This is a genomic window from Streptomyces sp. NPDC001020, assembly GCF_053599115.1.
In genome coordinates this window covers 56,948-114,618 of sequence record NZ_JBSFLQ010000023.1, presented here as the reverse complement: position 1 = coordinate 114,618, position 57,671 = coordinate 56,948, and the positions used below count along the sequence as shown (strand labels likewise).

Sequence of the window (57,671 nt, the reverse complement as noted above, 5' to 3'; positions counted from 1 at the left end):
AGGTTGCTCGCCGACGGCACCGACTCGGGGGCGCCGGGAATGCCGATGGGCCGGCCGACGGGGGTTCCCTGGAGGGAGGCGGTGGCCACGGTGGAGGTGGCGAGATCACTTCCCGCGATCAGCCGGGCGGAGGCGTAGTTGCGCACCGGCCTGAGCCGGCCGCCGAGATACAGGTAACGGGCGCCGGTCTCCTTGTTGACGACGAGTGTTCCGGCCGCCTTCCAGGAGGTCTTGCCGCCGGGCGAGATCAGCCCGAACACCAACGCCCCGGCGGATATCAGCACCGCGATGAGCACACCCATGAACACCCCCCGGGTGGTCCGGCCCAAAGGTGTGTCAGGGGCGTCGGGCTCCGCGAGGAGCATGCCGGCGGTCAGCCGGGTCATGACGAAGCTGTGCGCCTGGACCTGGTCGCGCTTGGACTGCATGGTGGCCTACCTCGCGGCTCTCTTCGAAATCGGCATGGTCGCGGTCAGCCGGAGATGGCGCGCAGGTCGCCGAACACCCCGATGGCCCAGAGCACGAGCGGCAGCAGGCTGATGGCCAGCGTGGACTGCAGCAGCTCGGCGGCGCGGCCCCAGTAGGGCAGCATCCGGCGTCCGGGAACGGTCCAGGTGACGACGGCGAGTACGGCGGTCAGGCCCAGCAGGCCGACGACGAACACGGGCCGGTCACCTGGGGCGAGGCGGGCGCCGGCGCCCACGAGGATCAGCGCGGCGCCCAGGGCGCCGGGGACGACCAGGGCCAGCCGCTGCCACGAGTTGACCATGCCCCGTCCGTGCAGCAGCAGGATCACGGACAGGACGACGCAGATCAGCTCCTCCGGGACGCTCGGGCGTCGCACGAGCGGAATCAGGCAGATCGCGGAGACGACGCCGATCGAGCCGTACAGCGCGATCATCCAGCCGCCGGCCAGCTCCGTCCGGGTGGCCACCTCCTGGCTGGGGTACGGGTCGATGCCTTCCTGGAGCTGCCGCGGACTCGTCGGCAAGGGCGGCATCCGCATTCCGGCCAGCTTGAACGAGAGGGCGGGGACGAACCCCCCGACGAGCACCGCACATGCGGCGACCACGCAGGCGGCCGTGTCCACGGGCACGTCGAAGACGCTCATCATGGCCCCGGAAACGGCCGCGGCCACGCAGACCACGGCCGTGGAGAGGAAGAGCGGGGCGTAGACGGCGACGGCGGCGAGGGCGAGGACCGCGCCGCCCGCCCCGGCCGCGCCGACGGCCAACAGTCTTGCCCCCAGCACCTGGTGGGCGTGGGGCCCGGCGATCTCACCGCCGGGCAGCAGCCAGCCCGCGAGGGCCAGCGCCGGGGTCGCCATGACACCGAGGGCGGCGCCCGTGGCCGCGTCACCGACCGCACGGCTCGCCGTGGCGGCTCCGGCCAGCAGAAGCAGACCGGCGACGCCCGCCGTGGCCACGCGGGGGACGACCGGGCCGCCGGGCCAGGCCAGCACGCCCAGGCCGATGACGAGCACACAGACGATGAAGCCGCGCAGCAACTGCCGGCTTCTTTCCGGGGTCCAGGCGTGCAGCCTCTCCCGTGTGACCTCCGCGATGCCCTCGACGAGGTCGTCGAGGCGCACCTCGGGCATCGCCTCGGCCCGTGGACGCAGATGGAGGACGTCGCCGTCGTGGAGGTCGAGTGCCTCCAAGGTGGCCTCGTCGTCGAGGGCGGGGCCGCCGAGGCGTTGGAGTACCCAGCCGCCGTGGTCGAGTCCCTCCTCCTCGATGCCGTCCGCGCAGTACCGGAGCAACGTGGGCAGAAGGTCGGCCACCGGCACGTCCGCCGGAACAGCCAGGTCGATGGTCCTGGAGGGTGCCCGGACGGTGAGGCGGCACAGGCTGGCCACCGAGGTGTCGCTCATGGTCGGCACATTCGCTTTCGCGGCAGGTGATCAGGTGGGTCGGATGCGGTGGAGACGTCCCGGGCAACACATACGTGTCTGAACCAGTGTGTGTTCCATCCGTCTATCGTGTGCAGGGTACCTCTGCTGCCGGGCTGGCTTCACAGCCCCTGTTTTCCGCCAACGGGCCCGGTGACACCTCACTGGTTGCTGCCCGAAGGAGCCGATTCGTTGAGTTCCGTGCTGTTTCGTCGTCCCGCGCGTCGTCGCGGTCCGGACATGCCTCAGGGGGAGTTGAGCCTCCAGGAACCCCCGGTGCTCGCTGAGACGGTGCCCGACAACTCCGCGGTGTGGACATACATGCCCATGGCGATGATGTCCGTCTCCATGATGCTGATCTTCCTGCGCCCGGGTGGGTCGAACGGTGTCTTCGTCTATCTGTCGCTGGGCCTGATGGTGATGGCGTCGGCCGCCATGATCATCGGTCAGTTCATGCGTCGCACCAGTGAGCGCAAGCAGCGGCTGCGGGGAGAGCGGCGTGACTATCTGAGGTATCTCGGGCAGATCCGCAAGCAGACCCGACGCGCCGTGGTGGAGCAGCAGTTGGCTTTGGCCTGGCGGCACCCGGAGCCTGCCGCGCTGCGCTCCATGGTGCGCACGACCCGCCTGTGGGAACGCCGAGTGAAGGACGAGGACTTCGGTGAGGTGCGGATCGCGGTCGGCGACCAGCAGCTGGCCTTGAAGCTGACCCCGCTGTCCACCAAGCCGGTGGAGGACCTCGATCCGCTCTCCGCACATGCGCTGCGCCGCTTCATACGTGCCTACAGCACGGTGCCCGACCAGCCGGTCGCCGTGTATCTGCGCTCCTGGGCGCGGGTGTTGATGCGGGGCGACGCGGCGGCCAGGCGGAATCTGGTGCGTGCGATGGTGGCGCAACTGGCCGTCTTCCACGCCCCGGAGGAGCTGTGGATCGTCGTGTGTGCCGCCGACGAGCACCGCGCCGACTGGGAATGGGTGAAGTGGCTGCCCCACGGTCAGCATCCTCAGGAGGAGGACGGGGCGGGCCCGGCACGGATGGTGACGTCCGCCTTCAGCGACCTGGAGGACCTGCTGGGAGCCGAGTTCGGCGAACGCCCCGCCTTCGACCCGGAGATTCCTCCGGGGCGGGAGGAGCCGTACACGGTCGTCGTCCTGGACGGTGTGACCGTGCCCTCCGGACACCGCATGGACGCTCAGGGCTTCCGCAACGCCGTCGTTCTCGACCTGGCCGAAACCCTGCAGTGGCGGCCCGGACGCACCACGCTCCGCCTGGACGTCCAGCCCGACCGGATCAGCCTGGTGCGCACCGACCGGACCCGCAAGGAACAGACGACGGTCCTCGGCAGGCCCGATGCCATGGGGCCTGCCGGAGCCGAGGCGCTGGCCAGGATGATCGCGCCGTACCGGATGCGGCTGGCGGCCTCCGCGGCCGAACCACTGGCCGCGGACACCGAACTCACCTCGCTGCTCGGCATCCCCGACCTGTACCGGCATGAGCCGGCGGCCCTGTGGCAGCGTGCCGACGGCGCGTCCCGGCTGCGGGTGCCCATCGCGGTGGGCGGCGACGGCCTGCCGGTCGAGTTGGACATCAAGGAGTCCGCGCAGGGCGGGATGGGGCCGCACGGCATGCTCATCGGCGCCACCGGGTCCGGCAAGAGCGAGCTGCTGCGGACTCTCGTCCTGGGGCTGGCCCTGACGAACTCCTCCGAGACCCTCAATTTCGTCCTGGTCGACTTCAAGGGCGGAGCCACCTTCCTCGGCCTGGACGAGCTGCCCCACACCTCGGCGGTGATCACCAACCTCTCGGACGAGGTCGCACTCGTCGCCCGTATGCAGGACGCCCTCCATGGCGAGCTGATCCGCCGCCAGGAGCTGCTGCGGGCAGCCGGCAACTACTCCTCGGCCCTCGAGTACGAGAAGGCGCGTGCCTCGGGGGCCTCGCTGGCCCCCCTGCCGAGCCTGTTCGTCGTGGTCGACGAGTTCAGTGAACTCCTCTCCGCGCACCGGGAGTTCATGGAGCTGTTCGTCATGATCGGCCGTCTGGGGCGATCGCTGGGTGTCCATCTGCTGCTCGCTTCGCAGCGTCTTGACGAGGGGCGGATGCACCAGCTGGAGAGCCATCTGTCGTACCGGATCGGTCTGCGCACCTTCTCGGCCATGGAGAGCCGGGGTGTGCTGGGTGTCCCGGACGCCTATCAGCTGCCCTCGCAGCCCGGCAGCGGATATCTCAAGAGCGGTGTCGAGGCACTGACCCGCTTCCGGGCGGCCTATGTGTCGGGCGAGTACCGCAAACGGGGCGGAGCGGTCGCGCAAGCCAGGGTGGCCAGCCAGGTGGTGCCGTGGACGTCGGGGTACGTGGTGCCGCGCACGGCCGCCCAGCCCGCGGTGGCGGAACCGGCCGCCGAGGAGGAGAAGGAGGCGGGTGACAGCCTGTTGTCGGTGGCGCTCGACCGGCTGCGGGACGCGGGGCCGGGAGCCCACCAGGTATGGCTGCCCCCGCTCGGCCGGCCCTCTCCGCTCGACGCACTGCTGCCACCGCTCACGGTCGATCCGGAGCGCGGATTCACGGCGACGCGGTGGACGGGGTCCGGTCGTCTGAAGGCGCCGGTCGGCCTGGTCGACAAGCCCTTCGAACAGCGCCGCGACGCCCTCGAGGTGGACCTGTCCGGCGCGGAGGGCCATGTGGGTATCGCGGGTGGTTCGCAGAGCGGCAAGTCCACGCTGCTGCGCAGCCTCATCGCCTCCCTGGCACTCACTCACACCCCCCGTGAGGTGCAGTTCTACTGCCTGGACTTCGGCGGCGGCACGCTGTCCGGGCTGTCCGGGCTGCCGCACATGGGCGGCGTCGCCTCCCGGCTGGACAGCGAGCGCATCAGCCGTACCGTGGCCGAGATCACGGCGGTGCTCAACCACCGGGAGCAGTTCTTCCTGGACAACAACATCGACTCGATGGCGACGTACCGGCGTCGGCGTGCGGCCGGCGAGTTCGCCGACGAGCCCCACGGTGACGTCTTCCTCGTGGTGGACGGATGGGCGACCCTGCGCCAGGACTTCGACTCTCTGGTCCCGACGTTCGGCCAGTTCGCCGCACGCGGTCTGAACTACGGCATTCACCTGGTCATCACCGTCTCCCGCTGGATGGAGATGACGACGCAGGTACGCGACCAGATCGCCACCCGCCTGGAACTCAAGCTCGGCGACAACATGGACTCGGTGATCGACGTGCGGCGGGCGGCGCTCGTACCGCGCATTCCCGGACGCGGTCTCACGGTCGAGGGCAAGCAACACTTCCTGTCGGCGCTGCCCCGGGTGGACGGCAGCGGTTCCGTCGACGACCTCACCGAGGGCGTCGACGACCTGGTCGAACGGATCGCGGGTACCTGGACCGGGGCTGCCGCGCCCGCCGTCAGGATGCTGCCGCACCGGCTGCCCGTCGGCGAGCTGCCCGCCACCGAGGGCACCGAGGGTCTGCGGATGCCGCTGGGTATCGACGAGGAGACGCTCTCCCCCGTCTGGCACGACTTCAGCCGCACCCCGCATCTGATGGCCATCGGCGACACTGAGAGCGGGAAGACCAACCTGCTGAGGCTGGTGACCTCCGCGATCACCGCCCGGTACACCCCCCAGGAGGCACGGGTCCTGGTGGTCGACTACCGGCGCGAGCTGGTGGAGGCCATACCCGAGGAGTACCGCCTGGGGCACGCCGTGTCCCTGTCCGCGCTCCAGGAGTTGATGGGCGGTACCCAGCGGGCGCTGAAGACACGGCTGCCGGGACAGGACATCAGCCCCGCCCGTATGCGCAAGGCGGACTGGTGGGCCGGCCCGCGGCTGTTCGTCCTGGTCGACGACTACGACATGCTGGGCGGCAGCAACGCGTTCGACCACCCCTTCGCGCCGCTCTTCGAGTTCCTGGCGCTCGGGCACGAGGTCGGCCTGCACATCGTGGTCGCGCGGTCGGCCACCGGCGCCGGCCGCGGCTTCAACGACCAGCTCCTGCGGCGCCTGGGCGAGGTCAACACGCCGGGCCTGCTGCTGTCCTGCCCGCCGACCGAGGGATATGTCTTCGGCAACGTCAAGCCCCGCAACCTGCCGCCGGGCAGGGCCCGGTACATCGCCCGGAACAAGGCGACACTGTTGCAGACGGCGGTGGTGGAGCAGTCCCCGGAAGCGGCGGAGAGGTGACTGTGGGGGGTGGTCGGGGCGTTGACACCCCGACCACCCCCCACAGCCGTTCACGGCAGGCCGGAAAGGTTCCGTAGCGCGTCAGCGCCGTGTCGGATGCCATCCACGGGCCCGGCCGCGCGGGATGGCCACAGCCGCCCAGCCGACGAGGAGCACGACTCCCGCTCCGAGGGCGGAGATCAGCAACGCGGTCCGGGTGGCCCGCTCCCCGGGCGTCCGGTCCGGCAGCCGTACGGAATCGTCCTGCGCTCCGGCCCCGGCGCGGACCGCCTGCGTGCCGTCCGTCACCGAAACGACCGCGGCGTAGGCGTCCAGCCGCGGTACGTCGTCGGGGTAGGCGGTGGATGTCAGGCGCCGGGCCACCTCCGCCGCGGAGAGGTTCGGGAAGGCCGAGCGTACGAGGGCGGCGGCGCCGGCGGTGTACGCGGCGGCGAACGAGGCGCCGGAGCCGACGAAGTGCCCCCTTCCGCGCGGCCCGATACCGACGACGCCGTCGCCAGGAGCCGCCAGGTCGGCGCGGACCGGGACAAGCGCGGAGTCCGGGCGGCCGCCGCGGACGTCCACGTCCAGCACGCTCAGCACGCCGGGGATCGCGGCGGGCCAGTACTCCCGTGGTCCCGGTGTGGTCGCCCCGGCGGTGCCGCTCGACGGGTCCGGTACCGCGGCGGCCACGATGAGGGCGTCGTGCTTCGCGGCGTACGACACCGCTTTGTCGAGCCGGGGCGACCTGGTGTCGAACGCGGCCGACACCTCGACGACCCGGGCACCGGCGTCCACCGCGCCGCGGATCCCCGCCGCCACGGCGGCCACCGACGGTGCCCCGCGCTCGGTGGTGCCGCGGGCCGCGACGATGTTCGCCCGCGGGGCGACGCCGTGGAAGGCGACGCCCTTGGCCGGTGCGGCGGCGATCAGTCCGGCGACGAACGTGCCGTGCCCCACGCAGTCGTCCCCGGCGGGGCCCAGTGCCTTGACGCGTCCCGCCAGGGTGGGCGCGCTCGTGGAGACACCCGTGTCGACGACACCTACCTTGACCCCCGCTCCCCGCGAGATCCGCGCGGTCCGGGGCAGTTCCAGGCTCTGATGCTCCCACGGCGTGGTTCTCGCCGTGGTCGTGGACCGCTTGGCGCAGACGGCGCCATCGGCCAACCGTGCCGCCACGACGGGAAGTCTGACGGTCGTCGTCCCCTCGGCGACGGCCTCCGACGGGACCGCCGGCACGGCCGTCGCCGCCAGCGCGAGGGGCAGGAGGACCGAGGCGCAGGAGCGTAGGGCCGTCCGCCCCCGTTCACAGAGGCCTCGGCGTACGGGGTCTGTGCCCGGCCCGCGCGTCATGCGGACACCCCCTCCCGCCGCGGCGCGTCCTGCGGCAGAAGGAGCCTGAGGTCCTCGAACCCGGGCGCCGACATCCGGGTGATACGCCCGGCCTGACGCGTCATCATGCCTTCCAGGACCTGGCGTGCCAGACGGGCGTTGCCGAAGGACCGGTCGCGCGGCAGCGAGTCGAAGTACTCGCGGAGCACCGGCCCGGTGCCGGGCCCGCACTCGTAGCCCGCCGTGGTCGCGTGGGCCCGTACGATCGTGACGAGTTCGTCGGACGAGTAGTCGGCGAACTCGACCCGCCGGGAGAACCGCGAGGACAGACCCGGGTTGGACGCCAGGAAGCCCTCGATCTCCTCGGTGTATCCGGCGACGATCACGACGACCTCGTCGCGGTGGTCCTCCATCAGTTTCAGCAGGGTGTCCACCGCCTCACGGCCGAAGTCGGAGGCCGCGGCGCCCGCCGGGGTCAGCGTGTACGCCTCGTCGACGAACAGCACGCCGCCGATGGCCCGCTCGAACACCTCACGGGTCAACTGCGCGGTGTGGCCGATGTACCGGCCCACCAGATCGGCGCGGGACACCTCGACGAGCTGGCCGCGGGGCAGCACGCCGAGCGAGGCGAGCAGCTCGCCGTACAGGCGTGCCACCGTCGTCTTGCCGGTGCCGGGCGGCCCGGTGAAAACGAGGTGATGGCTGATGCGCGGCACGGGCAGGCCCGCGGCTTCCCTCTGGCGTGCCGTGGACAGCAGGTTGACGAGGTCGGTGACGTCCCGTTTGACGGCCGCGAGACCCACCAGGTCCCCCAGTCGCGCGAGCGGGTCGGTCTCGCCGGATGCGGCCTCGCCCAAGATCGCACCCGCCGCGTCGGCGCCCACGTCCTCGGGCAGCAGTAGTTGCAGGTCGCTCTCGGAGAAGTCGGCGAGGGTGGCCAGACGGGTCGCCTGGCGGTCCACCATCTCCTCGAACACTCGGCGTGCCTCGCGGCCGTTGCCGAACGTGGCGTCCTTCGGCATCCTTTCGAAGCGTACGGCCAGCGCCTGGTGCGTCGAGTCGTCCAGCCGGTACTGGTGGGACAGGCACATCTTCTCGACGATGGCGACCAGTTCGGGCACGGTGTAGTTCTCGAACTCGATCGTCCGGGAGAAACGGGAGGCGAGGCCGGGGTTGGATGCCAGGAAGTCGTCCATCTGGGACGAGTAGCCCGCGGCCACGACCACCACGTCGTCCCGGTGGTCCTCCATCAGCTTCAGCAGTGTGTCGACGGCCTCGCGGCCGAAGTCGGCGCCGGAGCCCTGTTTGTCGGACAGCAGCGTGTACGCCTCGTCGATGAAGAGGACCCCGCCGAGCGCACGGTTGAAGGCCTCAGTGGTCTTGATCGCGGTACCGCCGACGATCTGGGCGACCAAGTCCGCCCGGGAGACCTCGACCAGGTGTCCCGACCGCAGGGTGCCGAGCCCGGCGAGGATGCTTCCGTAGAGCCTGGCGACGGTGGTCTTGCCGGTGCCCGGGGGGCCCGCGAAGACGAGGTGGCGGCTCATCGGCGGCGCCGGCATGCCCAGCCTGACCCGCCGCTGGGCGAGCTGGGTCAGGTTGACCAGTGTCCGCACCTGCTGCTTGACGTTGTCGAGGCCGATCAGCCCGTCCAGCGCGGCCAGCGAGGCGTCGTCGCCCGAGCCGGCGCCGTGCTCCTGGGTCCCGGGAGACGCGGCCGGATCGGTGCCCTCCGCGTCGCCGACGCCCCACGCGTCCCGCTTGCCGTTGCCGGTGCTGGTCAGACCCTCCACGGCCACCCGGTCGCCCGCCTTGGCCTGGATCAGGCCGCCGCCCGCGTTGTCCCGCACCGTGCAGTTCACCACCGAGACCGGGGAGTCGGACTCGATCCGCACGCCGTCCTTGCCGCTGCCGCTGATCTCGCAGGAGTTCAGGGACGCCCGCCCGCCGTCGGCGATCAGCACCCCCTGCCCGGCGCTCTCGTGGGACGTCACACGGGTCGCGGTCAGGTCACCGTCCTTCTCGACCAGGACGCCGTTCTGCGCCGCCTTGGTGATCACGCAGTCCCGTACCGTCATGACGCCGGCACCGCCGACGGAGAGCCCGGCGCCCTCAGGAGCCTCCACCGCTCCCCCGCCGACGTAGACGTTTCCGTCGTCCTCCACACGTACGCCCGCGCCTGCGGGCCGCTGGATCAGGCAGTCCTCGAGCCGCCCCCTGCCGTCCTTGAGCACCTCAACACCGTGTCCCGCCGCGGAGATGATCCGGGCCCGGCGGATCAGCGGATTGGCGCCGGTGCGAAGGGAGATGCCGACACCTTTGGCGTCCACGACCTCCAGCCGGTCGATCTCCGCCGCGGACTCCTCCTCCAGCAGCAGCCCGGCACCGGCGCAGTCCCGAACCGTCAGGCCGACGAAGACCGGCGAGGACGACCCGGTCACCCGGACCGCGGGCGCCTCGCAGGAATCCGCCCAGCAGTCCTCGAACGTGCCCCGTGAGCGGTCGGCGACGAGGACTCCGTGCTCCTTGGTCCGGGCCACCCGGCAGCGGCGCAGCAGCGGGTCGCTGCCCGTGCCCACCGCGATTCCGATGCCGGAGGTGTTCGTCACCCGCACGTCTTCGAGGAGGGTGCGCGATTCGCTCGTGATGTGCACACCCGTGGTCGTGTCGTGCACCACCGTGCGCAGCACACTGGTGGTGCTGCGGCCCTCCAGGGCCACCGCCGGCTTGTCCGTGGAGGAGATGTCGCACTCCTCGATCGAGCCCTGGGCCTCCCCGTTCGCGAGCACGCCGTTGCCGCGGGCGTCGCGGATCGTGCAGCCCCGCACGGTGATACGGCCCTGTTCGCCGATCACGACGCCGGTCGTGCCGAGGTGTTCGAGGGTGGAGGACTCCACCGAGCTGTCCGCGGGTGAAGTGACCACGACTGCGGCGCCCGCGCCATTGGTGACGCGGCAGTCACGCATGGCCAGCGAACCGCTGTTCCGGGCGAGCAGCGCGGTCCACGAAGAGGCCGCGATCTCGCAGCCGTCCATCGCGACCTGTCCACGGGGCGCGTCGACGACCGGAAGCTCCTCGTCGCGGCCGCGCAGCACCAGGTCGGTGAGCATGACGGCATCCGCCTTCAGCGTCAGGGCGGTGCCCCGACGCGGGGCTATCTCCACGGTGCCACGCGCCTGAGCGGCGACGATGGTGACCGGCGTGGTGATCGTCAGATTCTCCGGGTAGGTGCCGGGAAGGATGCTGAGGACCGCGCCACTGCGTGCTCTGGCCAGCGCTTCCCCGATCGTTGACAGGCCGTCGGCACTGTCCGGGCCGACGGTGAGTACCTGGCGAGACACGCGTGGTTCCTCCTCAGACGGACACCCCGGAACCCGCGGACCGGGGGTGCCTTGCACGGGCAGCGACCATCTTGCCGGGCGCCCAGGTCGCGGGATGGCGAACCGGGCGGACACGTTGGCAACCGTGCGGCGGAAACCTGTCTCGTCATCGGCTCCCGCCGACACCCCACTCGATTGCTCCGGTGACGCCTCGGCCGACCCGGGGACCAGAGTAGTTGAGGTTCAACGACATGCGGGAACCGCGGAACCAGCCGGAACACAAATGTCATCGGTGGGACTTGGGCGTCGACATGTGTCGGCCCGGGGAGCTTGTCGTCGACGTGGGTGGGACGGGACCGAGCACGGTTCGGGTTCGCAGACCACAACACGTATCTTTACTCCGGCCCTGGTCCTCCGATGAGAGGAAACACGAGGGCTGAACCGGGAGGGCGGCGGACCCGCTACATGTGTGTGTGGGACCGACCACTCGGGGAAAGCTCGCAGACCCGCGCGCAGCGCTGACGCACGGGCCCGCACTCCGCTGGAAAGGAACCCATGAAGCCTCCGCACACACCCCGGTCGGCGCGGGATCTCCCCGTCAGAGTCCCGGGAAGCTCCAAACGCGTCAGTCCCGGTGTCGCACCCGAGGGCGCCGCGGGCCAAGGCACCTCGGCCGAAGGTAGCGCTCAGAGCGCACCGGAAAGCGGTGAGCAGGCACCCGGCAAGGCCGGGCGAAGCACCTCTTTGCCCCGGCTCACCCAGCTCTCGTCGCTCGGATCACGCCAGAACGCCGGCCGCTTACCCGCGGCCTCCTCCGCACCGGCCCCGGCCGACGACTCCGTCGAAAACGGTTACGGCGATGGCTTCAAGCGTCGCGGTGACGAGGGCACAAGCCCCGGTGCGAACATCGTCGTACCGCTCCGACCGAGAGACCGGCGTAGCGGTGACAAGGCCCGGCGGGAGGGATTTCGCGGCGCCCTGGCCGTCGTGGGCATCGTGGGACTGCTGGCGGCGGGCGGTGTGCTGCTGACCCTCGGCCTGGGCGACCGCCACGGGCAGAAGAAGCACGAAGGGGCCCCGGTGGGCGTCGGTTACGACGGCCGCCACGACCGAGACCTTCTCGACGGGCTCAGCGAAGTGACGGAGCCTTCCGCGACCGCGACCGCGTCCGGCACCAAGGCCGGCAAGGACGCCAAGGACGCCGAGGGGTCCGCGAAGCCCACGTCCGGCTCGCCCTCGAGCCGGGCGACGAGCAAGGAGTCCGCGACTCCGAGCGAACACGCCACGGCCCCGGCGAAGGGCGGGAGCAAGGACACGACGACGCATTCGGCCGTGGCACCGGGCGTGAAGGTGTTCAGCCACGCCTCGAACCGCTGCATCGACATCGCCGGCGGCAAAGCCGTGCAGGGGGCGAAACTGATGATCTGGGACTGCTCTGACTCCGCTTCGCAGCGGTGGACCTTCACGGACGGGTCCATGCGCGCCCTCGGCATGTGCGTGCAGCTCGCCGAGGCCTCGACCGCCGACGGGACGGACCTCGAACTGGCGCACTGCAACGGCGCGGCCGCTCAGCGGTTCGAGCTGAACTGGCGCCACGATCTGGCCAGCAGCCTGGCGAACAAGTGCGCGGACGTACGGGACAACGGCACGGCCAACGGCACCAGGCTCCAGCTGTGGTCCTGCGCCGGTTCCGACAATCAGAAGTGGTCCGAGGCGGGCATGCCCTGACGCGCGGAGCGCCGGGCGTTCGTGAGCCACCCGGCGCGTCCGTGAGCCACCCGGCGCGTCGCCGCCGTCCTGACCAAGCCGGGCGCCGGCACCTGGTCCAGGCGGGGGCAGTGCCTGCGCCCACGGACTGGTCTGAGGAGGCGCTGGTCAGCGGGCCCCCGCAGCTCGCCGCGACACACGGCGCGGGCCCGCGCGCTCCTACAATGGCCGGGCACCGACGGAGGGACGCAGATGGCATGTTTCGTGAGGACGCGGTCGACGTACGCGTCGCGTCGCGCCCCTGCCCCGGTGCTGTTCAGGGCGTCGCGCGGGACCGTGGCGTCCGGCAGCGTGCGTCCCTCGGCAGGCTCCGGGCGCACGGTCGCACAGGGCCCGGGAAAGGTGGCGGCCGGTGGGGATCGCTGACTTGTTGCGCGTCGGGTCCGCGGACCTCCTGCTGGGCCGCGACCGCGATCTGGAGCGTATCTCCGGACTGCTGGAGCGAGGCCGAGGCGGCGCCCTGCTGTTGTCCGGGCAGCCGGGCGTCGGCAAGTCGGCGGTGCTGGACGCCGTGGCCAGGGCCGCCTTGGAGGATGGCACCCAGGTGCTGCGCGCGGCCGGTGCCGAGTTCGAGGTGGACGTCAGTTACTCGGCGCTGAACCAGGCCCTGCTTCCGCTGCACGGCGCCCTCGACCGGCTCAACGCCCACAGCAGGGAGGCCATGAGCGTCGCCCTCGGGTTCGGGTCCGGTCCGCCCCCGGAGCGCCTGGTCGTCTGCAACGCCGCGCTGGCCCTGCTGCGTTCGGCGGCGAAGGACACGCCGGTGCTGTTGATCGTGGACGATCTCGCATGGGTGGACCGGGCGAGCGCCGCCGTCTTCGGCTTCCTCGCCCGGCGGTTGTCCGGCGACCGCATCCGGTTCCTCGCGGCCTCCCGTACGGGTGTGGCCAGCTTCTTCGACGGCAGCGGGCTGCCGACCCACGAGCTGCCCGCTCTGGACGCGGACTCCGCCGCCCGCCTCGTCGACCTGCACTTTCCCGACCTGGCGCACCCGGTGCGCCTGCGCCTTTTGGACGCCGCCCAGGGAAACCCGCTGGCCCTGCTCGAACTCCCCGACGCGCTGCGCGCCGACCAGCGCCGCGCCCGCGAGGCCCTGCCGACCGTACTGCCGCTGAGCGAACGCCTCCAGTCGCTGTTCGTCTCCCGGGTCCGGTCCCTGCCGGCGGCGACCCGCCGGCTGCTCCTGCTCGCCACCCTGGACGGGACCGGCGACCTGGGTGTGCTGTCCGCCGCCGCGCGGGAGACGGACGGCGACGCGGACCTGCACGAGCTGGACCCCGCCGAGCAGGACGGGCTCGTCCGTGTGGACGAGTCCCCGCGCCGGCTGGTCTTCCGGCACCCGCTGATCATGTCGGCCGTCGTCGAGGCGGCCACCAGCAGCGGCCGACGCGCCGCGCACCGCGTATTGGCGCGGGTCCTCGTCGACAAGCCGGAACAGCAGGCCTGGCACCTGGGAGAGGCTACGCTCCAGCCCGACGAGGAGGTGGCCCTCCTGCTGGAGCGGACGGCGCGCCGCATCCTGAGCCGCGGCGACGCAGTCGCCGCGATCGCGGCGCTCACCCGGGCGGCGGACCTCAGCCCGCTGGACACCGATCGCGCGCGCCGACTGTCGGAGGCCGCCTATGTGGGCGCCGAGGCCATCGGCGCGCTGCACAGCGCGTCGGAACTGCTGGAGGACGCGTGGCGGGCGGATCCCGGCCACGGGGCGTCCCTGCGGTCGGCGACCGCCGCGGTGCAGCTCCTGTTGAACAGCGACGGGGACCTGACGACGGCCCACCGCCTGCTGGTCGGCGCCATCGAGGAGGGCGGCCACCGCTACGACGCCGACGACCCCGCACTCATCGACGCGCTGCACTTCCTGTTGCTCCTGTGCAACTACGGCGCCCGCGAGGAGCTGTGGGCGCCCTACTACGCGGCCGTCGCTCGGCTGCGTCCCGCTCCCCCGCCGCTGCTGCTGGTGGCCGCGCGGACCTGGGGCGACCCGGCGCACGCCGACGCGGCGACGCTGCGCGAGCTGGACGAGATCATCGACGGCACGACGAAGGAGAGCGACCCCGCCCGGGTCGTCCGGATGGGAACCGCCGCCCTGTACCCGGACCGGCTGTCGGCGGTGCGCCAGGCGGCCTGGCGGCTCGTCAGGCACGGACGCGAAGGCGGCCCGGTGCGCCGGCACATCGGCGCGCTGCTGCACCTGTGCCTGGATGACTACCACCGGGGCAATTGGACCGAGGTCCTGGAATTGTCCGAGGAGGGGCTGACGATGTGCTTGAAGTCCGGGTACACCGTCTGCACCTGGTTCTTCCAGTACACCAAAGGCCTGGTGACCGCGTCCCGCGGGGATACCGAGACCGCGCACGCGCTCGCCGACGCGATGACCGGCTGGGCGGCTCCCCGCGGTATCCGGGAGGCCGTCCACTGCGCGCAGCACGTCCACGCACTTGCGGACATCGCCGACGGCGACTTCGACGCGGCGTTCGGCCGGGTGAACGCCATCAGCCCCGCCGGCAGCTTCGCCCCGTACGTCGCGCACGCCGCGTGGGTGTTCTTCGAGCTGGTGGAGGCCGCGGTGCGCACCGACCGGCGCGCGGAGGCGGTCGCCCACGTGCGCGCACTGCGTGAGACGAACATCGCCGGACTCTCGCCCCGGCTCGCCCTGCTGGCCGGCGGTGCGGAAGCCCTCATCGCGCAGGACGACGCCGAGGCGGCCCGCCTTTTCGCGAAGGCGCTGACCACCCCCGATGCGGACCAGTGGCCGTTCGCCCAGGCAAGGGTGCGCCTGGCCCAGGGAGAGCGGCTGCGACGGTCCCGGGCGTTGTCCGATTGCAAGTCTCCGCTGACGGCCGCGCTGAACACCTTCCAGCGACTGGACTCCACGGCCTGGGCCGAACGCGCGCGCAAAGAGCTGCGAGCGGCCGGCCAGGCCGTGCCCCACCCGGGCGGCCGGGTCGGGGCCGCTCTTACCCCGCAGGAACGCGAGATCGCGGAACTCGCCGCCACCGGCCTGACCAACAAGCAGATCGGCGAGCGCCTGTTCATCTCGCACCGCACCGTCGGCGCCCACCTGTACCAGATCTACCCGAAGCTCGGCATAGCGTCCAGGGTGGCGCTGCGGGACGCGCTACGTCCGGAGAATCCGGACTGACGGTCTCTCGGGCAACGTGTGAACCGGGTGTTCCCCGTAGACGGAACCAACTGTTGCGGTGGGAGCGAAAGGTTTTCAGCGAGTGTGGGGCGGCGATGTGCTCGCAGCCCCACACACTCGTGCCGTTCTACCGCAGCACCCGGAAGGCGGTGCGGAGTTCGTCGGTCAGGATCTTCGGCTGTTCCCAGGCGGCGAAGTGACCGCCCTTGTCCACCTCGTTCCAGTGGATGATGTTGCCGAAGGTCCGCTCACCCCAGCTACGCGGCGCGGGGTAGATCTCGCCGGGGAAGACCGTCACCGCGACCGGAAGCTTCGGAATGGGAACGGCGTTGAACGGTCCGCCGCCGGCCTGTGCGCCTTCCCAGTACAGCCGCGACGACGACGCCCCGGTGTTGGTCAGCCAGTACAGCGAGATGGCGTCGAGCATCTCGTCGTACGTGAAGAGCTTCTCGGGCTCCCCATCGGAGTCCGTCCACTCCGCGATCTTGTCGTAGTAGTACGCCGCCATGGCGACCGGGGAGTCCGCGAGGGCGTAGCCGATCGTCTGCGGGCTCTGGTTCATCATCGCCGCGTACCCGAAGCCGTCGCGGTAGAAGTGAAGCAGCCGGTTGTACGCCCTCGTCTCGTCCGCCGACAGGTTCGCCGGAGCCGGATCGAAGTTGCGCAGATGCCGCAGGATGTCGTCCGGCACGGTGCCGGGCATGTTGACATGGATACCCAGCAGCCCCTTCGGCTGCTGGACCGCCAGCACCTCCGAGATGATCGCGCCCCAGTCACCGCCCTGGGAGACGTACTCCGGGTAGCCGAGGCGCAGCATCAGCTCGTGGAACGCGCCCGCCGTGCGGGCGGGATTCCACCCGCCGTTGGTCGGGTTGCCCGAGAAGCCGTAGCCGGGCAGGGTCGGCAGCACCAGGTGGAAGGCGTCGGAGGCACGCCCGCCGTGTGCCGTGGGGTTGGTCAGCGGGTCGATTATCTTCAGCAGTTCGACGATCGACCCGGGCCAGCCGTGCGTCATCAGCATCGGCATGGCGTCGGCATGCGGGGAGCGGATGTGCGCGAACTGGATGTCCAGCCCGTCGATCTCCGTGATGTACTGCGGCAGGGCGTTGAGGCGCCTCTCGAGGTTGCGCCAGTTGTACTTGGTACCCCAGTAGTCCACCAACGGCCGCATCTTGGCCAGTTGCGCGCCCTGCGACCGGTCCCCGACGCTCTCACGGTCCGGCCAGCGGGTCTCCCGGATGCGCCGCCGCAGCTCGTTGAGCTCCTTCTGCTGGACCTCGATACGGAAAGGACGGATGCCCGAGCCGGGCCGCGGCGCCCACCCGGCCGCGGAACCGGCACCCGTCGACGCCGCCTGAGCCTGGCCGGACAGGCCGACCTGACTGGCGACGACACCAGCCGCCGCGAGACCCAGGAAACGGCGACGACCGGTAGTGAGCCGACCCGAGCGCTCGTTCTCTGCCATCGAAGACTCCTTCTGTCCATCATGAAGTAGGGATGTCGGATGATTCGCTGCCGCACCCACGGCGCTGTTGTACGCAGCACACCAATCGGCCACCTCGGCAGGCAAACGCCACAACGGTGCGGAGTGTCCGTAAGCACACACCTTGGGCGTCTCGGACAGAACCATACCTGTTATTCACACGTATTGAACGGCCGATCAGCCAACTGCCCATCACCCTCGGCCTGTCGCCAATCGATCAACCCTCAATACGAGACACGTGTGAGTATTGGCGGCGGATCACATGCGTGTATTCGCGAACGGCTCGATCACGGACTGTCGTCGTCACATGCGGTGGTGGCGCCCACGCCGCGGTAGCTGGCAGGGGCTGCGGCGCGGGCGGGCGTCGCGTCGAGCAGGGACTGTGCGGCCAGCCGCCTGAGTTCGGCTCATACGCGTGCCAGCTCCTGATGCTGCTCGGTCGTGACGAGTTGTCCGAGGGCGTCGAGCACCGCGCACAGCAACTGCTGCGCCGGGGAGCCGTCCGGGAGGCGGCCGTCGCCACCGAACTGCCGGTGGTCCTGGAAGAGGAGGAACTCGGGCTGCTGCACGACGCGGGCGTTCATCTTGTGCAGCACCTGGCGCAGCGTCAGCTGGGCCCGGACGGTGCCGAAGGGACCGGGGGGAGGCCCCTATGACGGCGACCGGCTTGAGCGCGAGCGCGGGGCCGTCGTCGCCGGCCGGGCGGGAGAGCCAGTCGAGGGCGTTCTTCAGTGTTCCGGGTATAGAGGCGTTGTACTCGGGAGAGGCGATCAGGACCGCGTCAGCGTCCTGGACACGGTGACGCAGTTCGGTGACGGCGGGCGGCGCGGGATGTTCCTGGTCCTCGTTGAAGTGCGGCAGACGGCCGAGCCCGTCGTAGTGGTCGAAGCGATGGTGTGGGCCGAGGCGCTCCGCCTCCCGCAACAGGGCGGTGTTCAAGGAGCCCGGCGCAGGCTTCCTGACAGGGCAAGCTGCAGGACGGCACAGTCCGCCTGGTCACCGAAACCGACCTGGCCCTGCTCGGACTGCCGTCGGCCGGTGGACCACGGTCCGCGGCGGCAGGTCCTGCGCCGGGAGAGCATTGCAGCAAGCAGGCGCGGGCATGAACCGTCCGTCCTTCGCCCGCACCAGCCAGCCCCGCTTCTCCAGCACGCAGGCACGGTGCCGGATCTTCTCCACCTTGTTCTTGATCTCCGCTTCCCGGCCCACCGCCCGCGTCAGCTCCACTCCGTTCACCGGCCCCGCCGCGGCCACCACCACAGGCCGCTGAGCACCTCCTCGCCCATGCCCGACCGCCACACCGGCGGCCTCTCGCCATGCCCCGCGCCCAAGCCGCTGGATCCCACAGCAGCAGCCTCGCCACCAGACGGCACGGAAACCGGCGCCCCTACCCCGTCGCCGTCGTGCCCCGCACACGAAGAAGCCCCTGCTCATCGAACAGGGACTCCCTTTGCCACAACGCACTGAGAGGCCGAGGCGCTTGGCCTGACGGATCGTCGACACGGCTCGGCGACACGCCGACCGCACCCCGCCTCGATCTCCTTTGCCCAACCGTGCCCCGAGTACCAGAGTGTGGCCGTCGCCGCGTGAGCGGCGCGTTCGGCATCCAGTTCGACTGCGGGGGTAGGAATTGGCGATCACCACGCTGGATCACGGGGACGGCAAGGCGGATCCGGTCTCGATCTACGAAGGGGGAGACATCGAGGAGTTGCGCCAGATAGTGGGCCAGCGGCTGGCGCCGCACCGGCTGACGGTCCTGGGTGCGCAGCGGCTGCCCGGCAGATTCCGAGCCTTCCATGAGGGCCCGGTGGGGCTGTACGACCTGGCCTACGGTGCTCCGGTGCGGCTGCTGGCAAAGGATCTGACCGACTTCTACAACGTCATCCTGCCGCAGGCCGGCGGCGGGGCGGTGGTCGTCAACGGCATGGTGCTGTCGTCCCCGTTGTCCGTTGCCGGACCGGGGGACGTGGTCTCGATGGAGTGGGACCACCGAGCCGTCAACGCGGCGCTCACCATGTCCCGGGAGGCCGTGGACAAGGTGCTCACGGTGCGCCTGGGGGACATCCCGCAGAAGCCGCTGCGGTTCCGTCGGCACCTGCTCGACCAGGCGAACCCGGCCGTGCAGTCCTGGCTGGCACTCGCCCGCGCCTTCCGGCAGTTCATCCTCTCCCCGCTGGCGCACCGCTCCGACCTGGGCGTCCGGCACTTCGAACGCCTTCTGGTGGACACCCTGCTGGACGCCCAGGCCCACTCCTGGAGCAGCGCCGTGACCGACCGCGGCTCCACGATGCTGCCGAGCGCCCTACGCCGGGCGACGGCCTACTGCGCGGAGCACGCCGGCGAGGCCGTCTCGGTCTCCGACATCGCACAGGCGGCCCGGATCAGCGTGCGGACCCTGCGGGAGGGTTTCCGGACCCATCTGGGCACCACGCCCCTGGCGTACCTGCGCAGAGTTCGGCTCGACGGCGCCCACCACGAACTGACGGCCATCGCCGAAGGACGCGCCATCGGATCGGTCACCGATGTCGCCTGCCGCTGGGGCTTCACGCACCTCGGCCGGTTCAGCGCCGAGTACCGGCGGACGTACGGGCGCCTGCCCTCGGATACCTCAAGGGGGCGGCACGGACTATCCACAAACGCGTGAAGCCCCGGCCCCGAACCGGATAGTCCTGCGATCACGGCACGGGAGAGTCTGGATCCCGACGGCGGCTCACGCCGCTCCGACAGACGAAGGGACACAGTCTCCATGGCTACGACGATCGGCAAGGGTCTGCGCAGGGCCGCTCTGGCGAAGGCGGCCGGCATCACCGCCGCGGTCGCGCTCCTCACAGTCGGCACCATCGCGCAGGCTCAGGCATCCCCGAACGCCGGCTACATCGGCGACGGCTACGCCAACAACACGCACGGCGTGTGGTGCGTGCAGCACCTCCTCAACGACGTCGCGCAGGACTCGGGCCGGGGACGCCCGCTGGCCGAGGACGGACTGTGGGGCCCCAACACCAAGTCCTGGGTCAAGTGGTACCAGTCCACCTCCCCCGTCGGCCTTACCCCGGACGGGATCGTGGGCAAGGGGACGGGCGGCTATCTGCTGCTCGAGGGCGACGAGTACTACGGCGGCGGCAACTACTGCTACAACTACCTCCCGTCGTGGTTCTAGTAGTGCTTGGTCAGGTTCGCTCGGTGGCGGCGTGTCCGCGTGATCGGTGCTGTCGTTGATCGGGTGTGCTGGGTGGGGAGTTGGCCGCGGTCCGGTGTGATCTGGAGGACTTCGCGGCGGAGATGTTCGAGCCGTTCGCGCGGGCGGATCAGCGCCGGTGGGGCGGGGTCTGTCTACGCGGTCTGCTGCAGGCGGGCGGGCGCAAGTCGGTGGAGCCGATGGCCGCCCACCTGGGCGAGGACGGTAACCGGCAGGCCCTGGCCCACTTCGTCACCTCCAGCCCGTGGGATGCGGCCCATGTCCGGGCCCGGCTCGCGTGGCGGATGCAGCCGGTCATCAGGCCCACCGCGCTGATCATCGATGACACCGGGTTCCTCAAGGACGGGGCTGCGTCCGCTTGTGTGACCAGGCAGTACACCGGCACCGCGGGCAAGGTCACCAACTGCCAGGCAGGGGTGTCGCTGCACCTTGCCTCCAACAACGCCTCGGCGGCGGTCAACTGGCGGCTGTTTCTGAGGTGTTCCTCGGGCCAGTCGTCACTCCCCACACCGCCAGCTCGCCTGATGGGCAGTGCAGCAGCGCCTCGCCGCGTACTTCCCACGCCCCGCGGTCGTCGGCGGCGGGCGGCTCGGCACCCCACACCTCCGCGGTCACAGTGGCGGTGTGCGTGTGGCCGGCGCTCTCAATGCCCCGAGCAGCGTCCAGCTTACGGCCGAGCAGCAGCGAACCTGACGCGACTCATCAGCCCTCGCACGATGCATCTCGTCAGGAAGGCGAGCGCAGGGCGTCCACCGGCTCCATCCGCGCGGCCCGAAGCGACGGGTACAGGCCCGCGAGCAGGCCCACGAGGGCACCGGCTACGGGGGCGCCCAGGGCGAGCCGCAGATCCAGCACCGGCGTCCACTGCTTGACGCCGGCCACAGACACCACGACGACCACGCCGAGTGCCGCGCCCACGACCCCGCCCAACAGTCCGATGGCGGTGGACTCGGCGAGGAACTGCCCGGCCACCTGGCGCCGGGAGGCACCGAGGGCACGCCGCAGGCCGATCTCGCCGACTCGCTCCATCACCGTGACGAGCGTGACGTTGGCGATGCCGATCGCGCCGACCACCAGCGAGACCAGTCCGAGGACCAGGAACAGACCGTTGACGTCGCCCTGCACACCCTTGCGTGCCTTGGACAGGTCCGGCGGGGCGAGCACGGTCAGGGAGTCCTGGTGGCCGGGCGCCAGTGCGATCGGCGCCTGCCGGGCTACCTGCTGCGCCGCGCCGAGCGAGGTGTTGATCAGGACCCGGGTCAGGTTCTTCAGGCCCATCCGGTCCGCCCCTGTGGTCGGTGGCAGGATCACGGAGGTCGACAGGCGCTGTTCGCGCTGGATGCCGCCGAGCACGCCGATCACGGTGTACGACTGACCCTCGAAGAAGACGGCGGGCGCCTGCCCCACACCGTCGATGCCCAGCAACTTGGCCGCTTGGTCGCCGAGGACCGCCACCCGGTCGCGCCGTTCGATGTCGCCGGAGTCGAAGAACCGGCCCGAGACCATGGAGCCGCGCACCGCGGTGGGCAGGTTCGCGGTGGCCGAGAACACCGCCAGGGTCTGCCCGCTCACTGCCCCGGGCGCGACCACGTCGTTGGCTCGCACCTGGACGTTGGAGGTGCCGGCCGATTCCGCCATCCCCGCAGCTGAGGTGACTCCGGCCAGACGGCTCACCGCATCCACGCCCGACCAGGGGATCAACGCCGGGTCGTCCGAATCGGGTGACTGGCGAGGCGCCACCACGGACACCGAGGTGGCGGTGAGGGCGTCGAAACGGCCGACGATCTGGTTCGCCGCCGTCGAGGCGACCCCGATCGTGATGACCAGGGTGCCGATACCGAGCACCGTGCCCAGTGTCGTCAGGGCGGAGCGCACCGGACGCGCCAGCACGCCTGCCAGCGCCTCCGACCACAGGTCCCGCGGGTCTATCCACGGCCGGTCGTGACGGCGGCCGCGAAGCGGTCCGCGAAGACCCCCCGCCTTCCGGCGGGGCGCCCCTCCTCCAACACCCTCCTCCGGCCGTGCGCGGCGTTCCCTGCCGGGCTTGTCCTCTGTCCGACGAGTCCGGGACCCGCCGCGCAAGGGGATCGTCATACCTCCTCCTGACTGAGCAGGCCGTCTCGGATCCGCACGCGTCTGCTCGCCCGCGCGCTCACCGCGTCGTCGTGCGTGATCACCAGCAGTGTCATGCCCTGCTCCTGGAGCACATCGAAGAGCTCCAGCACCGACTCGGTGTTCTCGCTGTCGAGGTTGCCGGTCGGCTCGTCGCACAGCAGCAGCGCGGGCTCGCCGAGCAGGGCGCGGGCGATGGCCACCCGCTGCCGCTCGCCGCCGGACAGCCGGCCCGGCAGGAAGCCGAAGCGGTGGCCGAGTCCGACCCGGGCCAGTGCCTCGCGCGCCCGCTCCTGTCGGGAGCCGCGCCCGCGACCGGGGCGCGGGGCCCGGTAGACCTCGGCGAGCATCACGTTCTCGTCCACGGTCCGGTACGGCAGCAGATGGAAGGACTGGAAGACGAAGCCGATACGGCTGCCGCGAAGCGCGGTCCGCTCCAGGTCGGCGAGCTCGTTGGTGAGTACCCCGTCCAGCCAGTACGCGCCCGAGGTGGGCCGGTCCAGCAGGCCGAGGATGTTCAGCAGCGTCGACTTCCCGGACCCGGAGGGGCCGACGACCGACAGATGCTCCCCGCGACGGACCGTCAGGTCCACCTTACGCAGGGCGTGCACCGGCGGATCGGCGTCGAAGACCCGGCCGACCGAGTCGAGCCGTATCACGACGTCCGGGTCCGGCGCCTCGTGCGGCTGGGGCGCCGGAGTTGGTGCGGACGCGCGCCTCACTGCCCGACCACCACCTGGTCGCCCTCGTCGAGAGGCGTGCCGCGCGGGGTCACCGCGACCTGTCCGGCGGCGGACAGGCCCACCGTGACGGGCACGTCGACGATCCTGCCGTCGCGCTGCACGCGCACCCGGGCCCGCCCGTCGGCGGTGGTGTGCACGGCCGCCACCGGCACCACGAGCGCGGCGCCCTTCGAGGAGCCGAGATCGACGGTGATCTTGGTGGATCCGCCCGCCTGGTCCCTCAGCGCTCCGGGCTCGGGCACCGAGACGGTCACCGGCACCGTCGCGGACGGGTTTGCGGAGCCGCCGCCGGAATCCGACGACCCACCGTCGGAATCGCCGTCGCTCCGCCCGGAGTTGCCGACCTTCGCCACCACGCCGCTGACCTGGTGACCGTCCGGTGTCTCCACGCGGGCCGCCATGCCCTGGTGCAGCTGGGCGGCGTCAGCCGCCGGCATCTCGGCGTTCACCTCTATGTCCGAGCTCGTCACGGTCGCGACGGCGCCATCGGGGACGGCCCCGACGTGCACCTTGACTTTGTCGACCCGCACGGGAAGGTTCGGCAGGAACACGACCTCGCCCGCCGGCACCTTCGTGCCGTAGGACACCAGGAACTCACTGAGCGCATGGTTGGCCCGGTTGAGCTGATCCCGTGCGGACTTCAGCCGGAGGCTGTGCTCCGGGCCCGAGGCCGGCGGCGCGGACGCGTCCTCGGACCCGCCCTGGCCGCCCTGCGCCTGCAGCAGGTCGAGCTGGGCCTGGGTGACGGCCTGCTCCAGATCACCGCGCTGCTTTTCGTCGTCCGCACTGGGCGTCTGCGGCTCGTACCCCTGGCTCTCGTACCACTTGGTCACCGCAGCCGCGGTGCCCGGTCCGAAGTGGCCGTTGGTGCCTCCTGGGTCGTGCCCCAGCCTGCGCAGCGCGATCTGCAGCTGGCGGACGTCGTCACCCGAGACGCCGGGTGTGAGGGTGCGATACATCGGCACCGGACCACGCAGCACGAACACCGGACGTCCGCTGATCTGCATCAGAACGCTGCCTTCGTTGAGGGTGGCGCCCTGTTTCGGAGCCTTGGTCACGAGTTGGGCGGCAGGTGCGTCGGCCGACGCACCGCTGGTGGCGACGGCTCCGGCCGGGGAAACCGACCGGGGGGCACCGAACGCCACCGTTCCCTGGGCCACCACGGTCGCCACCAGCTTCCGGTGTTCCACGGGGACCGTGACCGGCCCGGCCTTGGGCGGCTGGTGCGCGGCGGCGGCGTCGGCCGGAGACTGCATCCCCGTACCCGCGAACCAGCCACCCGCGCCGACGACGACCACCGCGGCAACGACGACCGTGACCTGCTTGCCACGGGTCTGCGGCATACGGAGTCTGCGCTTCTTCATCCGGTGAGGCCCTCGAACGGGTGCTTGGCGTGCTTGGGGAAGTACGCCGCGCGGAAGTCCTTGCCGCAGGTCAGGTCCTTCAGGGCGAGACCGATCTCCTGGTTCAGTTTCGCCCGGGCCTGCGATGCGCCGACGCTCTCCCAGTTCGCGGGCTGCTGGTTGCCCACCTGGAACTTCACCATGTCACCGATGGACGTCGGCTGCGTGGTGGTGACGTTGATGCCCTCCTTGGTCAGGCAGGACGCGTACGACTGGGCGAGGGCGACGAGTTGGGAGTCCCCGTTGAGCGCCTGCTGGTTGGCGAGGGCGCGCTCCTGGGCCTCGGCGCTCTGCTTCTCGATCTCCGCCTGCGACTTGTCCGGTCCGTATGCCTTCTCCCGGCCCTTCTTCGAACAGCCTTCGTTGCCCGTCTTGCCCGCGAGTGCGGCTTTCCAGGCCATTTGCTGTGCCATCGGAAGTGCGTGGAGGTACCCGGAGTCCGGATTGGGGGACCCGTCGTAGTCGAGCTTGGGATCGTTGCGGTAGACGGCCCTTGCCCACAGGCCGAATCCGTACTTCTGCCGGTACTTCTTCGCCGCGGCGTAGTCCTCGCCGTCGACGGGGTTGACGGCGCCCGAGTCCTCCGGGGTCACGTGCGGGGTGTAGGTGAATCCCTTGGCGCGCATGCACGCGGCGATGGTGTTCTCCTCTATGTACTTCTTCTTCGTTCCCTCGTCGGCGTCGGCCGGGACCGCCAGTTCGCCGTTGGCCGCAGCGGTCGCGGACGGCCGCCCGTCCTCACCGGACGATGCCGCGGAGGCGGAGGCCGCAGCGGAGTCGCCGCCGTCTCCCGAACAGGCCGACAGGGAGATCACCCCGGCTGCTGCCACCGTCGGCCAGATGAGGTGCTTCTTGAACTTGCGAGTCATATGTGTCCACCAGGCGTGTCTGGTCGGGCGCGGATATCGCGCTCCCCTTCGATTGCTTCAACCGGGTGGAGGGAGCCGTGGGTTGCATCGCTGCCTACTGATGTGACGCGGGTCACAATTTCAGTTTGTTTGGTTTCCGTGAGGCGGGGAACGGCACACTCAGCTCTTTCGTGTGATAGGTGTGAAAGTACCTTCTGCAACGGGAGCGGAATGACAACAGCGGGGGATACCGCCACGACCTTCGAGGAGTTCGTGACGGCGCGCGGGCCCAGACTCCTCCGGGTGGCCTGGCTCCTGACGGGTGACGCACACCTCGCGGAGGACCTACTGCAGACGGTGCTGGCGAAGGTGTGGTCCAAATGGCACAGAATCAGCACGGAGAATCCGGAAGCATACGTTCGCAAAGCCCTGGTCAACACACATATGTCGTGGTGGCGACGACGCTGGCGGGACGAGATCCCGCACGAACCCGAACAGATGCCCGAAGTCACGGAGGCAGGCGCCCCGTTCGACGCCGTGGACCTGCAACAATCACTCGCCCTGGTCATCCGGCGGCTGCCGGTCCGGCAGCGGGCGGTGGTGGTCCTGCGGTACTTCGAGGAGCTGAGCGTGCAGGAGACCGCACAACTGCTGGGCTGTCACTCCGGCACCGTGAAGAGCCAGGCGGCCAAGGCGCTGAAAACGCTGCGAGCGGAACTGGCGACCGTGCCCGGGGTGTGGAAGGGGATCGACAGCCGTGACCGAGCCGGATGAGGAGCAGTGGGACGAAACGGAGAGGGAGGTCCGCAGCCTCCTGGAGGCGGTGGTACCGACGCCTGGCGCTCCACCCGATCGCATGGCCGCTGTCAGGCGGAGGGTGCGGCGCCGCCGTCGGCGCAACGCGGCGACGGTCGGGGCCGCGGTGATCGCCGTCTCAGCCCTCGCCTTCGTGGTGCCGGGGCTGCGCGCCGAGGTCTTCGTGAGCGGGGAGACGCCCGCAGCGTCACCGCCGACGACTCTCGAACGCGGCCCCGCCGAATCCGTGCGCCTGCTCGGGCCGCGAAAGGGCGTGACGGTCACGGTGCCGCAAGGGTGGTACGCGCTGTCCGTCGACGACGCGCGCGGGGGACCCGTGGCGTTCATCGCGTCCCAGCCGCTGTCCCGGTCGGCCCGCGGTGCGTGCGTGAGCGACACGCATGACGCAGTGCGCACGTGCCGGCCGCTGTCCCAGCTCACCGAGGGAGGTGAACTCATCGTTCTCCGGCACGCTGACAAGAGCGACATGGAACGCGATATGGCCTCGTCGCCTGTGAGTCCATCGGTGGACGGCTGTGAAAGCGTGAGGTCGAAGGGCAGGTCGTTTCTCTGGAAAGTCGGAGGGTCGGCCTCTGTCGCCCCCGTCGTACTGGAGGTCTCCGACTGCCGGGACGCTTCAGTCACCACCGAAACGAGCCCTGCCGCCTCGAAGGTCCTGAACAGCATCGCACCGGCCGACGCAAGCTGACCCGCACCGCTGCGGCATGCCGAGTACTGTGCAGGCCCTCCACGACGCCCTGGCCGAGACTCAGCGGACGGCGACGGCCATGAGTTGGCTCTCGAAAGGCATCGTCTCCACCGTCCTGTCCGACCTGGCCTCCGGCCGACGCCCCCTGACCCACGAGGCTCTGGACGACCTCCCCGACAGCAAGGTCGTCGGGCACATCCGCAGCGTCCTCGTGGCCGCCGACGCCCTGCCGCCCCGCGACGAGCAGATGGTCCGCCTCGAACGGCACGTGAAGGATCTCGTCGCCTCCCACACCCCCCCGAGGGGCGGCAGATCCTGCACCGCTACGCGACCTGGCACCTGATCCGCCGGCTTCGCCGCCGAAGCCGCGGCAACGACATCACGCACACCCAGCTCAACGTCGTACGCGTGCACCTGAGGGCCGCCGTCTATCTCCTGGACTGGCTCACGGACCAGGACCTGACGCTGGCGAACTGCCGCCAGAGCGACCTCGAACGCTGGATGACCCGCGACGAGACCCAACTCCGAAGGGAAGCCGGCCACGGGTCTGCGCGTCGCCGACGGCTCCGTCATCCCCTCCATCCCGTCCGACAACACCCACTCGACCGTCTACGCCATCGCGGAACGCGCCGCCGAGTTCATACGCGAAGCCGCCTGAGACGGGAATCTCAGAGGTGAGTTCACACTCCCTGTCGTTCTCCGAGATATGTATTGACACGTGTACTCAGGACTGCCGCAGGCGGTCTCGTACGGAGACACGGACGCATACTCAAGGAGAAGAACGATGAACCTCGCCACCTCCACCGCCGACAAGCCAGGTGTCGATGTCGGTGTCCTGATACCCGTGGTCGTCCACTTCGACGACCTGGACCCGATGAGCCTGCTGCACAACAGCCGCTACCAGGTGCTGGTCGAGCGTGCGTGGGCTGAGTTCTGGCGGGACAAGGGCATAGGCGGCAAGAGCGGCTTCGAAGGTGACGCCTTCAACGTCGTCAAGACGTTCGACATCACCTACGACCTCCCCGTGGCAGAAATCGGCGAGTACGCCGTGCACCTGTGGATGGAGCGCCTGGGCACCACCTCGGCCACAGCGGGCTACCGGGTGTGCTCGGCCGACGGGACGACGACGTACGCGCACGGCACCCGCACCGTCATCCGCCTCGACAGCACCACCCGGACACCCACGCCCTGGTCCGAGCGGGTCTGGGAGATCGCCCGGACCATCGGGCTGCCACAGGACCAGGCCTGACGCGGGACGTCATACGGGCGAGCGTCGCAGGCGGCATACCCGCACCGACCGGCCGGTCTCGTGGGACCGACCGGTCGGTGGACCGTCGTCCCCGCCTTCCAGCCCGCCTCCTCCGTCAGGATCGGGCCGCCGCGCGGGCCCCGTCGCCGACCTGACCGCCCGGGGCTGGACCACGGTCGTACAGCGGAGTTGCCTCCGCCGCTGCGCGGCTCCGCTCCGGGGATGCGTTTCTCCCCCGCAAGCGGGCGGTGGCGCCACCCCGCCCTGAAGGACGGGGGTTTCCACGCAAGGAGTTTCCGATGAGAATGACCATTCCAGAACTGGTATGTTCAGTGCGTTCCTCCGCGGCGGTACCCGGCCCATGGAGGCGCCGGGAACGCGGCCTCGGAGGGTGGGGATGGACGGGACGGCGTTCGGCCGGCTGTTGCGTGAGGCGCGGCAGCGCACGCTGCTGACGCTGGATGGCCTCGCCGAGGCGTCAGGGGTGAGTGTCCGGGCCATCAGCGACATGGAGCGCGGGCAGAGCCTGCCCCGTCAGGCGACGCTGACCGGGTTGATGAACGCCCTGGACCTGAACGATGACGAGCGGCGCCGGTTCGTCGAGGCATCGATGCGGCGCCCGGGGCAGGTGCCGCGTCAACTGCCGCCCGACCTTGCGGCATTCCGCGGTCGGAAGGACGCGCTGGAGACCGTCCACCACCTCACGTCCCACGTCGCCGGGCGGGGCGGGCCCGTCGTCGTCTCCGTGATCGGGGGCATGGCGGGGGTCGGCAAGACCACGCTCGCGGTGCACTGGGCGCACCAGGTGGCGGAGCGTTTCCCCGACGGCCAGCTCTATGTGAACCTGCGCGGCTTCCAGGACACCGGCCGGCCTCTCGACCCCGGCGAGGCCCTCGGCGGGTTTCTCGGCGCGCTGGGAGTGCCCAACAGCGACGTGCCGCGCGGCACCGAGGAGCGCGGCGCTCTGTTCCGGGAGCGGACAGCGTCCCGGCGTCTGATCGTCGTACTCGACAACGCGTGCGACGAGGAGCAGGTCAGGCCGCTGCTGCCGGCTTCTGCGGGGTGTCTGACCATCATCACCTCCCGCAGCCAGTTGTCCGGTCTGGCCGTCACCGACGGAGCCCGCCTGGTGGGCCTGGACGTGTGGACGCGCCAGGAAGCGCTGGCGGGCCTGGCCGCGCGGATCGGTGAGGAACGGTGTCTGGCGGAGCCGCAGGCCGCGGCGGAACTGGTCGAGCTGTGCGGGTTCCTGCCACTGGCGGTCGCGATCGTCGGTGCGCAGCTGAGCGCGTCCCCGGATGTTCCCCTCAGGCTGGCGGTGCGCGAGCTGCGGGAGGCCCGGCCTCGGCTGGACGCCCTGTCCGCCGATGACCGGCAGGTCGACGTCCGTACCGTGTTCTCCCGGTCGTACCGGGCCCTGGCGCCTTCGACGGCACGGTTCTTCCGGTATCTGGCCCTGCATCCGGGGCCGTCGGTGTCGGCGGAGGCCGCCGCCTCGCTCGCCGGGGCCGACCTGGCTCCGGCCCGGCGGCAGTTGCGGGCGCTGACCTCGGCGAACCTGCTGTCGCGGGACGCCGATGGCCGGTACGTGCTGCACGACCTGATACGGGCCTACGGCACCGAACTCGTCGAGCAGGAGGGGGACGACCGGTTCGGCGCCGAGAGACGTCTGATGGGCTATCTGCGCCACAACGCCTACGCGGCCAGTCGCGTCCTCGACCAGCGGCCTGGGCTGGAGGCGCCCGACTCGTCGGTCGCCGACGTGATACGTGTCGCGGTCGGCACCCGCGAGGAAGCACTGGAGTGGTTCCGCCGGGAGGAGCCGACCGTCGCGGCCGCCCTGCGCACCCTGGACGATCCGCGGCTGCTGCGCTACCGCGTGGACCTCACGCAGGATTGGGTGAGTTACTACTCGGTCATGGGCCGGTGGGCCGACGAGATCGCAGCCAAGCGGATCGGTCTGGATGCGGCCCTCGTGCTGGACGATCCGACCGCCGTCGCGAGGAACTGCGCGGCCCTCGCCCGAGCGCTGGCCGAAACGGGCCAGGTCGACGAGGCGGAGGAACAGGTCGCGCTGATGCTCCGGCAGTTGCCCCGGCTCACTCCGGCGGAACGGGCCGCCGTCGAGCGGAGCACCGGCTGGGTGCGGGGTCGTCAGGGGCGCCACACCGAGGCCCTGCATCACGCCAGGCGGGCCCTGGCGATCTACCGGACGCTCGGGGACCGCGGGAGCGCCGCACGCGAGCTCAACGCCGTCGGCTGGTATCTGACCCTGCTCGGCGACCACCGGCAGGCCATCGCCATGTGCGAGGAGGCCCTGCCCATACTGCGGGAGACCGGAAACCGCCGCAGCGAGGCGGCGACCTGGGACAGCATCGGCTACGCCCGGCAGCGGCTGGGCGACCTGGACGCCGCGATCGCGGACTACCAGAGGTCGCTGCGGCTGTACGAAGAGGTGCTCGACACCTACAACCAGGCCGACGTGCTGGATCACATCGCGTCGGCTCATCTGGAGCGCGGAGACGGTCCGCAGGCCTGGGCGAGCTGGACGCGCGCGGCCGAGCTGCTGAGCGGAATCGGCAATCCGCGCGCCGCGGAAATGCGGGCCAGGGCGGAGGAGCTCGGCGAACCCCGCGAGCCGTGACGTGCCCCGCGGCCGGGCGTCCCATCGCGTGAGCAGCGGACGCGTTCGGCGGGTGATGCGGGAACGGTAAAGCCGGAGGTGGTGTGCGGCGCGTACACGACGGCGTCACCGGACACCTCCAGCCGGTGCGAAGCGGGGCACACATGTTTTGCGCCGGTCGAAAGACGAGGCTGGAAGATTGAGTCGATCGACTCATGCTTCCGGACGGCCGTCCTGCCAGAGTCAGAGCGCCCGCCTCGTACCCGTTCGAGGACTCCACCGTTGAAAGGACCCCGGTGTGGCACGCCCTCGTGAGTTCGACACCGACATGGCAGTGGAGCAGGCCATGAACCTGTTCTGGAGGCAGGGCTACCACGCCACGCCGATGCCACGGCTGACCGCTCTGCTGGGAATCGGCAGCGGCAGCCTGTACGCGGCGTTCGGTTCGAAGGACGGCCTCTACGCCCTGGCCCTGCAACGTTATGTCGACGGTCTGATCGCGGCTCTGGAGCGGGACCTGCGGACCGGCTCCGACATCCGCGCGGCATTGCGTCGATTACTGCTCGCGATGGTCACGGCCGACGTGGCGGACCCGGAGCGCGGCTGTCTGCTGGTCAACGCCGCCACCGAACGCGCGGCCCACGAGGGCACGGTGGAGCAGGTGCGTGCCGCCGTGATCGCGATGGAGTCCGTGCTGACCGAGGCACTGCGACGGGCCCGGGTACGGGGAGACTTGGGCAGTGAGCACAGTCCGGTGGAGCTGGCCCGCTTCCTCATCACGTTCATTCAGGGCGTTCATGTCATGGGACAAGCGCGCGCCGACCGGGCGTTCCTGGAATCCGCTGTCAACGGGGCGCTGAGGGCACTGGACTGAGACCGCAATCGCAGCGCGGTCCCTTCGGTCCCTGGCCTGACCCGGCGAACCCTCGAACGTTCTGCCGGGTCCGGCACTCGAAATGCGTCCCGGCCCGCGCCACAGGGGAACGGGCCGGGATGGGAGGGGCGTGTGGCGCCCGGAGCTCAGGCGGTCCGGGTGCGCAGCTGGCGGGCCTTCCAGCCCAGCAGCCCGGCCTGGGCGATGAAGAACACGCCGCCGCCGGTGGCGTAGACGGACAGCACGTCGAGTGAGGGGTCCGCGCCCGCGGCCTGGATGTTGTAGAAGATGCCGACGACGAAGGACAGACCGCCCGCGATCAGCATCGGCCACTGCTTGCCCAACTCGGGGCCGCGCCGCCGCAGCCCGACGACCACCTGGGCGGCCCCGGAGACAACCGCCCAGCCGCCGAACACATGGAGCACCGGCTGCACACCCCCGGCGCCCGCGACTCCGACCGCGACGGCGGCGAGCGTACTCAGCACGCCGTTGAACGCCGTGACCCGGCGCTCGGAGCCCTCGGCGAGGGCCTGGTAGTCGATCAGCGAGGACACCGCGTCGATCAGCGGGTAGACGACCAGCAGCGTGATCGCCGCGGCGTCGATCTGCTCATGGGCTCCGGCGAATGCCAGGGCCCACGCCACGGCCAGAACGCCGCGGCCCAGGTACAGCCTCAGCAGGGAGTAACGTTCGCCCGTCGCCGCCTGGTCGGCCGGTATGGCTGTCTGCGTGCTCATGATGGTTCTGCTTTCACAGGTCATGGGGTCGTCGGCGTCCCGGTCATGCCGGGACCAGGAGACGCACCGGAAGCTGGAGGCGGCGGCAGGGGCGCCGAAGCCGTGGGTCAGGCGGCGGCGCTGGCGTTGATGGTGACGGGAATGTTGCCGCGGGTGGCCTTGGAGTACGGGCAGATCTGGTGGGCGGCCCGCGCCAGTTCCTCGGCGGTGGCCTGGTCGACGCCGCCGAGGACGGGGCTGAGGACCGCGGACAGCGAGAACTCGCCGTCGTCGCCGTGGGTGAGGGTGACCTCGGCGGTGATGGTGGTGCTGGTGAGCCGGACCCTGCGAAGCGTGGCAGCCCGGCGCAGGGCGCCGAGGAAACAGGCGGCCCAGCCGGCGGCCAGAAGCTGCTCCGGGTTGGTCGCGGTCCCCGCGCCGCCAAGCTCCTTGGGAAGAGCAAGGCCGGTCTCCAGCAGACCGTCGGAGGACCGAACGCGACCGCCGTTGCGGCCCTCTCCGTCGACGTCGACAACGGCGGTGTAGCTGACAGCCATGACTGATGCTCCCCATCTGGGTCAGAAGGTCTTCGGCCGCCCTGACCGGACAGATTCCCCGGAGTTCCCGGTCACCCGTTGAGGCGGTGATGAAATCATGACAGCTCTTCGTGTAACCCGTCAAGCAGGTGATGACATTTTCTGTGTGCTTCCCCAATAGGCGACGAGGGCTCTGCCGACCGGTCACACCCCGCGGCATGGCGCGGTGCCAGATCGCCGTCCGGTCCGTTCGTCCGCGGTGGCACCGGCGGGCGAACGGACCGGACAGGCCGATGCCTTTACTTGGCCAGGAACTCGAGCAGCGCCTTGTTCACCTCGTCCGCGTGGGTCCACAGCAGCCCGTGCGGCGCGCCGTCGATCTCCACGTAGTCGGCGGAAGGAAGAGCCTTGTGGAAGAGGCGGGCCGTGGATTCGACCGGCAGGATGCGGTCGCCCGTCCCGTGCAGGATGAGGGCCGGCACGTCGATCTTCGGGATGTCGGCGCGGAAATCGGTGCCCCAGGTGAGCGGCGCCGCTGCGGCCGCGTGGGCGCCACCGCCCGCGGCGACGTTCCAGCTGTTGCGGACGGCCTCCTCGCTGATGCGCGTGCCCAGGTTCTCGTCCAGGTTGTAGAAGTCCTGGTAGAAGGAGGTGTAGTAGGCGTACCGGTCGGTCTTCACCGCGTCGGACACGCCCTGGAAGAACTCGGCGGGTGCCGCGCCGGCCGGGTTGTCGTCGCTCTTGAGCAGGCACGGCTCCAGGGAGCCGAGGAAAGCCACCTTGGCGATGCGCGAGGAGCCGTAAGTGGCCAGGTAGCGCGCGGCCTCGCCGGTGCCCATGGAGAAGCCGACGAGGACGGCGTCGCGTACGTCCAGCGTCTCCAGAACGGTGTTGAGATCGGCGGCGAAGGTGTCGTAGTCGTACCCCGTGGTGGGCTGGCTGGACTGGCCGAAGCCGCGTCGGTCGTAGGTGATGACGCGGTAGCCGTCGGCCAGCAGCGCCGCCGACTGCTTCTCCCACGAGTGCCCGTCGAGCGGGAAGCCGTGGATGAGGACGACCGGCTGCCCACTCCCGTGGTCCTCGTAGTAGACGTCGATGTCGGTGGTGTTCTCCTGGCCCACGGTGATGAACGGCATGCTGATCCCTCTCGGAAGTGACGGAACTGGGGGCGAGAGCACCGAGCCGTCGTCGGCTCCGTGTGCCGGCTTGGCAGGGAGTCACGGGGCACCAGGTGTGCCGCGTTGACGCTCGGTGTCGCAAGTACAGATTGGTGGCGGCACATGTGTCCGGGCTACCGTCTAATGACTCAAATCCGGGCGCTCTCAGTACCGCCCTCCACACCGCCGCATTCTTGAGAGCCTTGTACCTCGATGCAGGAACGTGGAATTCGAGGGGCGGCGTTCCGGCCGTCGCCCCGGCGGTCGCGGCCGGCACGACGCCCGATGCCGCCCACGTGCAGTCAATTGACTGATGAGGCGTCGTGGTGCCGCCGCCCACTGCGCCCCGGCAGGGAAGGCATGGCTGCGGACCCGGGGTGCCGCCCGGCCTGTGGCGGCGCGAGCAGCCACAGGCGGTCCGACCGCGGACGACGTGCCGCCCGGCACGCACACGGTCACGCTGATCACCGGCGACGTCGTCACCACCCGGCAGTCTTCCGGGACCGGCTCGCCCGGCGGGACCGTCGTCGTCACCGGCCCGGACGGCAAACCCACGGACGCTCGAGTCATGGAGGCGGGCGGCGACCTCTACGTGTACCCGGACGCGGCGCTGCCGTACGTGGCCCAAGGCACCCTGGACCGACGGCTGTTCGACATCAGCGACCTCGTCGCCGCCGGATACGACGACACGCACCGCGACCGGTTACCGCTGATCGTCTCCTACCGGGACAGCCCTGCCGGACTGTGGCGGAGCGCGCCACCACCCGGCGCCACGCGGACGAGGGACCTCAGCAGCGTGCACGGCGCCGCCCTGGCCGAGGACCGTGGACGGGCCGCCGACTTCTGGAACGCCGTCGCAGGCGCTCCCGCCTCCCGTACATCCGGGGGCCAGGCGGGGACAGCCCCCTCGTTCGGCCACGGCATCAACCACATCTGGCTCGACGGAAAGGCGCGGGCGGACCTCGCGGACACCACTGCCCAGATCGGCGCACCGCAGGTCTGGGCGGGCGGCGACACCGGGGAGGGTGTGGACGTGGCCGTCCTGGACACGGGGGCGGACACCGGGCACCCCGATCTCAAGGGCCGGATAGCGGCCGCCCGGAGCTTCGTACCGGACCAGGACGTCGAGGACTACATGGAGACCCAGACCAGCTACGACAGCCTGTGGGCGCAGCCCACGACGGAGAGGGTCCGGCACGGCGACTTCCACATGGCGGCCCGGTGGCGCAAGGAGGAGCCCGCGCTCAGCGTCTCCGCGGGGTCCACCGACTTCACGGACGTGTTGCGCCAGGCGGCCGTGACTCCGCTGCCCCAGGGGCAGCACACCCTGCGCGCGGTCGTCGCGGGCGACGGGACGGTGGCCGACTACGCGGGGGTGGACGCGCGTGGCAAGGCGGTCGTCGTGCGACGCGACTCGGAGGTCGGCGATGTCGAGCAGGCGCGGGCCGCGGCAGCGGCGGGGGCGCGGCTGCTTCTGGTCGTGAACGACCGGCCGGGGCGGCAGATCCGCGAGTACGGCAGCGACCCGTTCACTCCCGCCCCGCTGGACGTCGCCCTGCTCAGCACGGACGAGGGCGAGAAGCTGATCGAGCAGGTGCGGCGGGGCCGGGACGCCCTCACGGTCGCGTCCGTGCCCGCGAGTCCGTATGTGTACGACCTGATGCGGACGTGGCACGACGAAATCCCCGCCGACATGGTCGTCCGGGGCGGCCCGCGCAACCTGGCCCGGGTGGACGTGACCTTCGACAGCCCGGATCCCACGCGCGGCGGCGGCGAGTACCGCTTCGACTGGCCCGCGTACTCGAACTGGGGCATCGGGACGACGATGCGCGAGCCGGTGAACAGCACGCGCGTCGACTGGGTCTCCACGACCGGGGAGAACGCCTGGGGTCAGGAGGCGTACGTCGACAACCTGCTCTACGAGGTCGAGCCGAAGCGTACGTACCAAGCGGGCGGCAGGTACGCGCAGGATTGGTTCAAGCCGGTCGAACGCCCGTATCTCAACGACAACTACAAGCCGCCGGCCCGGATCGGCGGCAGACTGAGCGCCGATGTCCCCGGTTGGGGCGGCGCCGACCACGTGGGCATGTCCATGGACTACGAGCGGACCCGTCAGACCCTCGCGCTGTACCAGGGAAAGACCTTGCTCGGGCAGGGTACGGGCACGGTCGTCGCGGGTGACGCCCCCTCGGCGGGCAGCCTGCCGTACCGGCTGGTCGTGGAGAACAGCCGTGACGCCACCGTCAGCCCCTACTCCCCCACCACCCGTACCGAATGGACCTTCACCTCGAAGGCTCCCGCCGCGGACGCCCAGGCGGTACTGCCCCTGATACAGCTCGACTACGCGATCGCGACGGACGGCGCGGGCCGGGCGGACAGGAACGCCGGCCTGTCCGTCACCGCGCTGCATCTGCCGGGTGCGGTGGGCGCGGGCAGGGTCGAAGGGCTCACCGCCGAGGTGTCCTACGACGACGGGCGCCACTGGCACCGATTGCAGGACCCGCGGCACGGGCGGTACACGCTGGACGCGCCGAGAGGGGCCGCCTTCGTGTCCCTGCGGGCGAGCGCCCGTGACACCGAGGGGAACACGGTGACGCAGACCGTGGCACGGGCCACCGGTCTGCGCTGAGACCCGTCACCGGGCGCCTGCCGCGCCTCACACCTGCTTGTCTGCCGCCAGGTCGGCGGGCGTGGCACCGGGCGGGCCGAGGATGATGTCCCCGAACTCCTCGAAGAACACGTGTCTCATGCGCGGTGTTCAGCCCCTGCCCCACCGGGCGACCTCAACATCGTCGCCGCGCACGGGGAGCGCGCGCCCGACGCGCGGCACCGGCACCGCCATGGCCCGGCGCGCCTGTTGAGAACCGCTGAGCGAAGCCGCCTCGTACCTCGCACGAGCCGTCTGGAGGATCTCCGCCCAGGACGTCACGTCCGGCCGGCGGCGCAGCAGCGCACGGCGCTCCCGCTCGGTCATCGCACCCCAGACACCGTGCTGCACACGATGGTCCAGCGCGTAGGCCAGGCACTCGACCTGCACCGGGCAGTGAACGCACACGGCCTTGGCCTCGTTCTGCGCGGCGCCTTCGGCGAACATCTGCTCCGCCTGCGTCCGGCACAGCCCCCGGTCAGCCCAGTTCATGCCTGTCTCGATCCTCTGCGGTGTGCCGGGACCCGCCCATAGCGCCCCAACACATTATGAAATAGATACGTGTGACATTAGCCCACCAATGGTGACATCGTCGCTCGCGGCCGGTTCAGTGTGACCCCTCTCCCGGAAGGGCGCGAATGCCGCGTTCGTCCAGCCAGCCGAGCACGTAGTCGGCGACGAATCGCCATCCGCTGTCGATGACCAGTGAGTGGCCGCGGTCCGCGAACTGCTTCAGATCGGTTACAGCCGTCAAGTCACCGTACTGCTTGTACACCGCGCGGGTGACGGAATCGGGTATCAGTCGGTCCTCCTGTCCGGAGAGCAGCAGAAGCGGGCCACGGCCGGCGTTGGCGATGTCCGCCACGGCGTGCGGGCTACGAGCCGCACCCGCGTATCCGAGGTCGGCGAGCAGGCGACGCGGTGTCGGCACCGCGTAGCGGGCGAAGAGCCTGTCGGACTCCTCCGTTCCGACGGTGTTCGCGACAAAGTGGCGGAACTGCTCCGGTGACAGGGACACCATCTGGTCCATGTCCTCGGTCCGGGCGATGGGCCGCAGCCGTGCCGAGGAGGGCGGCAGCGGAACGTCGTTGATCGGAGCCGGTGCGATGGCGACCGCGGCCCGCCCCACATTGGCGCCGATGAGATGCTGCGCGATGAGCCCGCCGACCGAGTGGCCGACGATCACCGGCGAGATATCGAACGAACGCACGATGCCGGCGTAGTGGTCCGTCAGTGCGCCCAGTCCGATGCCGCCGAGCGGCTCGGGAGACCTGCGCACGTCTCGCGCGGCAGCGGCCTCCCCCGGCCAGCCGGGGGTGAAAGCGCGGAAACCCCGGCTGGCGAAGCGCTCCGCCCATGACTCCCAGGAAAGCGCGTGAAGCCACGCGCCATGGATGAAGACGACGGGAGTACGGTTCACGGCTGGTTCCTCCGAGCGTGACGACCGCCCGGCACCGGCACGCGGGCGACTGTTCCAGGATCGATCAGGCACGGGCGGGCGACGACAGTCGAATGACTGAATGTTCACGGTCGCTGGGCGTGCTGACCCGGAGTGGCCCCGTGCGGAAGAGTTCTGGGCGAGACGTCGCGAGGCGGACGCCGTCCACGTGGCGGGTGTGCGTCGGGGCCGCGCGGTTCGCTGTGGGCGTCCAGCCCTTTCTCCGGATGCGGACCGGACACCCGGCGCGGACTTCTCGTCGGGCCGGTGAACCCCTTCCGCTTCCTCGCTCGTTTCTCCGACAGGGGAAGAACTCCTGCGACCAAGGTGTTCATTGGCTGGCCTGGCCGCAGGAACGGAGCGGTCGCCCTCGCACGCTTCCCCGCTGCGGGGACGACCGCTCCACCCCGGCGTGCTCCGACCATTCCGGGTGACGAATCAGCTGATGCACGCGCCCGCGCGGAGTCGGATTCCTGACCCAGATCGCCGACGCCGTCGGCACCACGGCCGCACTCAGCGAAGGCGACTACGAAGCCGCCTACCTCCACGCCATCGGCATCACGCCCCCCGGCTCCTTCGAACCCTACGCCCACCAGGCCCCACGCACCCTTCTCGACCTCGTCGAAGCGGCTGTGCACACCGGCCGCTCGGAACAGGCCCGCGGACACGCACTGGCGGCACAGCGAGCCGGCCTGCCTCATCTCTCCCCCCGGCTCGCCCTGATCACCTACGGCGCCCTGGCCATGACCGCCACGAACGCCGCAGAAGCCGACGACATGTACAACCGGGCCGAAAGACACCCCGCCGGTCCCGACTTCCCCTTCGAACTCGCCCGTATCCGCCTCGCCCACGGCATCCGCCTTCGACACAACCAGCGGCGAACGGACGCGCGCCGGCTCCTGGTCCGAGCGGCCGAGACGTTCGAACGGCTCGGGGCCCCGACCTGGACCGAGCGGGCCCGGGCGGAGTTGAGGGCGTCCGGCGTGGCCACGCAGCACACGTCATCAGATCTCACCGAGCTGACCTGGCAGGAACGCCGGATCGCCGACCTCGCCGCCATCGGCCTGACCAACAAGGAGATCGGCGAACGAATCCGCCTGTCCCCGCGCACGGTCAGCTCCCATCTGTACCGGGTGTTCCCCAAACTGGGCATCACCTCGCGCGCCGCACTCCGCGACGCGCTGGCCCGGCTCCAGGACGGTCAGGACATCTGATTCCAGGACACCTCGGATTCCAGGACACCTCGGACCGGGGCTCCCGGCGAGGATGGTCGAGCCGTGCAGCGCAGGGCCTGCGCCGCGGCGGCCCCGGCCCGGACGGCACCTCTGTGGTCCCGCAGGTGAACCGATCCGCGCGGGCGGGCTGAAGGCCAGGGTCAAGCTGTGCGACAGCGCGGGCGGAGGGCCGGAACATTCGGCACACCCGTGCACACCTCACCGTCGCATCGACGTGCTCAGAGGTATATGGCACGGTGGCTTCGGTAGGCGAAGGTGTCGCCCGAGCTGAGGATGGTCACGATCTCCTCGCAGAAGCACCGGTACTGCGCCTCCTGCTCGGCCTGCAGAGTCACGGAGACGCCGGTTCCCTGGGACAGGAACTCTCGCAGGACTCCCAGAAGCCTCCGAGGAGGTGGAAGTAACAGAACATCCATGACGCGCCTGAAGACGTCGACCGGGTTCCCATCTCGCTCCGGCCGTTCGGAGTCTGACGCGTCGGGCACAGCGCGCCGACCCTTGTCGTCCTCGACGAACAGATCGAGGCAAGCAGCCAGGCAACCCAGGTCGGCCGCGGTCACCTCGATCGGATACAGACACGTCAGCTGGTGGCCGCGCGGATCGTACAGGGTGTACCCGGTCCGCCCGCCCTGTGCCGGGCCGCCTGACACGTCTTCGACCTGCCACTGGGGCCAGAGCGGCAGCTTCAGCAGAATCCGCACCCAGCTTTCGTACGCATCGGCGACGACACGCTCGTCGTCGGACTCCCGGCCCGCGCTGTGGAGGAGGTGGAGCCGGCGGAGAAGCGGTTCCTCCAGGCTCTGGAACTTCGCGAAGAACACGGGATCGTCAGGCACCAGCACGTACAAGGGGGGCCACTCCTCTCGCCGACATGACGGCTCGGGTTCGCGAGCCGTCGACCCGTGCCGGTGAGGCGGGTTCCGGGAGCAGACACCCGGCCGGTGGAAGCTCCCCCCGGGGATGAACGGACCAGCCCGCCGCGCCGTTCACCTGTGTAGCGCCAGTGCCGCAACAGGCAGCGTTTGCCCCGTCGCGGCACCAGGCGGCCTTCTGTCACGCGAGGGTACGCAGCTTGCGCAGGGCGTTGTGGTGACGGCTCTTGACGGTGCCGGCCGGGACGTCGAGGATGCCCGCGGTTTCCTGGATGCTGCGGTCACAAAGGTATATGTGGACCAGCACCGCACGGTGTTCCGGGGAGAGCCGGAGGAGTAAGGGCTTGGCCACCATGGCGTCGTGCACCGCCTCGATGCCGTCGGCCGTCGTCGCGGGGTCGTTGTAGGTGAATCCGATGGCCTCCCGGCGGGCATGGGGTTTGCGCACCCAGTCGATGACCAGGTGCCGGGTCACCGTGAAGAGCCAACCCCGGACGGATCCCTCCATCCCCATGAGGCGGTCGATGTTCCGCCAGGCTCGCATGATCGTTTCCTGGACGATGTCCTCGGCGAGTCCGTGATCACCGAGCATCTTGTCGGCGTACGAGACAAGACTGTCCCGGTGTTCCCTCATGATGGTGTCGAGCAGATCGGACCGGGACACAGCCGTGGGGGGCGTAGCCATAGTGCTGAAACCATCCTGGTTCTCTGTCGTGCGGCGACCGGAGGCCGGATGCAACCTCCGCATTCGCACTGTAGGCAGAGGCAGGTGCCAGAAGACTGCCGCTTTTGTGTCACTCTAGTGCCGGGTTGCTGATCCTGCGAACACATGTGTGTTGACGGTTGCGGGCCGTTACTGGAAAACCCTATCTTGACCAGGCATTTCTTTGTCACGGGCCCTGGTTTCGTGTTTAACGGAATCGAAACATGCACCCCGGTATGAGTTGTATGTCACGTCCGTCGAACCGTTCTCACCCGACCCTGAACCCGCCGAAACGACAAACACGTGTGCTTCTTGCGCGGCACGTTCCCGACATCGCCGCGTGGCCGTGGGTGTGCTCGGAGAGGGCCCACAGCGCAGTTGACCGGTACGCCACGTTCCCCCGGCATGTGAACCAAGTGTGCGGTCGTCTCGTGTCCAGGTACGGAAGGACCTCGGCGCCGGGACGCCTTCCGGCGCAGCCGCCTCTTCCCCTTCCGGTGATGTGCGGTGAAGGATGCCGGACGGATGGAGCGGGCGCAGGAGGCAGGAGATCGCGCGAGCCCGGACGCGAGCGGACGCCGGACGAGGTCCGCGAGCGACGCGGCCGCCCGGCCGTTCCAAGACCATGCCGCCTTCGGGTGGCTTCACCGGCAGAGGAGGACGACGAGGATGTCACCGGCAATCCGCCTGGAGAAGGTCCTTGCCGACTTCGCCGAGCAGTACGGGGTTCTGACGAGGGCCCGGGAGCAGATGAGGGCGCTGTCGGTGACGGCACGTTCCAGGGACGGCGTCGTGGAGGTCACCGTGGGCGCCGACGGTCGCGTGTCGGGGGTCAGGTTCGTCGACAAGCGGTTCCGGGAGCTGGCGGGCCCGCAACTCGCCGACAGCCTTCTGGAGGCCCTGACGACGGCACGGGCCGAAGCCTCCGCCCGCATCACCGCCGTGATGATGTCCGCGAAGTCCCGCCTGGCCGAGCCCGTATTGGCGTTGAAGGACTCCGTGTGTGATGCCGTGGGCGACTCGTGCACACCCGTGGTCCGCAGATGGCCTGGCACGCTGGAGCGTCCGGGAAGCGACACCGTATGACGGCATCCGACCGCTCGGCAGCCACCAGGCGCGTGCACCAGCACAAGTGTAGGACACACATGGCGCCTCCTTGGTACACAGGCTGCACAGGCTGGACAAGCTGCACAGGCACATCGCGCACTTGTCGTGACGAGCGAAGATGCCCGACGAGCTCCGGCGTCGACACTTATCTGCACGGGCCCCTCGGCGTGGGTACCATGCGCAGCGTCATCCATATCGAGGGAGTGAACCGGTTGTGACCAGCCAGTCAGCCGCCACGCTCCGATCGCGGTACGTGGAACAAGCCGCATCGGACCTGGAGGAGAACCGCAGGCGTCAGCAGGAGTTGGCGCAGAAGATCAGGTTCCTGAAGCAGGAGGAAGCCCTCCTGGCGGACATCCTGAAGCTCGCCGAGCGGTACGAGGGTTTCGCGGACGCCACACGCCTGCCCGAGCAGGCCCAGGGCGAGTCCGTGGTCGCGAAAGCAAGGCAACGCACCGAAACCGCAGCCGCCGCGCGGCGCTCGGCGTCCGCCAACTCCGCTGCCGCGGGGACCAAGGCAAAGGCCGGCGCGAAGGGGAAGTCGCACCGGCCTCTGCTCGGAGAGCTCCTGACGGAGCTGCTCGACTCCCACGAGGAGCCTCGTCTGGCGAAGGAGCTGCGGGACGAGCTCCTGGAGAAGTACCCGGGTCGCAACCCGACACCGCAGGTGGTGCGGAACACCCTTGAGTCCTTGGTCGCCAAGGGACGCATCCAGCGCCACAAGCAGCAGCGGTCGGTCATGTACACCCTGGTGAAGCCCGCGGAGAGTGCGGCTGCGGCGCCCGACGCCGACTGACACACGTCCGCTGATCCCCGCGGCGGCGCTCCGACAGCCGGGCGCCCCGCATGCGCCCGTACGCCCCGGCCTCGCCACGGGACGGATGAGGCCGCTCCGGGCGGCCTCCGGTGCGCTGGACACATACGGTCGCGTCGGCCGGACTTGGCGGCGCCGGTACATCCCCACACCGCAGATGTGGGCACGCTTTGTCGGCTGCCGTCGAGCGTGTCCCTCCCGGGACGCCTCGCATCGGTGACTCGTCGCGGTAGGGCGATCGGTACCCTGGCCGGCCACCTCACACGTTCCTTGGCCCGGTGGTGATCGGGGCCCGGCACATGTGCCGGGCCCCGTCCCGGTTGCTCCCGCCCCCACGGCAGGGAGGAACCGGCATCGGGCGGTCCTGGTCGGGGGGTGCCAGAACTCGCCCGGGTCCTGGTTCGTCGGATGCACGGACCCGCCGGGGTCCTGCGACCTCGTGACCGGGCGCAGGACCCACATCCGGTAAACGCTGACGGCGGATGGTTGGTTCACACGAAGAGACGCTTTCCCCGCTTCTGCGCGTGGACCTTCCTGATGGGCTGTCAGACGAAGTTCGAGGCCGCCGGACCATACCCCGACAAGGCCACGCTCGCCGCCCAGATCCACGCCTGTGTGTCGTCGGGCCAATTACGGTCCTGGGAGTTTCCGACGTCCTGGGGCCACTGCCCGGCGGGCGCGGCGGAGGCAGGGCCGCGCGCGGAACGACGATGCTCGGCGGCCCGTGCGTGTGTGTACGTCGTGGAAACCATGTCGGGACCCGTCTCTGTCCGGTCGGCGGTGTGGATAGGGCCGGGAGTGCGGGTTCCGTGCCAGGGGAAGGAGCACGGAACCCGCGGCCGGGGGGCGGTGTCGTGTCAGGCGGCGGCGCTGGCGTTGATGGTGACGGGGATGTTGCCGCGGGTGGCCTTGGAGTACGGGCAGATCTGGTGGGCGGCCCGCGCCAGTTCCTCGGCGGTGGCCTGGTCGACGCCGCCGAGGACGGGGCTGAGGACCGCGGACAGCGAGAACTCGCCGTCGTCGCCGTGGGTGAGGGTGACCTCGGCGGTGATGGTGGTGCTGGTGAGCCGGACCTTGCGAAGCGTGGCAGCCCGGCGCAGGGCGCCGAGGAAACAGGCGGCCCAGCCGGCGGCCAGAAGCTGCTCCGGGTTGGTCGCGGTCCCCGCGCCGCCAAGCTCCTTGGGAAGAGCAAGGCCGGTCTCCAGCAGACCGTCGGAGGACTGAACGCGACCGCCGTTGCGGCCCTCTCCGTCGACGTCGACAACGGCGGTGTAGCTGACAGCCATGACTGATGCTCCCCATCTGGGTCAGAAGGTCTTCGGCCGCCCTGACCGGACAGATTCCCCGGAATTCCCGGTCACCCGTTGAGGCGGTGATGGAATCATGACAGCTCTTTTCATCACCAGTCAAGCCGGTGACGAATTGGGTTTCCGATTGTGCGTGTCCCCCAGTGATCGACCGCCGCTGTCCGGCGGTTGCACAACCCGGGTGCAACATGCTTCACGCGGGGCGAGTCGGCACGCTCCCCCTGTCGCGGTTGTGACATGTCCCAGGCCCCGGCAGGTAGCCCCCGAGCGGCCGAACTCGCCGACGCACTGGGCGTGCTCGGCGCCGACGCGGCGCGCAGGGGTCAACCTGCCGGAGTGGGGATGAAGTCGGCGTGCATGGCGCGGGCAGCCCTGCACGGTCGGCGTCTGTGGGGTCAGGAGGGGGGAAGCACCTGACGGCCGCGGTACATACCGCAGTGCACACAGGCCGCGTGTCCGGGGGTGGGCAGGCCGCATGCGATGTTCGCGCAGGCCGCCAGGGCGGGCCGGGTGGCCTTCCAGTGGGCCCGCCGACGGCGGGTACGCGCGCGGGACTTCTTGTGCATCATGAGCGTGTTCCAGTTCTGTGTGTGCTCCCCCGCCGGCACATGTGGGCATGCCGAGGTCGACGACGACGTATGCCCGGCGGACATACGGGAGCGCGGGAATTGCAACTGACTGCGGGACGGCGAACGCCTCGATGCACTGCGACGGAACTCTTCACGGTTCCACGGCGTCCACGGCACGATGTGCCGGGCCGGCTCACCGTGCCGAGGGCACATGTGAGCACGCGATGGAGGCCGACCTCCGCTCAACCGGTCACCTGGGAAGGGGGACTCGGGACGGCACCGGTCGGCGGTTCGCCGTGGCTAGGCTCTGTCGACTTCAATCACGCCGGAAGGTTAGCAAGCGGGCGCAGCGCGGGGCAACGCGCATGGGAGCGCCGGACGTGGCGTGACGTGCCGCGTGAGCAGCGGAAGCCGTTCCACGTCGGCGTCGTCCAGCGTCTGCTGCCTGAGCCACCGGGGGCAAACTGCATGTGAACTGCCTTGTTCCGCGGACACCTGTCCGGTGAGATGAAGACCAGGCAGGAGAGCGCTCCCTTGAATCGGGTGGGACCGTTCGATGCCCCGGAACGGGGGTCACCCATGTACGCTCAGATCGAGGTCCCTTCTCTCCCTGTCGGAGAAGAGGACCGCCGCACGCCGGCACTTGTCGCCTCCTTCCCCCAGAAGGCGCCGGGGAATCCCGGACTCATCGGACGTGCCCCGGAGCTGCGGAAGCTTCAGGAGTTCCTGCACGAGGCCCTGGCGCAGGGAGCGGCACGAGTCGTACGCGGAGAAGCGGGTTCGGGGAAGTCGGAACTCCTCGAAGCCGGCGTCGAGCTGGCAACTGCCGCCGGCCTGCACGTGCTGCGCTGCGCGGGCGTCCGGGGCGCCAATCCACCCGAGCTTGCCGGTCTGCTTCAGATCATCTGGCCGGTCCTTGGACATATGCGCCGGTCACTGGAGGCCCGGCAGTGTCAGGTGCTGGCGCAGCTGCTGGTCGACGGGGACCGGGCGCAGCTGTCCTTCGCCGTTCTCGGCGTCCTGGAATCGGCCAGCGCCAGGCGGCCCCTGCTGATCGCCGTCGACGACTGGGACGCGCTGGACGAAGCCAGCGCGGAAGTGCTGTCCTTCGTCGCGCGCAGGACCAGGGCTCCAGGGCTGGGCCTGTTGATGGCCTCGCGTCCGCACCGCACGCGCCTGACGTCCTTGGCCGGCGTTCCGGAACTGGCGCTCGCACCGCTGACACCCGCCCAGTCCGCCGCACTGCTGGCGACGAGACGTCCGGGCGACGACCCGCAGGCCGTGCGCGAGCTGCTGGCGACCGCGGCCGGCAACCCACTCGCGCTCCGCGAACTCCCCGTCCGGTCCGAGGACTGCCTTCCCTACGCGCCCGCCTCGTCCGACCGGCTGGCCTCCGCTCTGGCACCGGGTGTTTCACGGCTCCCCTCGGGGACGCGTGACCTGCTGCTGGTGGCGGCACTCCATCCGGCGGGCGACCTCCCCCTGCTTCTGTCGGCCGCGTCGGGGATCTCGGGCGTCGAGTTGGGCTTCGCGGTGCTGGAACCGGCGGAACGCGAAGGCCTCGTGACGTTCGACGGTACGCGTCTGCGCTTCGGCCATCCCGCCACAGCGGGAGCCGTGATCCACGGCATCGGCCCACAGCGCCTCCGCGCCGCACACGCGGCCCTGGCGGCTGTGCTGGTGCAGGGTTCGGTGCGCAGCCTGTGGCACCTGTCCCAGGCCGTGGAAGGGGCCGACCCGGAACTGGCCGGTCGCCTCGAAGCCGTGCACCGCCATGCGCTGGATCAGAGTGATCCGGCGATGGCCGTGCGTCTGCTGCGGCGCGCAGCCGACCTGTACCGCGTGCCCGAGGAGCAGGGACGCTGCGCACTTCTGGCCGCCCAGCTCGCCCACGACCTCGGTTGGGGGCGCATGGCGTGGACGATGGCGCACCGTGCCCTTCGCCACCCGCTGGGCCCGTTCGGCGCGCTCTGCGCCGAGGCGCTTACCCGTCTGGGAGACGACGGGGGGCGGCAACCGCCGGCGAATCCTGCCGCCTGGCCTGCGCCGGTCGGCGCCGTCGAGCAGGAGAACGCGCTGGAGCTGGCCCGGCTGACGGCACCCGCGATCGCGGGCGACGCAGCGCGCGCGGATGCTCTGCTGGCCTTTCTCGACGGGATGCCGGAAAGGGCGAACGACCCGCGGCTGCTGTACGCCATGGCCATGGTGGGACCGGTCCGCCGGGCCGCGACCGTCCTCGCGCGTCTGTCCACCCTGCCCCGGCTCTCACACGTGTCCGCACGTGACCTCGAACGTCTGGGTGAAGCGGCCTTGCTGGCCGGTGACCCGCTGCGGGCGCTGGACCTGCACCGGCAGACGGAGTACCGCTACCGCTTCCGCGACCAGCCGGGCCATCTGCCACGGGTTGTGCTCCGGCAGGGACTGGCGCACCTGGTCACGGGTGACTGGGCTCAGGCCGAGCTTTCCTTCCGGCGGTGCGGTGAGCTTGCCGAAGAGCACAACCGGGGTCACCACGCGGCCGCCGCACGACTCCTGGGGGGACTCGTAGGGAGTCTGCGGACCGGTACGGTGCCGGTGGTCGGCGCCCATGATCTGGCAGCCGCACGGCGTTCGGTGCCCTCGATCGACGAGATTCTCGCGGTCGGCACGGCCTGGGCTCAGGTGGAGAGCGGTGACTTCGCCGCCGGCTTCAAGGGACTCTCGTCTCTCCTCTCCGATCCCGACCGCTGCGCTGCCGCCCTGTTCGCCCTGGTCCCCTTCGCGGAAGCCGCCGACGCCGTGAACGCGGCCGAAGAGGCACGCACGACACTGCTCCGGCTCGAACACAGGCTGGGCGCGGAGAGCGCTCCTCTCGTCTCGGTCGGGCTCGCGGTGGCGCGCGCGGTCCTGGCGGACCACCAGGACGCGGAGTCCCTGTACGAACGGGCCTTCGCCACGGACCTGTCCCACCGGCCCTTCCTGGAGGCGTCCCTGCGCCTGGTCCACGGACGCCTGCTCCGCCGCCGGCACGAGTTCACCGACGCCCGTGTCACCCTGCGCCAGGCAGCGGCCACCTTCACCACGATGGGTGCCGACGCACGGGTCGCGCGGATCACCGCGGAGCTGCGGGCTTCGGGTGCGAGGGCGGAGCAGAGTGCTCCGGGCACACCCGGACCGGCTCGACTTCGCGACCTCCTCAGCGCACAGGAGCTGCGGATCGCCCAACTCGCCGGCCGTGGGCTTTCGAACCGTCAGATCGGCAACGAGCTCAACCTCTCGCCCCGCACCATCGGTGCCTACCTCTACCGGATCTTTCCCCGGCTTGGTGTGACGGCACGAGCGCAGTTGGCCGAGGTGTTGAGGGATGCTCCTGTCACCTGACGAGTGCCGGCTCCTGCCCGGGGGCGCGCGGTAGGTTGCCCGCCATGACGTGTGGTCCTCGGCCACGTCGTCCGGTTGACCCGTGCTCGACAGCGCGGTTTCACGAGGATCTTTCTCACCTACTCAGCCGCCCCGGCGACCTCAGTACGTGTCCAGCCTCTCGGCCAGTTGCGTGCGTGAGGTGACGTCCAGCTTCGGAAAGATCTGGTAGAGGTGCGAAGCCACCGTACGGGGCGACAGGCGGAGTTGTTCCCCGATGGCCCGGTTGGACAGACCACGGGCCGCGAGGCGGGCGATGGTGAGTTGCTGCGGCGACAGCACCCGAGAGACGTCGTCCCCGGTGGGCTCGGCTTCCGCCCTGCCGGTCGCCCTCAGCTCCGAGGCCGCCAGATCCGCGCGGGTACTGGCGCCAAGAGCCCTGAAGACACTCTCGGCCGTGGCGAGTGGTCCCCGAGACTCGACGATGCGACGTCGGCGCCTGAGCCAGACGCCGTAGCCGAAATGGGTCATTCCGTACAGCAGCGGCCACCCCTCGGCCCCGTCCCCGAGCGCCTCGCTGTAGCGGGTCTCCGCTTCCTCGTCGGGGGCGAGAACCGCCTTGGCATAGGCCAGGACCCGCCGCAGCAGCGGTGCCCGCCCGGTGCGTGTCAGGCTCTCGACCTGCTCGACGACGGCCTTGGCGTCGGCCAGCCTCCCCGCAGGCAGCGCGGTCTCCGCGAGGAAGGCGAGTCCCCAGAACTGCTCGAAGGAGTAGGGCGTCGTCAGCTCGACGAACATCGATCGCAGGTGAGCGTAGGCCTCGGCGTGTCGTCCGGTGCCGGATGCCGTCAGCGCGCGAGTGAGCGCGGCCAGGCTCAGCTGTTTGCTCTGGCTGAGGTGCAGCGACGCTTCCTCGACCTCTGCGGCACACTTGAGTGCTCTGTCGTGATGGCCTCGCAGCGCCTCGATGACGCCCTGGACTCCGGTGGCCCTCGCCGCCCAGTTGGTCTGCCCCGTCCTGGTGGCGATCACCCGGCCCTCCTCGGCCAGTGCCTCCGCGGTACCCCACTGGGTGCCCAGCCAGACCTCACCCAGTGCCCTCGCCACGAGTATGCACGCCAGTTGCAGGTGCCGTCCGTCGGCGCGGACGGCCGACTCCGCCTCCTGGAGCAGCAGCGATGCTCGACCGAGGTCACCTGTGAGGTGTGCTGCCTGGCCGAGCAGGAGCGGATCGATGCCGTCGGTTCGCCCGGACGCGCCGGGCAGGGGAACACGGCTCACCGACAGCGGCTCGATCAGCGCCATGATGACGAGATCACGTGCGTTCCATGGTGAGGTCCGCAGGTCCTCGACCGCCTGGACGACCATGCGCCGTTCCGCGGCCCCGGCCTGTTGCCACCAGCATCTGGCCGCCGCGGCGTGCAGCAGTCTGTGCGCGAGGTCGGGATGCCGGGTGGCGACGGCGCGGGCGGTCGAGCAGAGTTCGGGTATCCGTTCCCGGTCGACGGTGGCGGTGCTCGGCGTCAGATCATGCAGCCACAGTTGCACAGCACGACCGTAGGCTCCGAGTCCGGGGACATCGACTTCACGGGCGAACCGACCAGCCTGCTCCTCCAGACTGTGGCAGGACGCCAGTTCGGCAGCGCGCATCAACCGGTCTGCACGGCGCTCCGGGTCCGAGGAGAGGCGGGCCGCGCACTCGAGTGCGGCCAGGGAAGTGAGGACCGCCGCGCCCGGACAGGGCCCGTCCGCCAGTGCGTCCAGACGCTCGGCGAGTTCCTCCTCGGCACCGGCCGCGCACTGGGCCGCGTGCCAGGCCGCGTGGGGACGGCTCGTGACGTTCTGCCCCAGAGCCGAGTGGGCCGTCATGCGCCGCGCCGCCGACTCCAGGTGGAGGACGGCGACACGAAGCAGCGGCTGGGGAAATCGCAGGCGGTGGTCGCTCTCGATGACCAGTCCCCGCATCACGACCTCGTCCAGGCCGGCCCGCGCCGCCCCGTCACCGCCGAGGAAGCGCGTACTCGCTCCGAGAACGTCCTGTGCGACCGACGAGGTGCTCAACGCCGCGGTGAGCAGCACGGCGCGCGCGTGTGCCGACAAGCCCTCCAGGTCCTCGGCGTACGCCTCGGCCAGACGCGGCGTGGCCGGCAGCATGCCGAGACCCGCCGCGTCCATGAGACCGCTGCCGCTCAGCGACAACTCCGTGAGCGCGAGCGGGTTTCCTCGTGCCAGGGCGAGGACGAGTTCCTTTTCGGCGTACGCCGTGGCCCGCCCGGAACGTTCGACGAGTTCGCGGGCCTGGGGATCGGAGAGCGGCTCCAGCGTGACGGTGAGCGCGTCAGGCGCGAGCCGGGCATCGGGCGCCGCCCGCTCGGTGACGACCATGCGCACCCGCGTCTCACCGCAGTGCCGGGCCATCTCGCGTACGGTGTCCCGGCTCGCGGCATCGAGCCGGTCGAGGTCGTCCACGCATACGAGGACCGGACCCGGTGTCACCGCCAGCAGGCGCAGCGCGGCCGCTGCCAGTTGTTGTGGTGCCGACTCGGCGGCGCCGCCTCCGAACGCGTCCTCCAGTAGCGAGCGTTCCGGGGCCGGTACATCGGTGAGCCGTGCCAGACGGGGTTGGAGCAGGCTGTGCAGCGCGGCATACCGCAGTCCTCGCTCGGCGGGAGCCCCGGCGGTCGACAGCACGGGCACTGTCTGCCGCGCCGCCTCCGCCTCGGCGAACCGTATGACGGCCGTCTTCCCCGTGCCCACGCCCCCGCTCAGGTGAAGCACTCGGCCGCCGCCGGACTGGTCGGCCAGCAGTGCGGCCACCAGTTCCTGCTCGTGCTCGCGACCGACCAGGGACATGTCGCCCTCCCGCATGTGTGCGCTCACCTCGTGCTCCCCCGACGCTCCTCCAACCGGGCAGCGGGTGTGTCTCCAACCTGACGGGATACATTCGCGAAGACGTGATCCGAGCGGCACGGGGGTTGCCCCGGCCCGGACGCATCTCACCCGCGCGCCGGCGCACGACAGCGGTTGCACTCCGTCCGACGCTGAAAAGTAGATGAGACTTTAACAGTCGAAGCTTTCCGCGGCAGGGCTGTTTCCCGGGTCGGCCGCGGCGTAGAGGTCACGGATACTGACGTCGGCTCCGTGCTCGACACGGCGGAAGACCCAGTCGATCGGGTGGCACTCCCGGGCACCGGGCAATTCGACGACGAGGGGGACGGTATGGTGCGCGTCCGGCGCGTAGCGCCAGGCCCCGCCCGTGTGACGGGTCAGTATCTCGCCGATGTAACAGCCGAAGGCGACGACAGAGTCGGCCATCTCCTCTCCGGTGGCGCCGTCAGTCCGGAAGCCGTCGAGTATGTCCTCCACCAGACCGATGCTGGCGGGGCTGTAGTCCAGCTCGGCATCGCTGATGTCGGCTGCGGCCTCGACGATGGCAGCCGCGTGTCGCGGCGCACTGTCAGGCTCCAGAGGGTGGTTCAGGTGAAGCTGCATGTTCGTCCTCGGACCGTTGCCGTCAATGCCGTCGAGGCTAGCCGGATGACGTCCGCCATGCATGCCCCTGGGTACAGGCATTCGGTCACCAGTGGGCTTTCCCGGTGTCGATTTCACCCGAGACAGTAGGTGTCTGCGTATCACATGTGTGAACCTTGGGTGTGTTGGCGCCCGGGAGCTTGTGCCGATGTATCGCCGCTTAGACTGGTGACAGCTCACACATGTTTGTTTCGGACACTCTCCCCCGCGCCCCGATCGGAGGCCGACGATGACGCAGACCGTCCGTCGCGCGATGCGGTGCGACGCGCAGTTGAACCGCGTGCGCATCATCGAGTTCGCGCGCGAGGCCTTCGCGAAGACGTCCGAGGCGAGCCTGAAGTCGATCGCCCGGGGTGCCGGCGTCGGCCAGGGGACGATGTACCGCCATTTCCCCACCCAGGAGCACCTGCTGCTGGCCGTGTACCGGACGGAGATCGACGACCTGGTCGACGCGGCTCGTCCTCTGCTCGAGCGGTATGAACCCGTCGTGGCGCTGCGTCTGTGGCTGGAGCGGCTGGCAGCCTACGGCGGGCTCGGCACCGCGGCGTCCCGGGCCGTCCAGGCCGCCACCCAGGCGGGCACAGGTGGATCCGCGTACCCCCGGATCAGTGCCGTGCTCGACGAGTTGCTCACCGCGTGCAGGGAGGCGAACCGACTGCGTGCCGGGGTCGCCGCGCACGAAGTCCTTCTTCTCATGTCGTATGCCTGGATCGCCGACAGGGAGACGTGCCAGCGGGGACCCGACGCCAACCTCCTGGACATCGTGATGGACGGGTTGTGCGACGGAGGCATGGAATGAGGGCGTCTCGTCGGTCGTCGCCACCCGTGCCGTGATCGATCCCCGTGCCGCGACTGTGTGGAGCGCGAGCGTCAGAGGCCGGCGCTGAGATACGTGACAGCGGCCAGCCTGCGCGTTCTCATCAGGATTTCCTCGGCCTCCCTGTCCGGCTCTCGCCGGTCATTGCAGTTCACTCGACGGAGAAGCGCCTGGAGGGCTTCCTCCTCCCTGGCGCGTCGGCCGAGGCCATCGCGGTACTCCTCGGTGCTCATGATCTCTCTCCCTGATCGACGGTGTGGGTGTCCGTGTGCCCCGGTCCTGCCTCCAGGGGTCTACAGCCCCAGGTCCAGGGCAAGGCACGAGTAGTAGTTCCACGCGCCCTCGGGGTTGTAGACGGCCTTCGTCCCGCCGCCCGGCTCGGCTTCCGCCTCTGTGGTCATGTCCTCGAAGCGGATGCGCTCGGGAAGCTTGCCGTATCGCGCGTGCCGTGCCACAGCGGCGATGTCCGTCGTCAGTTCCTTGTTCATGACCAGTCTCCACTTCGTCGGTCGTGGATCGCGTCCTGGGCTGCTACCTGGACGGCAACCAGCCTGCCCCTTCATGCGTAACCTGTCAAGATGGTGACGCACTATCTGGGGCACATGGGACACACACCGAAAGACTTCATCGTCGGACAGCGCCCGAGCCTCGCACACGTATCTTTCCTCGCGACACACCACCGTCACCGCCGCTTGAACCGACCGTGACGGTGTTCACGTGAACTTTGTACCGCTCCGCCCACGTGGAGAAAGTGAGCTCGGGCACCGTCGACGCCGGGGGTGTTCGGGCACGGAACGGCCGACAAGGGGCACGAAAGTGATGACAGAGCCGCATACGCGGACGACGGCGATCGCGCGCGAGGACTACTCAGGGACGGCACCCGGGCCCGACAGCGACCCGGCCCGGGTGTTCGAGGTGTACGAGAACGAGGGCCACGCCGATCCCGGGGCGGCGTGGGCGTCCTTCACCACAAACTGGAACTGGGCCGCCTCCCTGCCCCACGCGGTCGCGGAGTCCGGTCCCGACGGCCCGCCGACCGCCCGGGCCGTCCCCGGCGGGTTCTCGCTCTCCGGACGGTGGCGCCTGCCAGGGGACACCGAGGTAGGGCGGTGGCTGGCACTGCCGCTCGCCGGTCCCCGGGGAGCGGACCGCGAGGACGCCGCCGCGATCCGTCCGGACCTGCCCGACGTCTTCGTGATCGCGTCGAAGGTACTGTCGCGGCCGAACGGCGGCCTGCACACTGTTCGCTTCCCAGCCGACTCGGACACCGCGTGCCGACTGGACGGCGTCCACGTACCGCCCGGCTTCGCCACCCACTCGTCCGGCGCGGCGCTGTCGGCGCGGGACATCGGTTTCCTGTGGACCGCGGTCGCCGGCATGGCGGTGGGCGCCGCGAGCCGGCTGGCGGACGAGCTGGCCGTACTGGGCCCGAGCGTGGCCGCGCCGTTCCTCTCCCCCGCCACGACGGCTGCCGAGCTGTCGGCGCTGCTGCGCCAGGAGCGGCTTGGATTCACGACGGAGCTGTACGCCCGCCCCGGGCAGCTCATCCCCCTCACCGCCCGTGAGCCACTGGCGGACCGCGTCCGGCGTACGGCCCGGCTGGTGCACCACGTGGTGACAGCGGCGTACGAGAGGGCGATCCCCTTCCCCACGAAAGGCGGACACCATCCTCTGGAGTCTCTCGTTGTGGACAGTGCCGCGGTCCTCCAGCACCTGCGTTTTACGGTGGACCTCCTGCTGATCCAAGACGTCGGCTCCCCAACGGGAAGGTGACACGTGAAGACCGTCGCATACCAGGGCGAACCCGGCTCCAACTCGGCGGCCGCCACCCAGCATCTGTTTCCCGGCAGCGCGGAGTTGCCGTGCACCAACTTCGAACAGGCGTTGGACGCGGTGACGCTCGGCGCCGCCGACCTGGCGGTGATCCCAGTGGACAACTCCGCCGCCGGACGAGTCGCAGACGTGCACCATCTACTCCCGCAGTCGGGCCTGTTCGTGATCGGGGAGTACTTCCTCGCCATCCACTTCGACCTCATGGGCGTCCCCGGCGCGACACTCGACGACGTCAAGTGCGTCCGCAGCCATGTGCACGCGCTCGGGCAGTGCCGGAAGGTCCTGCGTGAGGGCGGCTGGCGCACCCTCGTCAGCGACGACACTGCGGGGGCCGCCCGCGAGGTGGCGGAGCTGGGCGACGTCCGGCACGCGGCGCTCGCCCCACCCGCCGCGGCCCGGCACTACGGTCTGGAGGTGCTGCGGGCGGGCGCCGAGGACGACCCGGACAACACCACGCGGTTCGTCGTTCTCTCCCGCGAGGCCGCCTTCACGCCCGTCACGGACGAGCCGACGATGACGAGTCTGTTCTTCGCGGTACGCAACATCCCCAGCGCCCTCTACAAGGCGCTCGGCGGTTTCGCCAGCAACGCGGTCAACCTCACCAAGATCGAGAGCTACCAGATGGGCGCCGGTCTCAACCCGAGCTGCTTCTACGTCGAGATCGAGGCTCACCCCGACCAGCCTCACGTCGCGCTCGCCCTGCAAGAACTGCGCTTCTTCTCCACAGAGGTGCGAATCCTCGGCGTGTACCCGGCCCACCCGCACCGCCTGCGGGAACGCATGAGGTGATCACCGCGACCCCGTGTTCGACGGCTGCCAGGGAAAGGGCGGTCGTCGTCGCGTTTCGGCGCCGGTCCCGCCGCCGGTTTTCGGGCGGTCAGCTCTTCGCGCTGTGCTGGCGTGCCCGGTAGGCGGCGGCCTTGACCCTGTTGCCGCAGGTCTTCATGGCGCACCACTCCCGCCGGTGGCCACGCGAGCGGTCGAGATAGACCTGGGTGCACTCGGGACGGGCACACTCGCGCAGCAGCGCCCCCTCGTCGCCACCGAGAATCTCGACCGTCTCACGGGCGAGAGCCGCGAGCCCCTGCGAGACCGAGCCGGTGCGAGTCGTGCCGTCGGGGCCGAGCCGCAGCGTCACGGGGAGGCCAGACGCCTGCAGGTTCACCTCGGCGACCGCCTCGACGGGCAGCGGCCGGTCGTCCAGGCGGGCCGCGACCAGGTCGTAGATCGCTTCGCGCAGCTCCACGGCGATGGTGAGGTCGGCCTCGTTGGCGCCGGGCGCCAGATCGAGCATTCCGGACTCCACGAACCAGTCGTCGAGCAGCTCAGGGGAGGCGAGCTTCTCCATCGGCTCGGCGTTGCGTCGCGCGCGCAGCGTACCGACGAAGTCGAGAGGGAGCGTCCCACAGGGAAAAGCATGATTCACGTAACCATACTGACTAGTGACTCACGAAGACGCAATAGCCGACCGGGGTCGACAATCAAGGAATCACCTGCTTGACAGGTTACGAAGAGCCGTGGAGCAGTCATTCCCATCACCAGTCGAACCGGTTACTCCTGCGATTGTCCCTCGGCGAAGGTCTCCCTGAGGATGTCCCTGACGGGGGCGACCGTCCGCTCCGGCGGCCCGTTCAGGCACACCGTGACGCCTACGTCGCACCTCTGCAAAGGCTGAGTGGCGGCGAAGCCCACGGCGGTGCCCCGTTCGTCCTCGGCGGACAGCGCTTGCCGACCGTCAGGCAACGTGACCCTCAACGGCCGGGACCGGTCCATGCGGGAAACGGTCGAACTGTCAGTAGTACGGCCGCCAACCGCACGCGCAGCGCGGCCAGCGCTCTGGCCGCCTGGCTCTTGACGGTGCCCGGTCGGCAGCCCAGAAACGGGCCGCCTCCTCCACGCCGAGGCCATCGAAATCCCGCACGACCACGACGGCCCGCTGCCGCGGCGGCAACTGCCCGACGACGTGCGACTAGAGAGCGTGTCTGACAAATGATCACCCGGTCGGTTCGAGAAGCCAGAGGACCACGGACACCAGGACGATTCCTGCCCGGTAGCGGTCGGCGAGCTTGTCGAACCTGGTCGCGATCGCACGGAACTGCTTGAGGCGGGCGAAGCATCGTTCGACCACGTTCCGGTCGCGGCAGATCTCCTTGTCGAAGGCGGGTGGACGGCCGCCACGAGTGCCGCGTCGCTGACGGTTGGCCCTATGGTCGCGGCGTTCGGGGATCGTGGCTGCGATGCCCCGGCGCCGCAGCAAGTGCACCGCGTCGTCGCGGACCGTCCGTCACCGTTGTTTATCGCCAACACCGTCTCCTCCCCCAAGGTGCGGCCTCCGCTGACGGTCTCATCCCGGAGCGGTCGCATCGCGAGTAAGGCGTCCTGAGCGACGAGCCCGGCCTCCTCGTACGCTGGTGACTCCGGCGTGACCGTGCTTGCGTGGTCCCGCGCCTTCTGCCACATCCCCAGCTGCACGCAGTAGTTCTTCCGCAGCCCCGTCAGCCGCTGCTCGTCCTTGCCTTCGGACGAGGAACACCCCGCCGCCACCGCCACCAGGGCGAGGACTGGGGCTACCGTCCTAAGCATGCGCATTTCGTTACCCCGGCTGAAACTGCGTCCGCTCGTCCCTGTCACCTGGCAAATCCCGCAGCAGGATATCCGCGTGGGACACCTTGGCCGCCGCAGCGGTGGCTGACCGAGCGGCGCTGGCCGCCGTTACCAAGCTGGCCTACACCTTGCCTCACTCATCCTCTGGCTTCGCCGACCCCGCCGAGATCATTTGTCAGACAGGCCCTAAGCCTTCCACGCACTGATCTGGATTTTGAGTCCCTTCGGTCCCTGCGTAGCGTCGGCCAGGTGACCCAGGGCGGCCGCCGGGGGTTTCCACACACACTCAGAGAAGCAGATCCGGATTTCCGGTCCCTTCGGTCCCTGCACAGGATCGGTCGGCCAGGCGATCCACTACGAGCGCCGTCTGAGGCCGGGCGGCGTGACGCGGATCGGCGCCGTACTCCTTGGCCCACACGCTCCCATCAAGGTCCGCCACGCACATCAGTCATGTGACTGCACTTTCTTCCGGCGTAACCCGGTCAGTCGAATGGCAGGTCGCGGTCGTCGAGCAGTTCCGTGATGAAGGCGTCCCAGTCCAGGGCTTCCGCCTCCGCCTCGGCCGTCACGATGTGATAGGTGGCCTCGAGCCATTCCGCCACCGGTGCAACAGGCAGTTCGAAGACCGCACTCGCGCCCTTCGACTCAAGTAGCAGCCAGGCCGCTTCCCCCTCGTCGCACTGCATGGGCCACACCTGCACGTCGCCTTCGCCGCTCTCCTCGTAGAGACCCCGGTAGAGCAGCTCTCGGCCGATGCGCCAGGTAACACTCGGCCCGCGCCAGGGGGCGAAGGTGACG

At 70.1% G+C, this 57,671-nt stretch carries 47 protein-coding genes and 4 pseudogenes (2 of these 51 running past the window's edge); 22 read left to right on the top strand and 29 right to left on the bottom strand.

Annotation, left to right across the window (positions count from 1 at the left end):
• On the bottom strand, positions 1–428 hold the beginning of the coding sequence (eccB, locus tag ACWDEX_RS22605) for a type VII secretion protein EccB (protein ID WP_450465562.1). It extends 1,036 nt beyond the left edge of the window; only the first 428 of its 1,464 coding nucleotides appear in the window; it begins with the start codon at positions 426–428; its stop codon lies beyond the left edge, outside the window.
• A gap of 44 nt (positions 429–472) precedes the next feature.
• Positions 473–1,873 (bottom strand): type VII secretion integral membrane protein EccD, encoded by a 1,401-nt coding sequence (gene eccD, locus ACWDEX_RS22600; RefSeq protein WP_450465561.1) that lies wholly within the window; start codon positions 1,871–1,873, stop codon positions 473–475.
• Between the two features lie 258 nt (positions 1,874–2,131).
• On the opposite strand from eccD, the gene eccCa reads away from it, so the two are divergent.
• Positions 2,132–6,073 (top strand): type VII secretion protein EccCa, encoded by a 3,942-nt coding sequence (gene eccCa / locus ACWDEX_RS22595; RefSeq protein WP_450465560.1) that lies wholly within the window; start codon positions 2,132–2,134, stop codon positions 6,071–6,073.
• 81 nt (positions 6,074–6,154) lie between these two features.
• Here eccCa and ACWDEX_RS22590 read toward each other — a convergent pair whose 3' ends face one another.
• Together ACWDEX_RS22590 and ACWDEX_RS22585 are read right to left on the bottom strand one after the other, a co-directional pair.
• Positions 6,155–7,405 carry a S8 family serine peptidase gene (locus tag ACWDEX_RS22590; protein WP_450465559.1) on the bottom strand — a complete coding sequence of 417 codons (1,251 nt, stop codon included), beginning with the start codon at positions 7,403–7,405 and terminating at the stop codon, positions 6,155–6,157.
• Positions 7,402–10,725, bottom strand: coding sequence for a right-handed parallel beta-helix repeat-containing protein (locus tag ACWDEX_RS22585; protein WP_450465558.1), 3,324 nt, complete (start codon positions 10,723–10,725; stop codon positions 7,402–7,404). The genes ACWDEX_RS22590 and ACWDEX_RS22585 overlap by 4 nt, the downstream gene beginning before the upstream one ends.
• Positions 10,726–11,448: 723 nt before the next feature.
• Here ACWDEX_RS22585 and ACWDEX_RS22580 point away from each other — a divergent pair.
• Together ACWDEX_RS22580 and ACWDEX_RS22575 are read left to right on the top strand one after the other, a co-directional pair.
• The gene (locus ACWDEX_RS22580) at positions 11,449–12,432 is read left to right on the top strand and encodes a ricin-type beta-trefoil lectin domain protein (RefSeq protein WP_450465557.1); all 984 of its coding nucleotides are present in this window, start codon (positions 11,449–11,451) and stop codon (positions 12,430–12,432) included.
• Positions 12,433–12,823: 391 nt separating this feature from the next.
• Entirely contained in the window at positions 12,824–15,613 is a 2,790-nt protein-coding gene (locus ACWDEX_RS22575) for an AAA family ATPase (RefSeq protein ID WP_450465556.1), read from the top strand.
• 127 nt (positions 15,614–15,740) lie between these two features.
• Here the strand turns inward: ACWDEX_RS22575 and ACWDEX_RS22570 are convergent, their stop codons facing one another.
• From ACWDEX_RS22570 to ACWDEX_RS22560, 3 genes and pseudogenes are all read right to left on the bottom strand, one after another.
• Positions 15,741–17,078, bottom strand: coding sequence for an epoxide hydrolase family protein (locus tag ACWDEX_RS22570; protein WP_450465555.1), 1,338 nt, complete (start codon positions 17,076–17,078; stop codon positions 15,741–15,743).
• A 425-nt stretch (positions 17,079–17,503) separates the two neighbouring features.
• Positions 17,504–17,692 carry a hypothetical protein gene (locus ACWDEX_RS22565; protein ID WP_450465581.1) on the bottom strand — a complete coding sequence of 63 codons (189 nt, stop codon included), beginning with the start codon at positions 17,690–17,692 and terminating at the stop codon, positions 17,504–17,506.
• A 103-nt stretch (positions 17,693–17,795) separates the two neighbouring features.
• Positions 17,796–18,020: pseudogene (locus ACWDEX_RS22560) on the bottom strand (NADPH-dependent FMN reductase); the annotation flags it as partial.
• A gap of 178 nt (positions 18,021–18,198) precedes the next feature.
• Here ACWDEX_RS22560 and ACWDEX_RS22555 point away from each other — a divergent pair.
• The 4 genes from ACWDEX_RS22555 (at position 18,199) to ACWDEX_RS22540 (ending at position 21,164) form a co-directional block, all read left to right on the top strand.
• Positions 18,199–18,366 carry a hypothetical protein gene (locus tag ACWDEX_RS22555; protein ID WP_450465554.1) on the top strand — a complete coding sequence of 56 codons (168 nt, stop codon included), beginning with the start codon at positions 18,199–18,201 and terminating at the stop codon, positions 18,364–18,366.
• 360 nt (positions 18,367–18,726) lie between these two features.
• On the top strand, positions 18,727–19,740 hold the full coding sequence (locus ACWDEX_RS22550) for an AraC family transcriptional regulator (RefSeq protein WP_450465553.1): 1,014 nt from the start codon (positions 18,727–18,729) through the stop codon (positions 19,738–19,740).
• A gap of 102 nt (positions 19,741–19,842) precedes the next feature.
• Entirely contained in the window at positions 19,843–20,253 is a 411-nt protein-coding gene (locus ACWDEX_RS22545) for a peptidoglycan-binding domain-containing protein (RefSeq protein WP_450465552.1), read from the top strand.
• Positions 20,254–20,318: 65 nt separating this feature from the next.
• Entirely contained in the window at positions 20,319–21,164 is an 846-nt protein-coding gene (locus tag ACWDEX_RS22540; protein WP_450465550.1) for an IS701 family transposase, read from the top strand.
• On the opposite strand, the pseudogene ACWDEX_RS22535 reads toward ACWDEX_RS22540, so the two are convergent.
• The 4 genes and pseudogenes from ACWDEX_RS22535 to ACWDEX_RS22520 all read right to left on the bottom strand — a co-directional run.
• Positions 21,058–22,386: pseudogene (locus tag ACWDEX_RS22535) on the bottom strand (ABC transporter permease); the annotation flags it as partial. The gene ACWDEX_RS22540 and the pseudogene ACWDEX_RS22535 sit on opposite strands and share 107 nt — an antisense overlap.
• Positions 22,383–23,126: an ABC transporter ATP-binding protein gene (locus tag ACWDEX_RS22530; protein WP_450465549.1), complete on the bottom strand. Its 744-nt coding sequence runs from the start codon at positions 23,124–23,126 to the stop codon at positions 22,383–22,385. The gene ACWDEX_RS22530 and the pseudogene ACWDEX_RS22535, both read right to left, overlap by 4 nt.
• A complete protein-coding gene (locus tag ACWDEX_RS22525; protein ID WP_450465548.1) occupies positions 23,123–24,490 on the bottom strand; it encodes a peptidoglycan-binding protein in 1,368 nt (455 codons plus the stop codon). The genes ACWDEX_RS22530 and ACWDEX_RS22525 overlap by 4 nt, the downstream gene beginning before the upstream one ends.
• 17 nt (positions 24,491–24,507) lie before the next feature.
• A complete protein-coding gene (locus tag ACWDEX_RS22520) occupies positions 24,508–25,419 on the bottom strand; it encodes a hypothetical protein (RefSeq protein ID WP_450465546.1) in 912 nt (303 codons plus the stop codon).
• A gap of 210 nt (positions 25,420–25,629) precedes the next feature.
• Here ACWDEX_RS22520 and ACWDEX_RS22515 point away from each other — a divergent pair, with 210 nt between their 5' ends.
• From ACWDEX_RS22515 to ACWDEX_RS22485, 7 genes are all read left to right on the top strand, one after another.
• On the top strand, positions 25,630–26,172 hold the full coding sequence (locus ACWDEX_RS22515; RefSeq protein ID WP_450465545.1) for a SigE family RNA polymerase sigma factor: 543 nt from the start codon (positions 25,630–25,632) through the stop codon (positions 26,170–26,172).
• Complete coding sequence (locus ACWDEX_RS22510; RefSeq protein WP_450465544.1) at positions 26,156–26,902, top strand: hypothetical protein; 747 nt, start codon at positions 26,156–26,158, stop codon at positions 26,900–26,902. The genes ACWDEX_RS22515 and ACWDEX_RS22510 overlap by 17 nt, the downstream gene beginning before the upstream one ends.
• A 16-nt stretch (positions 26,903–26,918) precedes the next feature.
• On the top strand, positions 26,919–27,245 hold the full coding sequence (locus ACWDEX_RS22505) for a hypothetical protein (protein ID WP_450465543.1): 327 nt from the start codon (positions 26,919–26,921) through the stop codon (positions 27,243–27,245).
• 204 nt (positions 27,246–27,449) lie between these two features.
• Entirely contained in the window at positions 27,450–27,560 is a 111-nt protein-coding gene (locus ACWDEX_RS22500) for a GMC oxidoreductase (RefSeq protein ID WP_450465577.1), read from the top strand.
• A 126-nt stretch (positions 27,561–27,686) separates the two neighbouring features.
• Entirely contained in the window at positions 27,687–28,151 is a 465-nt protein-coding gene (locus ACWDEX_RS22495) for an acyl-CoA thioesterase (protein ID WP_450465542.1), read from the top strand.
• Between the two features lie 397 nt (positions 28,152–28,548).
• Positions 28,549–30,795 carry an ATP-binding protein gene (locus ACWDEX_RS22490; protein ID WP_450465541.1) on the top strand — a complete coding sequence of 749 codons (2,247 nt, stop codon included), beginning with the start codon at positions 28,549–28,551 and terminating at the stop codon, positions 30,793–30,795.
• Positions 30,796–31,072: 277 nt separating this feature from the next.
• A complete protein-coding gene (locus ACWDEX_RS22485; RefSeq protein WP_450465540.1) occupies positions 31,073–31,648 on the top strand; it encodes a TetR/AcrR family transcriptional regulator in 576 nt (191 codons plus the stop codon).
• A gap of 146 nt (positions 31,649–31,794) precedes the next feature.
• Here ACWDEX_RS22485 and ACWDEX_RS22480 read toward each other — a convergent pair whose 3' ends face one another.
• The 3 genes from ACWDEX_RS22480 to ACWDEX_RS22470 all read right to left on the bottom strand — a co-directional run bounded on the left by ACWDEX_RS22480 (position 31,795) and on the right by ACWDEX_RS22470 (position 34,036).
• Positions 31,795–32,385 (bottom strand): DUF308 domain-containing protein, encoded by a 591-nt coding sequence (locus ACWDEX_RS22480; protein ID WP_450465539.1) that lies wholly within the window; start codon positions 32,383–32,385, stop codon positions 31,795–31,797.
• 107 nt (positions 32,386–32,492) lie between these two features.
• Complete coding sequence (locus ACWDEX_RS22475) at positions 32,493–32,921, bottom strand: organic hydroperoxide resistance protein (RefSeq protein ID WP_450465537.1); 429 nt, start codon at positions 32,919–32,921, stop codon at positions 32,493–32,495.
• Positions 32,922–33,199: 278 nt separating this feature from the next.
• Complete coding sequence (locus ACWDEX_RS22470) at positions 33,200–34,036, bottom strand: alpha/beta fold hydrolase (RefSeq protein WP_450465536.1); 837 nt, start codon at positions 34,034–34,036, stop codon at positions 33,200–33,202.
• A 334-nt stretch (positions 34,037–34,370) separates the two neighbouring features.
• Between ACWDEX_RS22470 and ACWDEX_RS22465 the strand changes: the two genes are divergently transcribed.
• Complete coding sequence (locus tag ACWDEX_RS22465; protein WP_450465534.1) at positions 34,371–36,686, top strand: PA domain-containing protein; 2,316 nt, start codon at positions 34,371–34,373, stop codon at positions 36,684–36,686.
• Between the two features lie 129 nt (positions 36,687–36,815).
• On the opposite strand, the gene ACWDEX_RS22460 is transcribed toward ACWDEX_RS22465, so the two are convergent.
• Positions 36,816–37,196: a WhiB family transcriptional regulator gene (locus ACWDEX_RS22460; protein WP_450465533.1), complete on the bottom strand. Its 381-nt coding sequence runs from the start codon at positions 37,194–37,196 to the stop codon at positions 36,816–36,818.
• Positions 37,197–37,311: 115 nt separating this feature from the next.
• Positions 37,312–38,124: an alpha/beta hydrolase gene (locus ACWDEX_RS22455; protein WP_450465531.1), complete on the bottom strand. Its 813-nt coding sequence runs from the start codon at positions 38,122–38,124 to the stop codon at positions 37,312–37,314.
• A gap of 470 nt (positions 38,125–38,594) precedes the next feature.
• Here ACWDEX_RS22455 and ACWDEX_RS22450 point away from each other — a divergent pair.
• Positions 38,595–39,356: pseudogene (locus ACWDEX_RS22450) on the top strand (helix-turn-helix transcriptional regulator); the annotation flags it as partial.
• Between the two features lie 239 nt (positions 39,357–39,595).
• Here ACWDEX_RS22450 and ACWDEX_RS22445 read toward each other — a convergent pair.
• Together ACWDEX_RS22445 and ACWDEX_RS22440 are read right to left on the bottom strand one after the other, a co-directional pair.
• Positions 39,596–40,219, bottom strand: coding sequence for a hypothetical protein (locus ACWDEX_RS22445; RefSeq protein ID WP_450465576.1), 624 nt, complete (start codon positions 40,217–40,219; stop codon positions 39,596–39,598).
• A gap of 211 nt (positions 40,220–40,430) precedes the next feature.
• Positions 40,431–40,934 carry a sigma-70 family RNA polymerase sigma factor gene (locus tag ACWDEX_RS22440; RefSeq protein ID WP_450465529.1) on the bottom strand — a complete coding sequence of 168 codons (504 nt, stop codon included), beginning with the start codon at positions 40,932–40,934 and terminating at the stop codon, positions 40,431–40,433.
• Between the two features lie 687 nt (positions 40,935–41,621).
• Here ACWDEX_RS22440 and ACWDEX_RS22435 point away from each other — a divergent pair.
• Together ACWDEX_RS22435 and ACWDEX_RS22430 are read left to right on the top strand one after the other, a co-directional pair.
• Complete coding sequence (locus tag ACWDEX_RS22435) at positions 41,622–42,038, top strand: YbaB/EbfC family nucleoid-associated protein (RefSeq protein ID WP_450465528.1); 417 nt, start codon at positions 41,622–41,624, stop codon at positions 42,036–42,038.
• A 235-nt stretch (positions 42,039–42,273) separates the two neighbouring features.
• Positions 42,274–42,855, top strand: a complete 582-nt coding sequence (locus ACWDEX_RS22430) for a hypothetical protein (RefSeq protein WP_450465526.1) — start codon at positions 42,274–42,276, stop codon at positions 42,853–42,855.
• Positions 42,856–43,730: 875 nt separating this feature from the next.
• Here the strand turns inward: ACWDEX_RS22430 and ACWDEX_RS22425 are convergent.
• Entirely contained in the window at positions 43,731–44,159 is a 429-nt protein-coding gene (locus ACWDEX_RS22425) for an organic hydroperoxide resistance protein (RefSeq protein ID WP_450465525.1), read from the bottom strand.
• 416 nt (positions 44,160–44,575) lie between these two features.
• Positions 44,576–44,749, bottom strand: coding sequence for a 50S ribosomal protein L32 (rpmF, locus tag ACWDEX_RS22420; RefSeq protein ID WP_450465524.1), 174 nt, complete (start codon positions 44,747–44,749; stop codon positions 44,576–44,578).
• A gap of 579 nt (positions 44,750–45,328) precedes the next feature.
• Here rpmF and ACWDEX_RS22415 point away from each other — a divergent pair.
• Positions 45,329–48,109 carry an AAA family ATPase gene (locus ACWDEX_RS22415; protein ID WP_450465523.1) on the top strand — a complete coding sequence of 927 codons (2,781 nt, stop codon included), beginning with the start codon at positions 45,329–45,331 and terminating at the stop codon, positions 48,107–48,109.
• Positions 48,110–48,250: 141 nt separating this feature from the next.
• Here ACWDEX_RS22415 and ACWDEX_RS22410 read toward each other — a convergent pair whose 3' ends face one another.
• Positions 48,251–50,968: an AAA family ATPase gene (locus ACWDEX_RS22410; RefSeq protein ID WP_450465521.1), complete on the bottom strand. Its 2,718-nt coding sequence runs from the start codon at positions 50,966–50,968 to the stop codon at positions 48,251–48,253.
• Between the two features lie 180 nt (positions 50,969–51,148).
• Positions 51,149–51,580, bottom strand: coding sequence for a DUF3806 domain-containing protein (locus ACWDEX_RS22405; RefSeq protein WP_450465520.1), 432 nt, complete (start codon positions 51,578–51,580; stop codon positions 51,149–51,151).
• Between the two features lie 268 nt (positions 51,581–51,848).
• Between ACWDEX_RS22405 and ACWDEX_RS22400 the strand changes: the two genes are divergently transcribed.
• Positions 51,849–52,418, top strand: coding sequence for a TetR/AcrR family transcriptional regulator (locus ACWDEX_RS22400; protein ID WP_450465519.1), 570 nt, complete (start codon positions 51,849–51,851; stop codon positions 52,416–52,418).
• Positions 52,419–52,489: 71 nt separating this feature from the next.
• Here the strand turns inward: ACWDEX_RS22400 and ACWDEX_RS22395 are convergent, their stop codons facing one another.
• Both ACWDEX_RS22395 and ACWDEX_RS22390 read right to left on the bottom strand, forming a co-directional pair.
• A complete protein-coding gene (locus ACWDEX_RS22395) occupies positions 52,490–52,669 on the bottom strand; it encodes a hypothetical protein (protein WP_450465517.1) in 180 nt (59 codons plus the stop codon).
• Between the two features lie 60 nt (positions 52,670–52,729).
• A complete protein-coding gene (locus tag ACWDEX_RS22390) occupies positions 52,730–52,924 on the bottom strand; it encodes a hypothetical protein (protein WP_450465516.1) in 195 nt (64 codons plus the stop codon).
• 331 nt (positions 52,925–53,255) lie between these two features.
• On the opposite strand from ACWDEX_RS22390, the gene ACWDEX_RS22385 reads away from it, so the two are divergent.
• Together ACWDEX_RS22385 and ACWDEX_RS22380 are read left to right on the top strand one after the other, a co-directional pair.
• Entirely contained in the window at positions 53,256–54,209 is a 954-nt protein-coding gene (locus tag ACWDEX_RS22385; RefSeq protein WP_450465514.1) for a hypothetical protein, read from the top strand.
• A 3-nt stretch (positions 54,210–54,212) separates the two neighbouring features.
• Positions 54,213–55,058: a prephenate dehydratase gene (locus ACWDEX_RS22380; protein ID WP_450465513.1), complete on the top strand. Its 846-nt coding sequence runs from the start codon at positions 54,213–54,215 to the stop codon at positions 55,056–55,058.
• Positions 55,059–55,146: 88 nt separating this feature from the next.
• Here the strand turns inward: ACWDEX_RS22380 and ACWDEX_RS22375 are convergent, their stop codons facing one another.
• The 5 genes and pseudogenes from ACWDEX_RS22375 to ACWDEX_RS22355 form a co-directional block, all read right to left on the bottom strand.
• Positions 55,147–55,695 carry a CGNR zinc finger domain-containing protein gene (locus ACWDEX_RS22375; protein ID WP_450465512.1) on the bottom strand — a complete coding sequence of 183 codons (549 nt, stop codon included), beginning with the start codon at positions 55,693–55,695 and terminating at the stop codon, positions 55,147–55,149.
• Positions 55,696–55,820: 125 nt separating this feature from the next.
• Positions 55,821–56,042, bottom strand: coding sequence for a hypothetical protein (locus ACWDEX_RS22370; RefSeq protein ID WP_450465511.1), 222 nt, complete (start codon positions 56,040–56,042; stop codon positions 55,821–55,823).
• Between the two features lie 19 nt (positions 56,043–56,061).
• Entirely contained in the window at positions 56,062–56,196 is a 135-nt protein-coding gene (locus ACWDEX_RS22365; protein WP_450465510.1) for a hypothetical protein, read from the bottom strand.
• A gap of 66 nt (positions 56,197–56,262) precedes the next feature.
• Positions 56,263–56,526: pseudogene (locus tag ACWDEX_RS22360) on the bottom strand (transposase); the annotation flags it as partial.
• Between the two features lie 829 nt (positions 56,527–57,355).
• Positions 57,356–57,671 carry the 3' portion of an SsgA family sporulation/cell division regulator gene (locus tag ACWDEX_RS22355; RefSeq protein WP_450465508.1) on the bottom strand. It continues 155 nt past the right edge of the window, so the window shows 316 of its 471 coding nt (coding positions 156–471); the start codon falls outside the window, past its right edge — the gene reads right to left on this strand; its stop codon occupies positions 57,356–57,358.

What these genes read in the sequence shown, in the direction of transcription:
- eccD (WP_450465561.1), bottom strand. Translation starts at nt 1,873, where the DNA reads ATGAGCGACACCTCGGTGGCCAGCCTGTGCCGCCTCACCGTCCGGGCA.
- ACWDEX_RS22480 (WP_450465539.1), bottom strand. Translation starts at nt 32,385, where the DNA reads ATGAGCACGCAGACAGCCATACCGGCCGACCAGGCGGCGACGGGCGAA.
- ACWDEX_RS22400 (WP_450465519.1), top strand. Translation starts at nt 51,849, where the DNA reads ATGACGCAGACCGTCCGTCGCGCGATGCGGTGCGACGCGCAGTTGAAC.
- ACWDEX_RS22435 (WP_450465528.1), top strand. Translation starts at nt 41,622, where the DNA reads ATGTCACCGGCAATCCGCCTGGAGAAGGTCCTTGCCGACTTCGCCGAG.
- ACWDEX_RS22370 (WP_450465511.1), bottom strand. Translation starts at nt 56,042, where the DNA reads ATGGACCGGTCCCGGCCGTTGAGGGTCACGTTGCCTGACGGTCGGCAA.
- ACWDEX_RS22545 (WP_450465552.1), top strand. Translation starts at nt 19,843, where the DNA reads ATGGCTACGACGATCGGCAAGGGTCTGCGCAGGGCCGCTCTGGCGAAG.
- ACWDEX_RS22395 (WP_450465517.1), bottom strand. Translation starts at nt 52,669, where the DNA reads ATGAGCACCGAGGAGTACCGCGATGGCCTCGGCCGACGCGCCAGGGAG.
- ACWDEX_RS22415 (WP_450465523.1), top strand. Translation starts at nt 45,329, where the DNA reads ATGTACGCTCAGATCGAGGTCCCTTCTCTCCCTGTCGGAGAAGAGGAC.
- ACWDEX_RS22505 (WP_450465543.1), top strand. Translation starts at nt 26,919, where the DNA reads ATGCCGAGTACTGTGCAGGCCCTCCACGACGCCCTGGCCGAGACTCAG.
- ACWDEX_RS22525 (WP_450465548.1), bottom strand. Translation starts at nt 24,490, where the DNA reads ATGCCGCAGACCCGTGGCAAGCAGGTCACGGTCGTCGTTGCCGCGGTG.
- ACWDEX_RS22515 (WP_450465545.1), top strand. Translation starts at nt 25,630, where the DNA reads ATGACAACAGCGGGGGATACCGCCACGACCTTCGAGGAGTTCGTGACG.
- ACWDEX_RS22440 (WP_450465529.1), bottom strand. Translation starts at nt 40,934, where the DNA reads ATGGCTACGCCCCCCACGGCTGTGTCCCGGTCCGATCTGCTCGACACC.
- ACWDEX_RS22405 (WP_450465520.1), bottom strand. Translation starts at nt 51,580, where the DNA reads ATGCAGCTTCACCTGAACCACCCTCTGGAGCCTGACAGTGCGCCGCGA.
- eccCa (WP_450465560.1), top strand. Translation starts at nt 2,132, where the DNA reads ATGCCTCAGGGGGAGTTGAGCCTCCAGGAACCCCCGGTGCTCGCTGAG.
- ACWDEX_RS22385 (WP_450465514.1), top strand. Translation starts at nt 53,256, where the DNA reads ATGACAGAGCCGCATACGCGGACGACGGCGATCGCGCGCGAGGACTAC.
- ACWDEX_RS22590 (WP_450465559.1), bottom strand. Translation starts at nt 7,405, where the DNA reads ATGACGCGCGGGCCGGGCACAGACCCCGTACGCCGAGGCCTCTGTGAA.
- ACWDEX_RS22520 (WP_450465546.1), bottom strand. Translation starts at nt 25,419, where the DNA reads ATGACTCGCAAGTTCAAGAAGCACCTCATCTGGCCGACGGTGGCAGCA.
- ACWDEX_RS22390 (WP_450465516.1), bottom strand. Translation starts at nt 52,924, where the DNA reads ATGAACAAGGAACTGACGACGGACATCGCCGCTGTGGCACGGCACGCG.
- ACWDEX_RS22475 (WP_450465537.1), bottom strand. Translation starts at nt 32,921, where the DNA reads ATGGCTGTCAGCTACACCGCCGTTGTCGACGTCGACGGAGAGGGCCGC.
- ACWDEX_RS22470 (WP_450465536.1), bottom strand. Translation starts at nt 34,036, where the DNA reads ATGCCGTTCATCACCGTGGGCCAGGAGAACACCACCGACATCGACGTC.
- ACWDEX_RS22425 (WP_450465525.1), bottom strand. Translation starts at nt 44,159, where the DNA reads ATGGCTGTCAGCTACACCGCCGTTGTCGACGTCGACGGAGAGGGCCGC.
- ACWDEX_RS22465 (WP_450465534.1), top strand. Translation starts at nt 34,371, where the DNA reads ATGAGGCGTCGTGGTGCCGCCGCCCACTGCGCCCCGGCAGGGAAGGCA.
- ACWDEX_RS22495 (WP_450465542.1), top strand. Translation starts at nt 27,687, where the DNA reads ATGAACCTCGCCACCTCCACCGCCGACAAGCCAGGTGTCGATGTCGGT.
- ACWDEX_RS22570 (WP_450465555.1), bottom strand. Translation starts at nt 17,078, where the DNA reads ATGGCAGAGAACGAGCGCTCGGGTCGGCTCACTACCGGTCGTCGCCGT.
- ACWDEX_RS22460 (WP_450465533.1), bottom strand. Translation starts at nt 37,196, where the DNA reads ATGAACTGGGCTGACCGGGGGCTGTGCCGGACGCAGGCGGAGCAGATG.
- ACWDEX_RS22490 (WP_450465541.1), top strand. Translation starts at nt 28,549, where the DNA reads ATGGACGGGACGGCGTTCGGCCGGCTGTTGCGTGAGGCGCGGCAGCGC.
- ACWDEX_RS22555 (WP_450465554.1), top strand. Translation starts at nt 18,199, where the DNA reads ATGAACCGTCCGTCCTTCGCCCGCACCAGCCAGCCCCGCTTCTCCAGC.
- rpmF (WP_450465524.1), bottom strand. Translation starts at nt 44,749, where the DNA reads ATGATGCACAAGAAGTCCCGCGCGCGTACCCGCCGTCGGCGGGCCCAC.